This window comes from Halosimplex amylolyticum, from assembly GCF_051414035.1.
GTDB lineage: Archaea > Halobacteriota > Halobacteria > Halobacteriales > Haloarculaceae > Halosimplex > Halosimplex amylolyticum.
In genome coordinates this window covers 1-56,185 of the sequence record NZ_JBLKNW010000002.1, presented here as the reverse complement: position 1 = coordinate 56,185, position 56,185 = coordinate 1, and the positions used below count along the sequence as shown (strand labels likewise).

Below are 56,185 nucleotides of genomic sequence, written 5' to 3'. Positions count from 1 at the left end.
TCGTTGTCCTCGGCCCTCAGGGGCCTCCCGATGTTCGTCACCTTCCAGACGAGGCCGTCGACGGTGAACTCGTACTCGACGTCGCCGGACTCGGTCCCGACGATCCGGAGGAGATCGGTCTCGTCCAGCGAGCTCCGGGTGACCCGCCGGTCGAACTCGCGGACGACCCACTCGCCGTCGCCGCCGGTCTGCTCGAACGACGTGATCTCGCCGTTGACGACGTAGGCGTCGCCGTACCCGGTGTTGCCGGTGAACCCTTCGACCGTCCACGTGCCGTCGCCGTTGTCGGTGATGTCGTCGTTGCCCCCGGCACCGATCCGGTCGGTGAGCGACGCCGTCTCGACCGCGCCGTCGGCGGTGAACTCGTACTCGACGTCCCCCGGGCCGGCACCGACGATCTCGACGACGCGCTCCGAGGGCGTCCGTTTGCCGAGGAGGTGTTCGCCGACCTCCTGGTTTCGCAGGTACACGGTCTTGTCGAACGACGTCAGGTTGAACTCTATCGCCTCGATAGTCTTCCCCGCGTGTTCGCCCTCGCCTCGGTAGGTCGTCGACAGGCCGTCGGGATCGTTCGGCTCCCCGACCCCGGTGTGCTCCCCGCTCTCGAGAACGTCCTGCTTCGCTCCGTCCGCGTAGTGGAGCGTGACTATCGCAGTATCCGGTACGCCGAGCGCGTTCTCCTCGCTCCCGGTGACGGTCGCGGAACTGTCGGTGAACGTCGTGGCCAACTCGCCGGGGTCACAGTCCTGGTCTACCTCGGTGACCTCCCCCTCGATGTTGATGCTGTCCACTATCCGACCGGGCGACCCGAAGGTCCCGGAACCACCCTCGGCCGCACTGATGTAGCTGCCGTCGGTAAACAGTACGGTTGTTCCGTATTTCAGGTTCGAGACGCTCGAGCAACTGATCTCCGGGTCGTCCTGTGCTGAACGGCTCGCGTCCGCCGTCGATCCCGTGGCGGTCCCGCCGAGCGTGGCTGCGAGCGCTCCCCCCAGCGCACCGCCGAGAAACCGTCGACGCGTGTTTCCGCTCCGGTCGCAGTCGTCGGATGGCATAGGATGTAACTATTTTACGATCACTTTGTTACTCACCGGTGAGTCGCGATTGCCGGTGGTTACTGACTCTGCTTCGCTCCGTCCGAGCAGAGCGGGTACCGCTGTCGAGGTACCCACAGACTGGCCCCTCTCTCTGGAGAACGCTGGTCTCGACGGTGAAACCGGGCACCTTTCACTCGCAAGCCGATCGAAATGTCGGGTTACTGTCGCCTAACGGCCGCTTAGTTGCGGCGCGTCGCGGCGGATGTGAGGGAGTCGTTTCGGGCGGTCCGCTCAGACGAACTGGAAGATGTTGTTGAGCGGGATGATGAGCGCGACGGAGAACGCGAAGTGGAGCGCGGTGAGTATCGCCGTCGGCCGCCAGGAGATCCGGTAGGAGACGCTGATCGCGATGGCGTCGGCGAGGAGCGTCACGACCAGCGCGAGGAGGAACGCGAGTCCAGGCGGGACGAACCCGATCCCCTCCACGCCGTAGCGTCCGAGCAGGATCGAGACGAGCGCCGGGACGGGCCCAACGTAGGCCGCTCGCTGGCTGGGCACGTCGCCGATGAAGAACGTGGCCGCGAGATGGAGCGTGACGGCGTAGAACAGTGCGGCGAGCAGGAAGGTCACGATCAGCGCGAAGATTCCCCCGCCGGTGGGGTCGGCCTGGAGCGGCTCGACGCGACCGACCACCGAGTGCTGCGCTGGGACGTCCATAGCGGCGATTGGGAGGGGGGCCGTTTGTAGGCTGCTATCACGGTCGGCGACGTCCACCGGGGCCGACTGCGGCCGTCGGCGGGCCGCGAGTGCCAGTCCGGGGCCGCGAGTGCCGGTCCGGGGCCGCGAACGCCGGTCGGCGGGCGCGCTCGATTACTCGAGCAGGCCGAGATCTTCGAGGCGCGAGACGATCTTGTCGACGGCTTCCTCGGCGTCCTCGGGCTGTTTGCCGCCGGTGATGACGAGCTTGCCGGAGCCGAACAGCAGGGCGACCACGTCAGGGTCGTCGAGGCGGTAGACGAGGCCCGGGAACTGCTCGGGTTCGTACTCGATGTTCTCTAGCCCGAGGCCGATGGCGATGGCGTTGAGGTTGAGGTTGCGGCCGAGGTCGGCGGAGGTGACGATGTTCTGGACGACGATCTCCGGGTCGTCGTCGACCTGGATGTTCAGGTCGCGCAGCTTGTCGAAGACGATGCGAAGGCTCTCGTGGACGTCGTCGGTGCTCTTGGCGCCGGTGCAGACGATCTTGCCCGAACGGAAGATGAGCGCGGCCGACTTGGGCTCTTGCGTGCGGTAGACGAGGCCGGGGAACTGCTCGGGGTCGTAATCGGCCCCTTCAAGGTCCATCGCCACGCTCTGCAGATCGAGCTCCTGCCCGATTCCAGTCGAGGCGACGACGTTTTCGATATTGATTGTCTCCTTGGGGTCAACCATGTCTCGACTTAAACGTTGTATTTAAGGCTTATAAACTTTCATACGACCCGGTGAAATGTCGCGCGTGCGAACGGGTCAGATCCGTGATGTAGTGACCCCCGCATTGCCCGTAAAAACGCCTTTTTGTGGGGGTGAGAGTCGGTTTTATGAGGGGTCGCGGGTTTCGGCGGGGGCGGGGGACGGGAGGGGACGGTGGGGGCGGCAGTCGGCGGGGCACCGGTGGGTTCTTGGCCGGCGGCGGGCGACTGTCGGGCGTGTACGTCCTCGAACTCGGCGGCCAGGACGACGATTTCGCGGCCTGTGAGGCCGCGAGCGCCGCGTCCGGGGTCGAGGTGGTCGGCGCGGGGCTGGCGACCGCGCGCGCGGTCACCGACCGCGTCCGCGACCTCGCGTTCGTCCACCGCGCGAGCGAGCAGGTCGGGCGTGCGGACCCCGACGTAACGAGCGCGCGCGCGACGCTCTCGGCGGCCGGCATCGACCGCGAGGGGAGCGTCGCCGTCCGCGCGGTCGACGTCCGCGCCACGACCGGTGTCGACACCCAGCGCGCCGAGCGCGAACTCGGACAGGTGCTCGTCGACCGCGGGTTCACCGTCGACCTCGACGACCCCGACCACGAACTCCGCGCGCTCTTTGCGGGGCCGCCCGGCACAGATAGCACGGCCGAGAACGAGGTATCCGGCGGGACGATACCCGAGGGCGGCGGCGTCTGCGTCCTCGGCTGGCTCGCCGCCGAGAGCGAACGCGGGTTCGGCGACCGCCGACCGACCGACCGCCCGTTCTTCCAGCCCGGGAGCATGGACCCGATGCTCGCCCGGGCGCTGGTGAACATCGCCGGCGCGCGCGAGGGGGCGACCGTCGTCGATCCGATGTGCGGCACCGGTGGATTGCTCCTCGAAGCGGGACTCGTCGGCGCGCGCGCCGTCGGTAACGACGCCCAGGCGAAGATGGCCCATGGGACCCGCGCGAACCTGCGCGACGCGCTCGGCCCGGACGGCGACTTCGGCGTCTGCCGCGGCGACGTGACGCGTCTGCCGCTCGCGGACGACTGCGCCGACGCCGCCGTCTTCGACGTGCCCTACGGTCGCCAGTCGAAGATCGAGGGCGACTCGCTGGCCGACCTGGTCGGTGACGCGCTCGCAGAAGCCCACCGGATCGCGCCGCGGGCGGTGGTCGTCGCCGACCGTCCGTGGGCGGAGGAGGCCCTCGCGGCCGGGTGGACCGTCGAGGCCCACTTCGAGCGCCGGGTCCACAACTCGCTGGTCCGGCACGTGCTGGTGCTGGATCGGGCGTGAGGATCGGTGTTCGCGAGCCGATCGGCCGACTCGCAAAATCGCAGAGGATAAGCACTCCCGGACGGTGGTACTCGCAAAGATGCAGCAGTACCTGGATCTCGTCCGGACGGCCATCGCCGACGGCACGTACAAGCCCAACCGGACGGGCGTGGACACGCTCTCGACGTTCGGCGCGCACTACGAGGTCGACCTGCAGGAGGGGTTCCCGCTGCTCACCACCAAGGATCTGTCGGGCTACCGCTGGAATTCGCTGATCCACGAGCTCCTGTGGTACCTCTCCGGCGAGGAGCACATCCGCAACCTCCGCGAGGAGACGAAGATCTGGGACGCGTGGGCCGACGAGGAGGGCCACCTCGACACCGCCTACGGCCGGTTCTGGCGCCGCTACCCGATCCCCGAGGAGGGCCTGGAGGGCGAGAGCTGGCCCGACGACAGCCATCGCTGGGTGAACGACGAGGAGCGCACGTTCGACCAGTTCCAGTACGTCCTCGACACGCTGCGGGAGAACCCCCGGTCCCGGCGCATCGTCGTCAACGCCTGGCACCCCGCAAACGCGACGGTCAGCACGCTCCCGCCGTGTCACTACACCTTCGTCTTCAACGTCCAGGGCGACCGTCTGAACCTCCACCTCACCCAGCGCTCGGGCGACATCGCGCTGGGGATCCCCTTCAACATCGCCGCCTACTCGCTGGTGACCCACATCGTCGCCCAGCGCACCGGGTTCGAAGTGGGGAAGTTCTCGCACTCCGTCGTCGACGCCCACGTCTACTGCGGCGAGGGTGCGCGCGGCGAGTGGTACGAAGCGAATCGCGAGGGACTTCGCGAGCGTGTGACCGCGGTCGACGACCGGGCGGCGTTCGCGAGCGTCAAGGACTGGATCCTGACGGAAGCGCCCGACGAACCCGGCGCGGAGAACGCCGACCACGTCCCGAACCTGCTGGAGCAGTTGACCCGCGACCCGCGCGAGCGGCCGACTATCGAGGTGGCCGACAAACCCGTCGACGCCCTCGAATACGACGACGTCGAGGTCCGGGACTACGACCCCGCGCCGGGACTGGACTTCGCGGTCGCGGAGTGACGATGACGGACACAGCGGGGGGCGCGATCGAGATCGCCCTCGTCGCTGCCGTCGCGGAGAACGACGTGATCGGTGCAGACGGCGAGATGCCGTGGCACTACCCGGAAGACCTCGCGCACTTCAAGGAGACGACGATGGGCCACCCCGTGATCATGGGCCGGGTGACCTACGAGTCCATCTCGGCCCAACTCGGCGGGCCGCTGCCCGGGCGGACGAACGTCGTCCTGACCCGCTCGGGCGTCGACGCGCCCGAGGAGGTCGTCCAGGTCGAGAGCGTCGAGGCGGCCGTCGAGGCGGCCGCGGGGACCGGTGGGGCGACGGCGTTCGTCGCCGGCGGTGCGACCGTCTACGAGCAGTTCCTCCCGCGCGCCGACCGGCTCGTGCTGACCGAAGTCCCCGGCGAACCCGACGGGGACACGTTCTTCCCCGAGTGGGAGCGCGGCGACTGGACCGAAGTCGAGCGCCGCGAGGCCGGGGACCTGGCGTTCGTGACCTACGAGCGCGCCTGAGCGACCTCCGGGGCGGCACAACGCCTTTGCCGGTGGCGGACCGCCGGAGAGACGAGCGAGAGCACATGAGCGAGGAGACAGACGCGACGGACGACCGGGTGGCCGACGACGCTCGCGCCGTGGCCGATCTCGAACCGCTGTTCGACTATCCCGTCAGAGACACCTCGATCTGTCGCGGGCCGGACGACACGTACTACCTGACCGGCACCACCGGCGCTCCGGACTGGTGGGGCGTCACCGGCGACCTGCGGGTCTGGCAGTCGCCCGACCTCGAACGCTGGGAACCCGTGGTCACCGAACCACGGGAGCGCTCGGTCGTCTGGAACGTCGACCGACAGGGGACCTGGCAGCGCCAGATCCAGGAGCGCGACGGCGCCCCCTTCCGGCCGCTGTGGGCGCCGGAGATCCACTACCTGCGGGACACGTTCTGGATCACCTACAGCATCCCCTGGCTGGGCAACGGGGTCCTGAAGAGCACCAGCGGCGAGGCGCGCGGACCCTACGAGTCGGCGATCCAACCGGACCTGCCGATCAGCGGCGACATCGACGCCTCGCTGTTCGAGGACGACGACGGCACCGTCTACTTCGTCTGCGGCAACGGGAAGATCGCGCCGATGAACGAGGAGATGACCGGGATCACCGAGGACCTGACGCACCTCGCTCCGGCGAACGCGGAAGAGGTCGGGTTCGAGGGGGCGTTCCTGTTTCGGGCGGAGGGGCGCTACCACCTCGCCGCCGCGGACTTCGTCGACGGCGACTACCACTGCTACGTGGCGAGCGCGGACGACCTCTACGGCCCGTACGGGGACCGCTACCTGGCGATCCCCCACGGCGGGCACAACGTCTTCTTCCGGGACGCGGACGGCGACCTGTGGAGCACGTTCTTCGGCAACGACGAGAACGCCCCGTTCCGCGAGCGGCCGGCGGCCCTCCGGGTCGAGTTCGACGACGACGGGCGGATTCGCCCGCTCGACGCCTGAGCGTCGATCCCGGCCCTCGTCGCGGCCGGCCCGCGGTGATGCGAACGCCAGGCCACGGTCCCTCGCGCGGACGACCGCCCTCTCGCGGTCGGCGGGTCGACTGGCAGGTGTCGTTCGGCGCGACGAATCGAGAATCGAGCGGTCGCGGGGCCGACGAGTCGTCGGTTACGCGTGGTCGCAGCCGAGTAGTTCGCGCGCGCGTTCGGGGTCGCCGTCCATGCGTTCGAGGAGGGTGACGAGGCGCTCGCGGACGTCCGCGTCGACGCCCACGTGGACGACGCCCTCGCCGGGCTGGCCGTAGAGGACGCTCGCGCCGTCGGGCGCGGTGGCGATAGCGGGCAGGGCCGCCAGGTCCTCCTCGCCGTCGACCCGGACGAGCGTCCGATCGCCGGTCGCCAGCGCGTCGGCGAGCGCCTCCAGGAGCGCGGCGGTGAGCGTGCCCGGCGGGTTGTCGACGCGCACGACGCGGTCGAACTCCGAGTCCTCGATGGCCTCGCTGATCTCCTCGTCGACGGCGGCGCGCTCGGTGCGCTCGTCGACGAACGCCACGTCCGGCACGTGTCCGGCGCTCAGCGTGTGGTAGGTGACGATGTCGCCGACGGTGACGAGCGGGTCGCCGGCCGCGGCGAGGACGGCGGAGGTGTCGGTAGAAACGGGACCGAACGGGTCTTTGAGCTCCGAGCGGAGCGCGGGCTGGAGTTCGAGGACGACAGTCACGTTAGCGGACCTTCAGCGCGTACTGCCCGGGTTCGGTGACGCCCATCTCCTCGGCGATCCGGCTCCGGTCGGGGTGACCGATGACGACGTAGCCCGCCCAGTCCTCCGTGAGCGACGAGGACCCGCAGGAGACGCACGTCTCGGCCTCTTCGGACTCCTGCACGCGGTGGCACTCGCGACAGACCAGTCTGTCGGCCATCAGTCTTCACCCGCTTCCGTCGCGGCTTCGCGCTTCCGGCGGTCCTCTTCGAGCCAGCCGTGTTTGCCGAGGCCGACCTGCTTGGCCGTGAGACCGATCTTCGAGTCCCGCGGGTTGCGCTCGTCGATGCTCTTGGTGACGATGCGCGCCCGGACGGCGTCGCCGACCCCGAGGGTGCGGTTCGAGTCCCGCGAGGAGAGCATCTGGCCCTCCTCGTCGTAGGCGAGGTACTCGTCGGAGATCTGGGAGACGTGGAGCAGGCCGTCGACCGGCCCGATGCCGACGAAGGCGCCGAAGTTGACGACCTCGACGACCTCGCCGTCGACGACCTCCTGCATCTCGGGATCGAAGGTCAGCGCGTCGAACTCGGCGGTGAAGTAGACGCCCTCCTCGCCGGGAACGACCGCTCCCTCGCCGATGTCGTGGACGTCGATGACCGAGACGACCGAACCGACGTCTTCGTCCATGCGCCCTTCGAGCTTGTCCTGCAGGAGCCGTTTGACCAGCCCCGGCGTCACGTCCGCCAGGTGCGCTGGCGGCACTTCGACCGTGTCGCGGAGTGTGACCCGTTTGTACATGTTATGGTTGAGTGACTGTGAGTTTGTTCTCGGCGCGTAAACTAATTACCGGAACGCCCTCGTCGAGCAACCGGCGTTTCAGCGGCCCGTCGTTCGTGACCGCGTGTGTGACGTCCTCGCGCTCGGCGACCTCCAGTACCGCGTCGTCGGCGTAGTCCTCGTCGTGGGCGACCGACTCACAGCGGTCGCGCGCGAGGTCCAGGCCGACGCTGGCCGCGGTCGCCTCTTTGCCCCGCCCGTCGGCGAGTTTCGCGAGTTCGTCGAGGACGGCCTCGGGGACGAGCAGTTCGCCTGCATCCACTACTCGCTCCAGTTCCTCGAACACGCGAACGTCGCATTCGACGGGCATCATCAGTGCGTTCGTGTCCATGACGACGCTCATTCCCGCAGCGTGCCGATCCCGATGAGCCGCCAGCGGCCGCCCAGCCGTCGGTTGATGGCGATCTTCGCGCCCTCACGGGCACAGACCGGGCGCTGGAGCGCGACCTCGGCCTCGCCGCCGCGCGCGCTGGTGACCGAGCCGACCGTCGTGGCCGTGCCGATGGTCATCATCAGCGGCTCGCCCGTCGAGATCTCCTCGACGTCGCCGGCGTTCTCGCCGACGATGCGGTCGAGCAGGTCCACGTCCATCGTGAACTGCTCGTGGGTCGGCGGCAGCGTCCCCGGCGGTCCCGCGACCTGTCCGGCGAGCGCGTCGCCTTTCGTGATCGACGGGTCGAGACCCGTCCCGACGCCGAGCAGTCCGCCCGGCGTCGCCTTCTCGACGGTCTGGCCGCCGGCCTGGAGCGAGCGCACCGTCGTCTCGACGGGTTGCCACTCGGTCTGGCCGCCTTCCTCGACCTCGCGGCCGGGCCGGAGCTGGATCTCGTCGTCGGCCTCGAGTTCGCCCTGGACGAGCGACCCGCCGAGGACGCCGCCCGAAAGCGAGTCCCAGGTCGTGCCCGGGCGGTTGATGTCGAAGCTGCGCGCGACGAGCATCTCGGCGTCGGCCTCGGGGTCGCGGTCGGGCGTCGGGATCTCCCGCTCGACCGCGTCGATGAGCAGATCCATGTTGACGCCCTGCTGGGCGCTGACCGGGACGATCGGCGCGTCCTCGGCGACGGTCCCTTCGACGAACTCCTGGATCTCCCGGTAGTTCTCGCGGGCGCGTTCCTCGTCGACCAGGTCGATCTTGTTCTGGGCGACGACGATGTTGTCGATGCCGATGATGTCCAGAGCCATCAGGTGTTCCTCGGTCTGTGCCTGCGGGACGGACTCGCTCGCGCTGACGACCAGGACGGCGCCGTCCATGATCGACGCGCCCGAGAGCATCGTCGCCATCAGCGTCTCGTGGCCGGGGGCGTCGACGAACGAGACCGTGCGGAGCACGTCCGTGTCGACGTCGTGCTCGCCACAGGTCTCCTCGACGGTGTAGGAGTGGGGCGGCTCCCCCTCCGGACACTGCCGAAACGTCGCGTCTGCGTAGCCGAGGCGGATGGAGATACCGCGCTTCATCTCCTCGGAGTGCTGGTCCGTCCATTCGCCCGACAGGGCTTGCACCAGCGTCGTCTTGCCGTGGTCTACGTGACCGACGAGTCCGATGTTCACCTCCGGTTGTGTGTTCGTCGTCATCTGGAGAGTAATCTTGGGGAATCTTCGCCCTCTGCGACTGATAAACCTACTGTTTGCGCTCGTCGCGTCTGCCGACTCGCCCCCGACCCCGCTCGCCGTCCGGCCGTCGCGACGCTCGCCGGACGGTCGATGCGACGAGTCGAGCGAGTCAGTCCCCGAGCTTGCGTTCGACCGTCTCCGTCAACTGCTCGAAGCCGTCGGCAGCGGGCCCCTTCCGGACGAACTCCGCTCCGCGTTCGCGCGCCCGCTCTGCGACCGCGTACTCGTTCGCGACGGTGAACAGGATGAACGGGAGATCGGGATAGCGTTCGCGGACGGCCTCGAGCACGTCGACGCCGTCCATCTCGGGCATTTCGTAGTCACAGACGACACAGTCGACCGTCTCGTCGAGCTGCGCGAGCGCCGCCTGCGGGTCCGTCTCCGTCAGGACCGACACGTCGTCCAACCGTCCCAGGTAGGCGCCCACCAGCGCCGTCAGCTCCGGGTTGTCATCCACGACCAGCACCGTTCGGCTCTCCCAGCGACTGGTCGAGCGAAGGACGGGCCCGGAATCACTCGATGCACACATCACGTCCCCTCTCCGTCTGCGACTGTGGTAACTCCCCACAAGCGTTTTCTGTCGTTGAAAACGCCTCGAAAGTAACAGGGTGCGTACAAAAAGTCGTTTCAGGGAACCCTTTTGAGAGACGCTATCGAACGGACACGTATGAGCAGAGCACGTGACGAGGCCGGCGAGGACGCCGACGAGGCCGCAGGGGTCGACCCCGCGGAGGCGTTCGGCGTCGTCGCCAACGAGACCAGACTGGACATCCTCGAGGCGCTCTGGCGGGCGGACGAGCGGCCCGTCAGCTTCTCCGAACTCCACGACGACGTGGACATGCGCGACAGCGCGCAGTTCAACTACCACCTCCAGCAACTCACCGACCAGTTCGTCGCCAAGAGCGACGACGGCTACGACCTCCGCCACGCCGGCGCGCAGGTCGTCCGCGCCGTCCGGGCGGGCACCTTCACGCGCCAGCCCGACGTCGACCCCTTCACCGTCGAGGGCGCCTGCACCCGCTGCGGCGGCGGCCTGGAGGCCCGCTACGCCGACGAGCAGTTCCGCATCGAGTGCGTCGACTGCGGGAAGTCCCACGGCGAGTACGAGTTCCCGCCCGGGGGGCTGGTCGACCGCACGAACGAGGAGATCGCCACCGCCTTCGACGAGCGGGTCCGCCACCTCCACTGTCTGGCCGCCGACGGCGTCTGTCCCTCCTGTGCCGGCCGCATCCACACCGAGATCGTCCGGGGCGGCGACTGCTGTCTCGACGTGTCGTTGCGCGCAGAGCACGTCTGCGAGCGCTGTCGCAACGAACTCTGTTCGCCGGTCGGCCTCGTCCTGCTCGACGAGTCGATCGTCTCGGCGTTCTACGAGGACCACGGCATCGACCTGTCCGCACGGCCCTACTGGACGCTCCCGTGGTGCGTCGACGACGAGTACACCACCGTCGAGAGCGCCGACCCCTGGCGCGTCACCGTCGATATCACCCTGGCCGACGACCGGCTCACCGTCACGCTCGACGGCGACCTCGACGTGGTCGACACCGACTGCAAGTCCTGCGACGGGTAGCCGCGTCCGCCCAGCAGGCAGGTACGTTCGCTCGGCTGGCAGGTACGTCCGCTCGCCCGGTCGACGCGAACGCCACCGAATTCTCCGGATTTCGGTCGGTAAGCGCACCTTACCGACCCCCGACCGCCACGTCGTAACAATGATACTGGTGGACAATGAAGTGAAGCGATACTTGACATGGTGGGTGAGCGACAACAGGGGCGCCCGGGGGGCGCCGGGAGCGGCCGGGGACCGTGGGACGGTCCGGCCGACCGGGGACAGACGCTGCACGACTACACGGTGGGCATCAGCCTGTTCATCATCACGCTGAGCGCCGTTCTGGCGGGATTGTTCGGGTTCATTGGGCCGCTGTCCACCGGGGTCGGCAGCGAGGAGATCTCCCAGTCCGACCGGATAGCGACGACGGTCGTCCAGAACCTCACGACGGGACGCCAGCCGAACGAACTCGACGCCGATCGACTGTCTGACGCGCTGGGTCGATCCGAGAGCGAACTCCGGACGCGATGGGGCCTCCAGCGGTCGGCGCAGTTCAACGTGACGCTCACGACGCTGAACGGGAGCCGGATCGTCAGCTACGACGGCTCGAAACTGGCCGCCGGCTCTCGGTACCAGGGGAACGCCGCGGGGTCGGCGGCTCGCATCGTGACGCTCGGTGAGGGGATCTGTCAGCCGGGGTGCCGCCTCGCGGTCAGGACGTGGTAAGATGGTCGGAACGGGCACCCGCGGACAGGCGTTCACTCTGGAGGGACTGGCGGCGGCACTCGTCCTGCTCGGCGCGCTGTTCCTGGCGATCGGATCCGTCGTCGTCGTCCCGACGAGCAGCGGCAACGTGGACCAGTCGACCCGGACCGACCTCCGACAGCAGGCCGACGACGTCCTCCTGATGACATCTCGGGCCGACACGACCGACCTCTCGAGCCTCGTCCGCTACTGGTCGCAGAGCCAGCGGACCTTCTCCGGCGCCGCCAATCCGCGCATCGGCTACGGCCCCGAGCAGTTACCGGGGTCGTTCGGAGTGCTCCTGAACCAGACGTTCACCCAGCGGTCGCAGTTTTTCAACGTCGAGGTCGCCTTTCGCCCGCGGAACCTCTCGACCGGAACGGAGACGATCACGATGGCTCACCGCGGCGAACCGTCCGACAACGCGGTGACCGCGAGCTACACCGTGACGCTGTACGACAACCAGACGCTGACGGCGCCCAACGCCTCGCGGAACGTCGAACTCTGGCAGTACGACACGAACGCGACCAACAGCAAGGACGGGTACTACCCGATACCCAACGCGGTCGACGGTCCCATCTACAACGTCGTGGAGGTGCGACTGATCGTATGGTGAGCGACACCGACGCCCGGAGCCGCGCGCAGATGATCCTCCTCGGCGCGCTCACGCTGGCGGCCATCATCATCGGGCTCACCGTCGTCGTCAACAGCCACTTCGTCACCCAGAACGGCGCCGTCTCGGAGGTGTCCCCGCAGATCGACGAGGCCCAGGAGTTCGAGTACGAGTCCCGCAAGGGGAGCCGCTCGCTCGTCCTCCGGCTCAACCACCGCCACCGCAACCTGACCGGAGAGCAACTCGGAATCGTGATCGACCGCAACATGAGCGTCTACAGCGGGCTCATGGCCGAGTCGTACGCCAGTTCCCGCGGCGAGTACGTCAACGTCACGTACAACAACGAGTCCTCTCACTTCGGGTCCCGCGTCGTGCAGACGGCCGACGGGAACGTCACGTCCGACGGCGGCCAGGGCGAGTGGACCATCGGCGAAGGCGGGGAGTACCGCAACCTCGGCTGGTTCACGATGAACGTGGACGTCGAGCGGACGAGCACGCAACCGACGTGGATCAACGTCACGAACGCCACGGGCCACTCGGTGAACGTCTCGATCAACCGGACGACCGCCGGCACGGGCGTCAACCTCGGGGTCGCCTCGAACGTGAGCCACGCCGGGAACGCCTCTGTGCTGTGTGATCCCTCGCGCGACCGCGTGCTGCTCGACCTCTTCCAGGGCAGCGCCTTCACCGACGACTGCGACTTCAACGGGACGCGCTCGATCGAACCCCCCTACCGGATCGACGTCTCCGGGGGGAAAGGCGTCGTCGCGAAGTACGAACTCGTCTACAACGAGACGCTCACGTCCACGTACTACCAGCCGTGTAGCCAGTCCGGACCGGCGCCGGACCAGCCCTGTCGGTCGCCCGCGGTCTGGACCGCGAACGTGACGACCGAGTTCGGCGGGAGCCAGCTCAGCTACGCCAACGAGTACAACATCACCGTCTACCGGGAGGCACGATGAGACGCCACCACACCGACGACCGCGGCGTGTCGACGCAGATCTCCCACGTGTTCGGGATCGCGATCACCAGCCTCCTCATCGTCGTCCTCCTCAACGGCGTGGCGGGCTACGTTCAGGACGAGCGCGCCCAGGTCGCCGACTCGCAACTGGAGACGATCGGCAATCAACTGGCCTCGCAGGTCGAACGGGCGGACGAACTCGGACAGCACGGCGGGAGGGTCACCGTCGAGACGACCGTCGACTCGACCGTCATCGGGAACAGCTACAGCGTGTGGCTCGCCGACGGCGACCCCTGTGACACGGGCCTGTTCCACACCGATTCCTGTCTCGTCCTCGAAGGTGACGGCGTCGACGCCGCGGCGAAGGTCCCGCTGAACCTCACGACCGACGTCGAGATCGAGGACGAGGGCGGCGGGACGTTCGTGATGACCGTCGTCGCTGCCGGCGGGGCGGCCGACACGGCCCGCCCCGTCGCGGACCACCAGCCCCGGATCGGCGTCGGTCGGTCGTTCCAGGTCGACCGCTTCGGAACGGTCGTCAGTCCCGTCAACCGACCGCCGATCGCGTCGTTCACCTTCTCGCCGGGGGTGCCCCGGAGCGGCGATCCGATCCACTTCAGCGCGAGCGACTCGTTCGACGTCGACGGGAACATCGTCGCCTACAAGTGGGACTTCGGCGCCGACGGGTCGTTCGACGCGCTCGGCAGGAACGTCTCCCGGCAACTCGATCCGGGGCCCCGGGAGGTGACGCTCCGCGTCGTGGACAACGAGGGCGCGACGAGCAACGTCACGCGGCAACTCCGCGTCTCCGGGCTCGCGTACAACGGGGACCTGGAGAACACGGAGGACGGTGCGGACGACGCCGACGAGGGCGCGGTCACGTTCTCCGTCACGAACGAGTACGCGACCTCGGTCAGTTCGTCGGTCGAGATCGTCGAGATCCTCGTCGACCCGAAAGACGACTCGCTGTCGCCGCTGGACAACGACTGCGGATGGGGCGATGCCTGTCCGTTCGGCGACAATAGCAACGACGCCGAACTCCTGATCGACGACGAGGACGACGGGTCCGTCGACTCCAGGACCGCGACCGTCGATACGATGCCGTCCGGCGGGCGCATCATCGACATCCCCGACAGCGAAACGGTGTCCCTGTTCGAGGGCGACAGTGCCCGGTTCTGGATCGGCAAACTCTACGGCGACGAGGACCTCTCGGGCACCGAATTCGAGATCGGCGTCCGGTACCGGGTCGACGGACAGCTGAACTCGACCGTGTTCACGGACGTCGCCGGTAGCCCGAACGTCGACGACGTCCAGATAGAGACCCGACAAGGCGGATCGAACGACCGCGTCGACCTCGTCGTCGTCGCCGACAAGCAACTCGACACCATCGAGTTCGAACTCGGCGGCGACCTGGCGGGCGTCGAAGCCGACATCGACCACACGACGGCGGTCGGCGGTCAGTACCGCCACGAGTTGAACGACGTCGCGACGCTCACCAGCGGCACCGTCAAGGCGAACCTGACGATCGCCGAGGTCGGGGGCGTCTCGGCGTACGAGACGCGCGGGTCGAAATCGATCAACCGGACGGTGACTATCCTCGACGGGGATTACGTCTGGCGCGACGCCGGCGACTGGGACGCGGCGAGCGTCTCGAACGGCGTCGTCCACGACTCGTTCGGCGACCGCCAGGACGACCGGGTCGCGCTCGGCTATCCGGCCGAGGACCAGTTCGGGTCCGGCCTGGCCGGGTACTGGTCGCTCGACGGCACCGCCGACGACGCGTCTGTGAACGACAACCACGCGAGCGAAGAGAACGACCCCGGTACCGGGCTGGGCGTCTTCGGCACGCGGAGTTACACGTTCGACGGGGTCGACGACCACCTCCGCATCGACGACGACTCGTCCCTCGAAATGAGCGACACCGACGCGGTCACCGTCTCGATGTGGGTGAACAAGGACACCGCACAGAGCGGGTGGACCGCGCTGTTCCAGCACTCGGACCAGTCGTACAACCTCCAGCTCGAGAACGGCAACCAACCGCGGTTCACGATCTACGACGGCTCCTGGAACGGGGCCACGGCGGGATTCGGTCTCGGCACGAACACGTGGTATCACGTCGCCGGCGTCTTCGACGGGTCGACCGTCACGACCTACGTCGACGGCCAGCCGGTGGCGACGACGACCGCGACCGAGATCGATTCGGCGAGCACAGACCTCGGAATCGCCGAGAATCTCGATGCCACCGGCCGTCACTTCGACGGCAAGATCGACGAGGTCCGGGTCTACGACAGAGCGCTCACAGACGCGCAGGTCGAGTCCCTCTCCGAACACGCGGGGACGCTCGAAACGGACTGGCAGAGCGGCACGCAACCACTGGGCCCGTCCAACGCGAGTCTCCAGTACCAGGCGGACGTCCCGTCCGCGACGTCCATCAACGTCACCGTCCTCGCCGACTACGACGGCGACGGGACGGTCGACGAACAGAGCGACCGCATCGAACTCGCCGACGGGCAGAACACCGTCAGCGTGAACGGATTATCGGGGACGGCTCGGGACTTCAAGCTCGAGGTCGAACTCAACTCGAGTTCCGTCGTCAAGTCGCCGGTCCTCCACAAGATCGGACTCACGGAGGACCCATGAGACTCCACGACGACGAGCGGGCGAACCGGAACATGATCGGGTTCACCCTGACGTTCGGGATCATCGTCGTCTCCGTCGGACTGGTCGCGATGATGGGGTACCCGCAGATCGACGACCTGGGTCGGAACGAGCGCCTCGACAACGCCGAGGCGGGGATGGAGCAGGTCGCATCGAGCTTCGAACAGCTCCAGGAACAGCGCGCGACCGTCCGGACGAACGAACTGTCGCTGTCGAGCGGGTCGCTGACGGTGATCGATGGCCCAGAGGTGACAGTCGAGGCCGAGCACACCGACTTCGACAAGACGTTCGACGTCGGTGGGCTCCAGTACGCCAACGAGGGGACGACGATCACCTACGAGAACGGCGCCGTCTTCAGAACGTACAGCGAGGACAACATCGCGATCGTCGACGAACCGCCGATGACCTGCACGGAGAACCGAGCGGTGGTCTCGGTCGTCCGCGTCGTCGCCGAGTCGACGGACAAGACGGGCGCCGACTACGTGTCTGTCGTCGGGTCGGCCGAGACCCGCGAACTCCGCTTCCCGATGAACCGGACCGGCGAGGACAGCATGGCCGAGGCCGACGAGCTGTTCGTCACGGTCGACTCCCCGCGCTCGCTGGCCTGGGACCGCCACTTCGAAGACGCCGGAAACTGGACGGCCGGCCCCACTTCCGGCACGTTCCGTTGCGACGGCATCGACGCGATGTACGTCCGGGAGACGGTCATCTCAGTCTCGTTCGACACGTAGGCTGGGGTAACCCACGTCGACGTGGGACGCGGCGTCCCGAAGTCGCTCTCGTCGTCTCCGTTTCTACCGCGTGAATCGACACGTTCGCCGTGCGTCGAACAGGGGACCCGGACGGAGGAAGGGGGGCAATCTCGGCGTTCGCGCGACGTCAGCGAACCGTCGGCGCACGCCACCGCCGGACTGCACTGCGTGTTCGAAAGTGGGGATCTACGACTTGACTTCGACGTTGTTGACCCTGATGTTGATGACGCCCTCGGGTCTCGCTTCGGACTCGGCGAGGCCGACCTGGTAGAGCAGCGCCAGTCGGTTCGTCGAGTTCGTCCCGTCGGGGTAGTCGAGGATGACCAGCGCCTGGTTGCTCTTCATGTGGGTGATGTTGCTCGTCGTGTTGAGGTGGACGTCCGATCTGGAGTCGATGGCCTCTTCGATGTCCTCCTGCCACCACGCGGGGGCGTCGCCCGCGAGGAACGAGGTCATGTTGTCGCCGTCGCGGAATATCGTCGCGTTGTCCGCGCCGAGGGGCTGGTCCTCGGTGGTCATGTTCGTACAGCGAGTGACCTGGTACGACGAGCCGTTGTGCGAGCGCGTGATCCCGGTGCCGCGCCACTCCGCGCAGTTGTACGTCGACGCGTTGAACGTCAGCGACTCGTTGTCCGCGAGCGCGAAGGAGTGGCTGAACAGCGTCGGCGCGGTCGGGTCGTTGATGTTCAGGTACCGGGTCCCCCCAGAGGTGTTGACGGCGATCCGGTCCGTGTCACCGGCGATCTGTGGCGCGTACGTGCGGCCCGTGCCGGTCTGCAGACTCGTCGAGGTCGGCATGCGAGCGATCTGTCGCGTGCTGGAGATGCGGGTCGCGATGTCGACGAAAACATCGCTGAGTTCATCCTGGTTGCTGGCGTAGTAGTACTCCCCGCCAGTCTCTCCGGCTATGTACTGGAGTACACTCTCGTTGAAGTCCGAAGTCGACTGCCCGAACCCGATAGTGTAGACCGTCGCTTGCTGTTCGCCGGATGTCTCAGCGCGCTTCTCCGCGGCTTCGTTATCGCCGACACCCGACATCCCTTTTTCATTGAATTCACCGTCAGAGAGGAAGACGATGACGCTCTGTCGCGTCTGATTGCTCTTCAGGTGCTGGACTATGTTCGCCTTGTCGAGTCCGACACTCCCCGCAGTCCCCCCGCGGTCTTCAGTCGCCTCGACAGTGGTATTGAACGCACTGCTCGGTCGGACCAGATACCGCCCATTTGTGTCGGGTGGGGTTGGTGTCCGCCAGATCCAGGCATGGTCGCTGGCCCAACTCGGTTTGTCCCACTTCGTGGAGTAGCCGACGAGGCCGACCCTATCTTTGCTTGCATTGAGCTGTGTGCTAAAGTTCTTGATTGCCTCTTGAGCGGCGAAAAGCTTCGTGTTCCCGTTCGGGAGGTGTTGTCCCATCGACCCCGATTCGTCCAGGACGAACACCACGTCGAGCGGCGGGCCGGAGACGTTCTGGGCGTTCTCGATGCGTCTGATCTGGCCGATGTCGACGCGGTTCTTCGAGAGCGCCTCCACGTAGGTGCTGTAGTCGTTGGAGACGTTCTTGGTGACGCGGATCGTGTTGCCGTCGATCTCGACCTCGTCCATGTACGGCGCCTCAGACATGTTGATGACGTGGTTGCGGCTGTCGTCGACGCGCCGCGGGAGATCGCTCTGGTTGAGGTAGGCGACGGCGGTCCGGTTCGAGGCGTAGACGTCCGTCTCGACCCCGAGTTCGCCCTCGAGGTAGTCTCCCCAGGCGACATAGAAGTCGCTCTGGACTTCCAGCGTAACGTTGTCCGGGCGCGCACAGGTCCCGGTGATCACCTGCTGGGAGCGCGCGGTCGACTCGCGTGTGGACGTGCTCGCGTTGTAGAACGCCTGGTTCTTGTCGTTGGACACCTCGCCGGTGAGGTTCGTCACCGAGACGTCCAGGCTCCCGTTCCGAAACCGGACGGCCGGCGCCGTCTGCATCGCGCTCCCGTTGTCGTTGGCCGACCAGACGCCGCCGGCCTCGTAGGCGACGACCTGGCCCTCGTCGTTCTCGTATCGGATCGAACTCAGCGTGATGTTGGTCGCGCACGTGGCGTTCCGGTTGACGGTGACGTTCAGAAAGCCCGAGCGTATCAGCCGTGCGTCGTTTCGTTCGAGGTCCCCGAGCGAAAAGCGGTCCCGCGCGGAGTACTCCGAACTCGTCAGCGTCGCGAGCTTCGAGTCGACCCCCTCCATGACGACCTGCGAGCTCGTGTCCGACCGGTCCTGCTGGAGTTCGCTGATCGCGCTCGATCCGCTCACCAGAACTAGCATCGCCCCCGTGAGCACCAGCCCTATCAGTATGACCATCCCGATAATACCGGACTGGCCTCTCCCCGTCGTCTCGATCGTTCCCATTTCCCACGTCACCCTAATCTCATTGCCAGTTACACACGGCCGATCAAAAGTGTATCGGTGAACTGACGCGTCCGCCGACTGGGATCGGCCGCAGACGGTCACGGGGCCGGAATCCGGCGGCGACGCGTCGCGCTTATGCCCGCTCGCGCCAACCCATCTCTGTGCAGGAGTTCGCGTTCGAACTCGCGCTGTGTGCCCGTCTCGAGGCACCCGACCGGATCGTCGGCCGGCAACTCGGCGCCGCGGTCCACGGCCGGCGCGTCGCCGACGTCGTCTGCGTCGAGCCCGGCCCCGAGTTCGACCGCCGCGCGGCCATCACGCCGCACACCATCCCGCCGCTGGCCATCGAGAGCGCCGTCGGTCCGGGCACCGCTCGCTCGGTGACCGACGCGTTCGACTGTCACCCCGAGCGCGCGCGGGCAGTCGCGGAGCGAGCGGTCGAACTGGGCTTCTTCGAGCGCGAGCGCAGCGGGTCGAGCGCCGCGGTCCGCCAGACCGTCCGCTACCCCGAGTGGTTCGACTCCCTCGTGGGCATCGAGAACAAACCCGACCTCGACCGCCCCGGCGACCTCCGCGACCAGTTGCGCATCGACGTCTCGCTGGGCGTCTTCGACGAGGTGGTCCTCGCGACGGAGACCTACGTCACCGGCGCCCACCTCAACCGCTTCCCCGACGAGGTCGGCGTCTGGCGGTTCGACCCCGAGACCGGCGACCGCGAGGTCGTCCGCGAGGCCGAACCGCTGGCGACCGACGGTCCCGGCGTCGAACTGCTCGACCGGGAGGCGGGTCGAACGAACGTCCGGCCCGTCACCGCCGCCGAGAAGCGCCGCCAGCGGCGCCGAATCGCCGAACGCGCCTACGGCAAGGGCTGGCGGACGTACGAACTGCCCGACTGCCGCCGGTGCGACTCCGGAGCGGTCGACCCGGTCGAGTACGCCGACGCGGGGCTCCCGTGGTGCGAGTGGAAGGGCGGGATCGTTCGGCCGGTCGCCGACTGCGGACCCGAGTGTCCGGGGTACGAACCCGCCGACGACGAGCGTGAAGCGGCCGACGACGAGCGTGAAGCGGCCGACGAGAGCGGCGGAGTCGAAGGGGCCGACGATTCGGAGGCGATCCGGGCGCGGCTGAGCGCCTGGGAGCCCGATCCGGCGGGCGTCGCCCGGCGACAGAGCGGCCTCGACCGATTCCTGGAGTGAGTTACTCGCCCGTGTCGTCCGACCGGGAGTCGCCCTGTCTGCCGCGGAGATAGCGGTTGCCGGCGACGTAGACGACCGTGAATATCAGGACGAACGACGCCGTCTCGGCGACCGCGACCGAGCCGTCGAGGACGAGCTGGATCCCCGCGTAGGCCGCGGTCGCGACGACCGCGACGAGGGCCGTCGCGACGATCGGCCGTTCCTCGACGACGGCGTCCGCTTCCATATTCATATCCCCGAGAAGCGCGCTGTCCGCATAATTGTGTGGGACGGCCGAAGATCGGCCCGTCAGGTGACGACCGAGAGCGCGGAACCGCGCGATGCCGTCACTCCGGCCGCGAGTAGGCGGTCGCGGAGGCGGTCTTCCGGGAGCGGACGGCGGCGACGACGGCGTAGACGAAGGGTGTGTCGACGACGGCGACGAGCAGTTTGAAGAGGTACTGGCCGGCGATGAGCGCGACGGCGTCGGAGGGCGAGGTGCTGCCGAGCAGGACGAAGCCGACGAGGATGAAGATGACCGTGTCGATGAGCTGGCTGGTCGCGGTCGACCCGATGTTTCGCAGCCAGAGGTACTCGCCGTCGGTGTAGTCGCGGATCCAGTGGAAGACGAACACGTCCCAGTTCTGGCTGACGAGGTACGCCGCGAGGCTGGCGACGACGATGGACGTGCTCGCGCCGAGGACGCTCTCGAAGGCCGCCAGATCGATCTGCCCCGGTACTGTCTGCGGCAGCGCCGGCGCCTCGATGGTGCTCCAGACCAGCGCGAGCAGGACGAAGTTCATCACGAAGCCGACGTTGACGACGACGGTCGCGGCCTTCCGGCCGTACAGTTCGGCGTAACAGTCCGAGGCGAAGAACGTCAGCGCGTAGGCCAGCGCCGCGCCGGGGAGCACGAGAGCCCCGCCGACGACCGGTAGTTCGAACGGGAGCCCGAACTGCAGGAGCTTCGAGGCGGTCACCTGCGCCGTGACGATCGCCGTGACGAACAGGCCGATGAGACCGACCTGCACCGGCGACGGCGCCGGACGCCCGTCGCTCATCGCTCCTCCTCCAGGCGCCCCTGCCGGGAGTCGATGTCGTCGAGCATGTCGAGCGTCTTCCGCATCGACGCCCGGATGGCCTCGCTCCGGTTGACGAACTTGCCGTTCTCGCCCACGTGCTCGTCGAGGTCGTCGAGCAACTCCTGGGGCACTTCCACGCTGATCTTCGGCATAGATATTCGTCAGAGGTCACTCCGAGAATATAGGCGGATCGCTTCGCCCGGGTAAGTCAGGACAGATGGACGCCACCTGGCCGTCCGTCGGGGCGGATGGACGCCGCGCCGGGTCAGCCAGGGCGGATGGACGCCGCGCCGGGTCAGCCAGGGCGGATGGACGCCGCGCCGGGTCAGTCCGCCCCACTCGCGCTAGCGTCCGGGGCGTGGGCGGCCGCGATACGCGCGTCGACGAGGGCGGCGACGTTGTGAAAGAGGATCCCCACCGAGACGAGCGTCGTCAGGAGGTAGGCGATGAACGCGGGCGGACCGCCGACCGCCGCGCCGACGGCGCCGCCGGTGATGCCGACGACGGTGAGTTCCAGCCACGTCAGTAGCGTTCGCGAGAGCAGGGAGGTCGTCTTCGACGCGGCGTCGTAAGTCTCGACCGCACGATCGTCGCTCATCAGTACGTCTCCCCCGCCTCGACGGGGCCGCTGAACGTCGAGTACAGCACCGCGAAGTAGCCGAACACGAGCGGGAGCAGGACTGCGGCGCCGATCGTCATGAGGTTCAGTGGGAGCGTCGAGACGATGGCGTCGCTCACGGTCTGGCCGGTGACGCGGTCGACGTACGGGTAGGTCAGGCGCGCGACGACCCCGACGAGGGCGAAGACCAGCCCCGCGGCCGCGGCGAACGCGGGGAGGTGACGGTCGCGGCGCATCGCGACGGCGTAACCGCCGGCGAGCGCGACCGTCGCGACGACCAGTCCGAGCGCGAGCGGCGACGTGAGCGCCGAGCGGACTGCCGGCGTCGTCGCGTAGATCGTCCCGAGCGCGAAGACGACGAGCCCGACGTACGCGACGAGCGCACGCAGACCCGCCCGTTCGAGGTCCGTCTGGAGGCTCCCTCGCGTCTTGAGGCGGAGGAACGCCGCCCCGTCGACGACGGTGAGCGCGACGACGGCGAGACCGACGACGACCCCCGGGACCGTGACGATCCGCGTCGCGCCGAGCACCCAGTTGGCGGCGAAGACGCCGAGGAAGAAGGGGGCGCCGACGCTCCCGACGACGAACGCGCGGCCCCACCAGCGCTTCCAGGCGTCGTCCTCGCGCTGTTCGTACAGTTCGGGCGCGAGCCCGCGGAGGATGAGCGCGCCGAGGATGGCGAACATCAGGAGGTAGTGGCGGCTGAACAGCGCCGCGTAGACGCTCGGGAACGCGGCGAACATGGCGCCGCCGAAGACGACCAGCCACACCTCGTTGCCGTCCCAGAACGGCCCGATGGCCGCGATCAACTGCTCGCGCTCGTGGGGGTCCGCGCGGGTCGCGAACAGGGCGCCGACGCCGAAGTCGAACCCGTCGAGGACGAGGAACACGGCGAAGATGAAAAAGAGGAGCCCGAACCAGAGCTCGGGGAGCGGCAGGCCGAACAGCGGCCCGTCCGCGAGCGAGAGCGGCGGTGCCGGGAGCGAGCGGACGGCGCCCGCGAGGTGTGCGACCGGTTCAGTCATCGACGGTCACCCCCGGGGCGAGCGGGGCGTCGGCGTCCTCGGCGTCGACGGTCCGCAACTCCTCGCGACCCGGCGGTCCGGCGCGGACGATGCGCGCGAGGACGTAGCCGTAGAGGGTCAACAGCCCGAGGTAGACGGCGGCGAACGAGAGCAGCGTGAGGGTGGCCTCGCCGCCGGTGAGGCCCGGTGAGACTCCCTCGCTGGTCCGCAGGACGTTCTGGATCACCCACGGCTGGCGGCCGACCTCGGTGACCACCCAGCCGAGTTCGACGGCGAGGATCCCCAGCGGCGCCGAGAGCATCAGCGCCTTGTGCAGCAGGTCGTCGTCGAGCAGCCCGCCCCGGTACCACCTGAAGGCGCCCCAGAACGCCAGGAGGACGAACCAGAAGCCCAGCGCGACCATGATCCGGAACGACCAGAACACGACCGCCACGGGCGGAGCCCCTTCGAACTCGTTCAACCCGGTGATCGTCGCCTGGGGATCACCCCCGCTGGCGAGCCACGAGGCGCCGCCCGGTATCCCGATCCCGAAGATGTCCTTGGCCTTCGGGTTCGTCATGTCCTCGACGCTGGTCGGGAATGCGACGATGTACTCGGGGACGTAGGAGTCGGTCTCCCAGACGGCCTCCATCGCCGCGAACTTCTGGGGCTGGCTCTCGGAGACGTGCCGTGCGTACACGTCGCCGTGGACCACCTGGAACGGGGCCGTGATGACCAGTGCGACGAGCGCGATCTTCAGCGTCCGCTCCCAGAAGTCGGCGTGGGGGACCGTGTTCCCCCAGACGTGGTGGCGGAAGACGTAGTACGCGCCCAGCCCGGCCATCACGAGCGCGACCGAGAGGACCGCCGCGTTCTGCATGTGAACGAACATGTAGGGGAAGCGCGGGCTGAGGTAGGCGGCGAGGGGGTCGGTCAGCCTGACGACCTCTCGCCCGCCGGACTCGACGAGTTCGAACCCGCGGGGGGTCTGCATCCAGGAGTTGGCGATCAGGATCCACACCGCCGACAGCCAGGTCCCGAGACCGACGGCGAGGGCGGAGACGAAGTAGAGACGGTCGCCGACGCGGTCGCGGCCGAATACGAACACGCCGAGGAAGGTGGCCTCCAGCATGAACGCCATCATCCCTTCGATCGCGAGGGGGCCGCCGAACAGCTCGCCGGCGATCGTCGAGAACGCCGCGAAGTTCGTCCCGAACTCGAACTCGAGGACGATCCCGGTGACGGTCCCCACGACGAACGAGACGGCGAATATCTTCGTCCAGAACCGCCGGAGCTGCTCGTAGACGGGGTCGCCCCCGCGGATCTCCTTCCACGTGAAGTAGACGAGGAAGGGCGCGAGTCCCATACTCATCACGGGGAAGACGATGTGGACGATCGTCGTCAGTGCGAACTGGAGCCGACTGGCGATGACGGGGTCGATCATGGTGTGGTTGACGGACGTTCGACCGGCTCGGACCGGCCGGCCCGCGTGCTCGGCTCGCCCTACGTGACCGGAGACCCTATCGCGTCTCAGCATTCCCGCCGACGTGAAATGGCCGAACATGTTTTGGTCTCGGAGGTCGAATGTCAGGGATCGGCGAGCGTCTCGACGGGTCACGGGTGGTTGGCGGCATTTTTATCCGGGAATACGGTATAGAGGGTTCTATGCCACATTCGGGGGACATCTCGACTACAGTCGCCGTCGTCGCGGCCGACGAGGTGGTGCGCGAGGCGGCGGTCGCCGCGCTGGAGGCAGACACCTCCCTGGCCGTCTCGACGCCGGAGGGCGACGGCGCACGAGCGGTCAGGGCCGGGGTCGAACGCGGGGCGGTCTGTGTCGTCTGCGGCCCGGACGAGACGTACTACGACGCTGTCAGGGACGTCGACCGGACGCGACCGGTGGTCGTCGTCGACCCCGGGGGCGACCGGATCGACGGCGACCTGCTCGACAGGCTGCTGGAGGACCCGTCGGCGGCCTACGTCGCCGACGGCGAACACACCTCGCGGCTGGTGCGGTCTCGGGTCCGCGACTTCGTCGAGCGCGAGCGCGACGAGGTGGGCTGGCACCTCGCCGACCTGAGCGGCGAGGCCATCGTCTCGTTCGATCTCGACTCCTACGCGCTCCGGGAGGCGAACGAGACGTTCTTCGACCACTGGGCGCTCGATCCGCCGGACATCGACGACGCGACGCTCGCCGACCTGCGCGAGACGGACATCACGCACGAACTCCGCGGCCGCGGGCGGGGCGAGCCCGGCGAGGAGGAACTGGAGTGGCTCAGGGACGGCGGCCCGATCGAGACGTTCGTCCAGGGGGCCCTGGACGGCGACTTCGAGCGCCGCGAGTGGCACTGCGCCGGCGTCGACGGGGCGTTCAAGACCGAAGTGGAGATCGTCGCCGACCGGTCGGCGGGGATCGGGTACCTCGTGGGGAGCGTCCCCGACGGCGGGCCGCCGGACGACGACGAGGGGGCGATGCTGCGCTCGCTCGTCGAGCACGTGCCGATGTCCGTCTACTTCAAGGACGACCAGAGCCGACACGTCCTCGTCAGCGAGGACGTCGTCGAGCCGTTCATCGAGTCTCCCGAGGGGAAGATCCTGCACACGCCCGAGGACGTCCACGGGAAGACGGACTTCGACCTCTACGAGGCGGGCCACGCCGAGGACGCGATCGCCGACGACCGACAGGTGGTCGAGAGCGGCAAGCCCATCCGCGGTCGGATCGAACGGGCCAGCCCGCCGAACGGGCGGGACCTGTTCTTCCAGACCACCAAGGCGCCGTGGTACGACGAGTCCGGTCGCCTCCGCGGGACGGTCGGCGTCACGGTCGACGTCACCGAACAGAAACGCCGCGAGCACGAACTCGACCGGCAGAACCAGCGCCTCGACGAGTTCGCGAGCATCATCTCCCACGACCTGCGCAACCCGCTCAACGTCGCCGCGGGCCGCCTGGAGCGCTACCGCCAGACGGGCGACGAGTCGGACCTCGACACCGTCGCGGAGATGCACGAGCGGATGGCGTCGCTCATCGACGACGTGCTCTCGCTGGCCCGCGAGGGTGACCAGATCGAGGAGACCGAGCGGGTAGACGCGGGCGTGGTCGCCACCAGGGCCTGGGCGACCGTCGACACCGGGGCCGCGACCTTCGAACAGGACTGGGCCTACCCCATCGAGGCCGACCCCGACCGGCTCGTCCGCCTATTCGAGAACGTCTTCGGCAACGCGGTCGAGCACGGCGGCGAGGACGTGACCGTCCGTGCCGGTACGCTCGACGACGAACCGGGCTTCTACGTCGAAGACGACGGTCCGGGCATCGAGGTAGACGATCCGGAGACGGTGTTCGAACGGGGCGTGAGCGCGGACGAGGCCGGGACCGGCTTCGGGCTCGCTATCGTCCGGGAGATCGCCGAGGCCCACCGCTGGTCGGTCGCCGTAGCCGAGGACGACAGCGCTCCCGGCGCCCGCTTCGAGTTCACCGGCGTCACGCGCGCGGAGTAGCATCTGGACGGTCGGCGCTGGGTCCGACATCGAGACGGCCGGCGCTGGCTCCGCCGAATCGTCGCGTTTCGCGCGCGTTGGCACCTGCCCGCCGCCTCCCGCGCGCGCCCTGGCCCGCACCTTTTTACCGGAGAATTCATAACAGATGTTCATGGGTTCGGTCGACAGGGAGCGGGCGTTCGACGACCCCGTGTTGGGGGAGTCGACGCTCGCACAGATGTTCGAGAACAGCGCGGCGCGCAACGCGGACCGTCCGGCGCAGCGGTACAAGGGTGGGGTGTACGACCGCTCGCTGGCCGGCGTCGCGTTCCCCGCGGCCCCCGACGGAGAATTCGCGACCCTCACGTACGACGAGATGGCAGCGGTGGTCCGCCGGCTCGCGGCCGGTTTCCGCGACCTGGGCGTCGAGCGCGGCGACCGCGTCGGGCTCTACGCCGACACGCGCATGGAGTGGGCGCAGACCGACTTCGCGGTGCTCGCGGCCGGCGGCGTGGTGTCCACGGTGTACAAGAGCTCCTCCGAGTCGCAGGCGGCGTACCTCCTCGACGACCCCGACGCCACCGGGGTCGTCGTCGAGAACGAGACGTGCCTGGAGCGGGTCTACGAGAACGACGCCGACCTCGACCTGGACTTTTTCGTCGTGATGGACGACCCGGGACGTTTCGCGGGGGAGTCGGACGTGTACACGCTCGGGGAGGTCTACGAGCGCGGCGCCGACCAGTACAACGAGGCGGCCTACGAGGGGTGGCTCTACGAGAGCGACGTCGACGACCTGGCCAGCCTCGTCTACACCTCCGGGACGACCGGGAAGCCGAAGGGCGTGCGCCTCACCCACCGCAACTTCCGGTCGAACGTCGACCAGGTGTACCGCCGCTACGGCCCGCGACCGGACAAACCCTCGGAGTTGAGCATCGACACCGACACGACGACCGTCTCGTTCCTCCCGCTCGCGCACGTCTTCGAGCGCCTGGCCGGTCACTTCCTCATCTTCGCCGCGGGCGGGACCGTCGCCTACGCCGAGAGCGTCGACACGCTGAAGGAGGACTTCCAGACCGTCGAGCCGACCTCGGCCACGGCGGTCCCGCGGGTGTTCGAGAAGATGTACGGGGCCATCCGCGAGGAGGCCCAGTCGTCGTCGGTCGCCGAGCGGATCTTCCAGTGGGCGAGCGACGTGGCTCGCGCGCACCACCACGCAGACGACCCGGGGCGGCTCCTCTCGGTGAAGCACTCGGTGGCCGACCGGCTGGTGTATTCCGACGTGCGCGCGGCGCTCGGCGGGAACATCGACTTCATGGTGAGCGGCGGCGGGACGCTCTCGGCCGAACTCGCGGCGCTGTACCACGGGATGGGCCTGCCGGTCTTCGAGGGCTACGGACTCACCGAGGCGGCGCCGGTCGTGACGACGAACCCGCCGACCGACCCGAAGACGGGCACGATCGGTCCGCTGGTGCAGGACATCGACGCCCGCCTGGACACCGACATCGACGCCGAGTTCGACGCGGAGGGCGCGGTCGGCGAACTGCTCGTCTCGGGGCCGAACGTGACCGACGGCTACTGGGAGCGCCCGGAGGCGACGGCCGACGCGTTCACCGACGACGGGTACCTGCGGACGGGCGACATCGTCGAGCGGCGACCGGACGACTACTTCGTCTTCCACGAGCGCGCCAAACAGCTCATCGTCCTCTCGACGGGCAAGAACATCCCGCCCGGGCCCATCGAGGAGCGCTTCGGCGACATCTCCATCATCGAGCAGGTGATGGTGCTCGGGTCGGACCGGAAGTTCGTCAGCGCCCTGGTCGTCCCGGACGTGGACGGTCTGACGTTCTTCGCGGAATCGGAGGGCGTGTCGATCCCCGAAGACCGACAGGCGATCTGCGAGAGCGACGCCGCCAGGAACCTGGTCGAACGAGAGATCGAGCGCGTCAACCGGGACTTCGAGGAACACGAGCGCATCAAGAAGTTCCGGCTCGTCCCCGAGGAGTTCACCCAGGAGAACGGCCTCCTGACCCCGACGATGAAGAAAAAGCGCCGGGACATCCGCGATCGCTACGCCGCGGAGGTCGCCGACATGTACGGCGAGAAGGCGTTCGAGTCGGCGCCCTCGACGGACGACGACTGACGCCGGGGTCCGGGCGCTCGTTCTGATCCGCAGACCGTCGCTTCAGTCGGCCGCTTCGCCTTCTCTGCTGGGCGTGCGTCGACCGCCGAGGGTGTAGACCCACAGGAGTCCGAGGCCGACCATGTACGCGAACGCCGTGGGGATGGAGAACACCAGCATCGTGAGCAGGCTGGAGGGGGTGAGGAACGCGGCGGTGACGATGATCGCCATGACGACCGTCCGCCAGCGGTCGAACATCGTCTGGAAGGTGACCAGGCCGCCGCGGTGGAACAGGAACATCGTCACCGGCACCTCCACGAGCAGGCCGACGCCGACCGTCGTGGCGACGACCAGCCAGCCGAAGTTGTTGATCCGGTAGTAGATGACCATGCTCGACTGGATCGCGTCGGCCGCGAGCCACGAGATGATCGCGGGCGCGATGTACAGGAACCCGAGCAGGCTCCCGCCGACGATGCCGACGATCAGGGAGACGGCCCACGCGCCGAGCACGCGCCGGTCGCCGCCGACGAGCCCGCGTTCCTTGAGTCGCGGCCAGGCGTAGTAGAGGATCAGCGGGAACGTCGCGACCAGCCCCAGTAGCGTGGCGAACTTGATCTCGAAGATGAGCGCCTCCGCGGGGTGGAGCGTCACGATGTTGGCCTGGACCCCCTGGCTCTCGGGCATCCGGCTGAAGAAGATCTCCTGGAGCCGCCCGATCCCGCCCTGGTAGAGGAAGACGAAGGTCGCGGCCATCACGACGCCGAACACGCCGACGATGCGGAACGCCCGCGAGGTGAGGCTCTCGAGGATGAAGGCGATGTCGTAGTAGTAGCCGCCGATGTCGTCCTCGGTGGTCTCCTCCTCGGTGAACGAGTCGACGACGCCCGCCGTCGTCGAGGCGAAGATGCCGCCCTCGTCGTCGTCAGCAGCGGTCGCGTCGCCTTCGCTCCCCTCGGCCGCCTCGGCGCGTCGCTCTTCGGCCTCCTGGACCTCGTCGAAGCGGTCGAGGATGGCCTGGGCCTTGTCGGGGTCTTCCTGTTCCTGCAGGGCCTCGCGGGCGAGCTCGGTCGCCTCGCCCTCGTCCATGTCCTCGAAGCGCTCGGGCGGCGTCGCCGGGATCGCCGCGGCGTCGAGAGCCAGCAGGTCGATCTCTGCGGGCGACCCCACGGGCTCCGTGGGGTCGCGGGCCGCGTTGAGTTCGCGGATGGAGAAGGCGAACAGGGCGACGCCGAGCGCGACGGCCATCACGGCGAGGCCGACGAGCGCGGCGACGACCTGGGGGTCCAGCCCCGTCATCTCGGCGAGGCTGGGGTAGGGGCCGCGCTGGTACTGTTCGGGGAGGCCAGCGAGGACGTCGTTGACCGCGGCGACACCCATGCGGACGACGAAGAGGTAGCCGGCGGCGAAGGTGAGGAGGGCGATGCCCGCGAGCTGGTTCCAGTAGGTGCGGAGGACCAGTCCGGCCGAGACCTCGTCGGCCGAGCGGCGCAGGAGTTCGGCGAAGCGGGCCAGCGCCAGGCTGAAGGCGTAGAGGCCGATCAGCGGGAGCGCCCACATGATCTGCGTGAGCGGGTCCGGCGGCGAGAAGAACGCGCCGAACACGAAGATCCCGAGCACCGCGTAGCGCCAGCGGTCGCGCATCGCCTGGTAGCTGAGGATGCGCAGGTACGCCAGCGAACTCATCGCCAGCGGCAGTTGCGCGGCGAGGCCGAACGAGAAGCCGAGGAAGGCGATGAACTGCGTCCACTTGACGATGGACCACGCTGGCTCGAAGCCGGCGTTGACGGCGTTGCCGGCGAGGAACCCGAGCATGAGCGGGAAGAAGAGGTAGTAGGCGTAGGCGATGCCGCCGGCGAAGAGGACGACCGAGAGCAGCGCCGGGAAGGCGAGTTTCCAGCGGGGGACGTCCTCGGCGGGCCACCAGCCCCGCGCTCGCAGGGCGTCGCGGCCGTAGTAGATCACGACCGGGATAGCCATGAGGATCCCGATGAAGATCCCGATCTTCGCCTGTAACAGGATCACGTCGAAGGGCGTGGTCGCGACGATGCTGACCCCCTCTCCGCTCTGTTTAAGCTGGGGGTTCAGGTCGGCCTTGAGCTGGTCCCAGACGTAGAGCCGGAGCGCGTAGAACGTCCCCATGAACCCGATGACGAAGACCATGAAGGCCTTCTGGAGGTCCTCGCGGGCGCTGCCGATCATGGACCCGAGGGTCGCGCGACCCTGTGCGACGGTCCGCTTGGTGTCCTCGTCGATCGCGGCAGCCATCTCGGGGAGTGGTAACCGAGTGACTGTTATCAATCTATTCATCACGGGACTTCACGCGGGAGCTGTGCGGCCGTTCGCCGGCCCGAGATCGGCGTTCGACGCCGGCCGGACGGGCGAGCGAAAAGAAGGCTTACAATAGGGGAGCGCAAACCCGGCGACGAATGACTGACGAGCGGCCCGGCGACGGGGACGACGACGAGGGAGCCGCCGGTCCGCCCGACGAGTCCGTCGGCGGCGACCCGTCGGACCGCTCGGACCCCTCGACCGACAGACGCTCCGACAGCGGTCCCTCGGACGGCGATCCGGACGACGGCGACGACTCCTCGCACGACGAGTCTCCCGATCCCGTCTGGACGGACGACGCCCCGTCGGAGCGGCCCGATGACGCCGGTCCCGGGGCGGTCGGGCCGAGCGCGGACGACTCCGAGGCCGTCGCCGCCGAGCGGGCCGACTCGTCCGACGACGAGAGCGACGCGGCCGCGGACGGCGGGTCCGGCGCCACTGACTTCGGCGGCGACATCAACCCCCAACTGGACCCGTCGACGGGCGGCCCCGCGGAAGGCGCGCCGGCCGCCCCGGAGGGCGGCGTCGGCGCGCCGGACGACCAGGAGATGCCGCTGGCCGAGCACATCGAGGAGATGGTCCGCCGGCTGGGCGTCATCGTCGTCGTGATGGCGCTGGTGACCGGCCTCGCGTTCCCCTTCGCCGACCGCATGATCAACTTCCTGTGGTACTCCTTTTTGCCGGGCTCGCCGGGCGTCTGTCCGACGACTGACCCGTCGGCCGACGCCGCCTGTCCGTACCTCTTCCACCCGCTCGCACTGATGTTCGCCCGCCTGAAGGTCGCCTCGCTCGTGGGCTTCATCGCCGCGCTCCCGTTGACCGTCTACGAGTCGTACCTGTTCATGCGCCCCGGCCTCTACCCCCGCGAACGCCGGTACTACCTCGCCTCCGTTCCGACCAGCCTCGTCCTCGCGTTCGTCGGCGTGCTCTTCGCCTACCTGCTCGTGCTCCCGACGCTGTTCGCGTACTTCACGGGCTACACGAGCCAGGCCGCCGAGGTCACCTTCAGCCTGACCGAGACGTTCAACCTCATCGTGATGATGCTCGGCTTCTTCGCGCTCGTCTTCCAGATACCGCTGCTCATCATGCTCGCCGTCATGATGGGCGTCACCTCGCGGCGCTGGCTGGCCGGCCGCCGCATCTACTTCTGGGGCGGGTTCGCCACCGTCGCCTTCCTCTTCTCCCCGGACCCGACCGGGATGGCCCCCATCCTCGTCGCCGCGACGATGATCCTGCTGTTCGAGGGGACGCTCCTGCTGCTGTACTGGACGAGCGAGGCGACGACGTTCATGGAGGCCGAGGCGGTGGCCGCCCGCCGGCCGTTCGCCTGGTTGACCGCCGCCCTCGCCGGCTACGCGGTCAGCACCGCGCCGCTTCCGCAGGGGTACTACGACCAGCTACCCGCCGCGGTCACGTCGGCGCTGGCCGAGTTCGGCCTGACCCGCCTGACGCCGCTGTTCATCGGTCTCGCGCTCATCGCGCTCTACGAGGGCGCGCTGTACCTCTCCCGCCGTGCCGGCCGCCGCGGACGCGCCTACCGGGCCTTCGCCCGGGCGCGAGTGGCCGTCTGGCCGCTCTCGCTGTTCGTCGGCTACCTGGGGAGCCCCGACCCCGAACTGCTCCAGCGCGTCGACGCCGTCGACCTCTCGACCGTCGAGGCCGCGGGCGTCGTCGTCGGCCTGATCGTCGCCTTCGAGTTCGTCGTGGTCGTCCTCGACTGGTACCAGAGTCGCGAGTGACCGCGCGAGACGAACCGTGAACTGTCGAACGTTCGCATGACCGGAACCGTCCTGCTCGTCCGCCACGGCGAGACTACCTGGAACCGCGACGGCCGGATCCAGGGCTGGGCCGACTCCTCCCTGACCGATCGCGGTCGCGAACAGGCCCGGGCGCTCGGGTCGCACCTCGCTGCGGAGTACGACCTCGACCGACTGGTCGCCTCCGACCTGCAGCGGACGCGCGAGACGGCGGCGCTGCTGGACGAGGCCGGCGTCGGACCGGATCCGGCGTTCGAGCGCGCCTGGCGCGAACGCGACTTCGGCGACTGGCAGGGGCTGACTCGCGCGGCGATCGCGGAGCGCCACCCCGAGTACGACCCCGACGGGTCGCTGCTGGCCGTGGCGTCGGTCCCGGGCGGCGAGTCGCTCGACGCGTTCGAAGAGCGCGTGCTCGACGGCTGGGACCGGCTCGTGGGGGAGGTTGCGGACGGCGGGACGGTCGCCGTCGTCACCCACGGCGGACCGATCCGTGCCGTACTCGCCGCCGTGTCCGGCCGCGACCTGGCCGCGGTCGCCCCGGAGTTTTCGCCCGCGAACTGCGGTCTGACCGCTATCCGGTGCGAGACCGAGCCCGCCGTCCTCCGTCGGGACGTGACCAACCACCTCTCGCTGTGACGGTGGCAGTTCGGGAAGCGACCGGTGAGTACGAGTGAAAAGCGACCGTGGGGTTCCGTCGAGCTACAGCCAGTCGGCCGGGAGTTCGTCCGCGTGGTCGTCCAGCAGTTCCAGCAGCGGCCTGATCTCGTCGAAGTTCGGCCCCTTCGCGACCTCGTGGGCGTCCTCGTCCCAGTCGATGAACCCGTACTCTTCCAGCTTCGGCAGGTGAACGTGTTGCATCTGTACCAACTGCTCGACTGCTATCGCCGCTCCGTCCCCGTCCCCGTCGCCGACGACGACCGGCCGATCGTTCTGCGGGTTGTGTTCCAGCAGAGCCACGAGCAACTTCCGTCGCTGCACATCGGCCAACGCGTCTACTATCTCGTCGAAAAGGATCTCTCGGCTAGAACTCTCCATACCTTCACGTGTTCTCGCACAGGTATAACATCCCGAGTATTTCCAATTTCCTAGACGTTTGATTAAGTGAGTGACAACATTCATATAATGTCGGTTATGTTTGTCACCTGTGTACGTACATCACGGTTTCGGAGCCGATTTAGCTGTCCTACACGCGGTCTACCGGCCGGACACTCCGAAGAACGGGGACCACCGTCGATCGGATCGCCCCAGATCGGTCGATTCGGCCGCGTGAACGGACGGACCCCCCCCTTCGCTGAGAGGTTCGCTCCCCGCTGTGACAATACGCGTGACACCGTCCGTTCGCTCGCTAGCAATAGTTCGGTCTCCGGGCGAGAGTGTGTGGTGAACGCCCTCGGCCCGTTCGCTAGCAGTCGGAACCGCAGACTACGCCAAGTGATGAACGCCCTCGGCCCGCTCGCTAGCAGTTGGAACCGCAGACTACGCCAAGTGATGAAAGCCTTCGGCCCGCTCGCGTGGTCTGTGCGGGATATCCTCGGTCGCTGGCGCTCCCTCGGATAGGGCCCGCGCAGACCGCGCGACCGCGCCTCGCCCTTTCAGTCCACCAGGACAGCAGGACCACACCGCACAACACCGCGCCTCACGCCTCCCCAGCCGATTCGCTCAGTCACTCCGTTCCTTCGCTTATCCCTCGCACGGTGCTGTCGCGTCTGGCGAGAGCGAAGCTCCCGCTGACCCTCGTTCGCTTCGTCTTCGCGCGGCGGGGCCGCGCGAACGGTCCGAGGGAGCTCCGCTCCCTCGCTACTCACGAGTAAGATGAAACTCGCGACAGCGCGCGCCACAGCGCCGCATCTCGGTGGTTCACTCAGTCGAACTTTTCGAGGAGTTCCACGTAGAACCCGTCGCGTTCGTCGGCGAGTTTCTCGACGATGAGTTCGGGGGTCGAGCGCGCGAGGACGTCCTTGACGGGCGAGCGGTCGACTTTCAGTTCGCCGTCGACGAGTCCCTCGGCTTCGATGCCGTCGACGGCCAGGTCGGAGCGGGCGGACTCCTGGATCTCGCGGGCGAGGTGGGTGACGAAGACGGCGGTCGCCGCGCGCTCGTCGAACGCTTCGAGGATGCCGGCCATGATCTTCGCGCTCGCGCCGGGTTCGGTGATGCTCTCCAGTTCGTCGACGAGGACGAGCACGCGGCCGCCGTCGCCCGCGCGGATGTCGTCGACGAGCGACCCGAACTCCCGCAGGGTGGACTCGAAGGCACCCGCGTCGAGAGTCCCCTGGGTCTTGGCGTGGTAGTGCAACTCCTCGACGTGCTCGACGCGGGCGCGCTCGGCGGGCACGGGCAGGCCCATGTGCGCGAGCGTGACCGTCAGGGCGACCAGATCGAGGACGGAGGTCTTCCCGCCGCTGTTGACGCCGGTGAGGAGGGCGACGCCCTCGACGCGGTAGTCGACGGGGTCGACCTCGTCGAAGGGCACGTCGAGCATTGGTGAGCGGCCGCCCTCGATGGCGACGCCCTTGCCGCCGATCTCGGGCATCGTGCAGTCGTACTCGCGGGCGAAGCGAGCGATGGCGAGTTCGACGTCGAGTTCGAGCGCGGCCTCGGCGAGGCGTTCGGCGTCCTCGCGGGCGTCGGCGAGGTCGGAGGCGACCTCGCGCTTGAGGCGGGTCGCGCGGCGGTCCCGGGCCGTGGTGAGTTCCTCGCGCAGGCGGGAGACGACCTCCTCGTCGCGCTCGACGGGGAAGGTGGGCTGGTCGGGAAACGCGCGGCGGGCCACGTCGGCGTAGTCGTCGAGGCCGAGCGCGTCCACGAGGTGGTCGCGGGCGTCGGCGACCGCCTCGGCGTACTCGTCGGCGAGTTCGCGCTGGAGCAGGGAGTCGACGCCGGCGCCCTGTTCGACCAGCGAGAGGAGATCCGCGCCCTCGATGGTGACGTCGCGCTCCTCGATGGCCTCCCGCAGGCGGTCGTTGGCGACGCTCTCGGCGGTCGAGACGGCGGCGTCCAGGTCGTCGACGGCGTTCTGGAGGCGTTGCAGTTCCTCGTCGTCGGCGACGTTGCCCTCGGTGTCGATGCGGGAGAGGGCGGTTTCGAGCGCGTCCAGATCACAGGGGGCGTCGAGGTCGGCGACGCGGTGGACCTCGACGGCGGCCCGCAGGCGGTTGCGGTTGTGGGCGAAGAAGGCGAGGGTGCGCTCGGGGACGACGGTCGCGGGGTCGTCGAGGGCGTTCGGTTCGACGCGGACGTCGCCCTCGACCTCGACGCCGGTGAAGGCGTCGTCGAGGGCGATGACGGTTGCGTAGCCGCGGGCCAGGTCGGCGAGGCCGCGGGCGTCGTCGACGATCTCGACGCTGACCTCGGGGAGGGCCTCCTGGGCGCGGGCGTAGGTCTCGGCGTCGGTGGTGGCGAGACAGCGGTCGCGGACGCGGACGCTCGACGGCGCTTCGAGCGGTTCGACGCCGGCGAGGGCACCGCGGATCTCGTCGTCGGGGTCGCGTTCCATGGCGCGGGCGGCGAACTCGCGGGCTTCCTCGACGCGCGAGCGGGAGGGGCTGGGGTAGAAGGTTTCGAGGCGGCGCCGGGCGTAGCGGGTGACCGCGTGGTCGGCGACCAGATCCAGTGCGTCGCGGTAGATCTCCTGGGCGCGCGGCGTCGCGGCGAAGCCGCCGGGGTCGCCGTGTTGCTGGCGGATGGCGGCGCGGGCGATGCGAGCGGCCCGGCCGTCGCTGATACCCGGCGCGCGCGACAACGTGGCAACGTCCCCTTCGCTGAGCGCACGCTCGGGGTCGTCGAGCGCGGACAGCGCCTCGGCCGTCTTCTCGCCGACCCCGGGGATCGTCTCGATGTCCATCTACCGGTGTCATTCGCACCGGTGGAGAAAAATCCCCCGCCGCGCCGGCGACCGGCGCGTCATCGACTGCGGCGTCGCCCGCGCGGACCGGTCGCTATCGACGACCCCGCGACCGCTCGCGACCGGCGCTCACTCGTTCCAGGGCCAGTCCTCCGGCGGCACGAACGGTGCGACCGACACCGTGTAGCGCATCACCGTCGACACGCGGAGCAGCCGAACCACCAACAGGACCAGCGGCGCGAACGCCACCGCGAACGCGCCGCTGACGAGCCACGGAAGCGCCGATTCGGGGACCGTCGCGCTCTCCGACCGGTACAGCAGCGGGACGTACACCGCGACGAGCAGGGTCGGGACGCTGACGTAGATGATCTCCCGCGAGAGCTTCGCGAGTTCCTGCTGGAGCGCGAGCGTCTTGAAGTACTGTCGCCCGACGGAGAGATGCCCTAGGAGTTCCTCGATCGCGTCGAGGTCGGTCGCGAGGTCCTCGGAGGGGTCGGCGCCGTCCGCGACGGCCAGCGTCTCGTTTCGTAGTCGCACGTAGTCCGATCCGGCCACCGTCGCGATGACGTCTATCGGTTGCATGTCTTCCGAGACGCGCTCGATCTCGTCAGCGAAGTCGTCGAGTCGGTCGGCGAGCCCGTCGACGTCGTCGGCCGCCTCCCCGGTCACGTCGCGCCCCTCCCGGAGTGACGACGCTCGCTGGCCGAGCGCCACGCCGATAGCGGAGACGAACTCGGACGCCCGGACGGGTGCGCGTCCGGACGGAGTCAGTTCCGAGACCGCGTCGTGGAACTCGGCGCCGTTCTCGTAGCGGCTCCGCAGCGAGTCGGGCTGGCCGAACACCTGCGAGGAGATGAGCTGATTCACCGTCAGGGTCAGCGTGATCAGCGTGAACACGCCGGCGGTGACGCCGCTGCCGAACGCCGTGGGTACGCTGCTCCGCGGGCCGACCGCGAGCAGGTCCGCCGCGACGAGCGCGCGGGTCAGCGCGAAGATGCCGACGCACACCAGGCCGGTGATCAGCAGCCGGTTCCCGTCCAGAAAGACCCAGTGCCGTAATCGGCTCGCGCCGCCGTCCGACGTGTCGGTCGCGCTCGCGCTATCGGCCATCGTTCGGTCCGCGGCTGCGCCCCGTCTCGACCGCCTCCGACGCCGCGACGTCGGGCCGTTCGGCGTACTGTCCGCGACAGGTGTGTTGCGCGCGGGTCCGACTGCGAGAACGGTCGCGCATACGGACGGGTCGGTACCCGGCCGGAAAGGCCCGCGGCAGGCACCTGCGGGGTCGCCACGGGGCGGACGTCTCCGTGGCCCGAACCCGTTCGCCCCGCCGCGAGCGGTCGAACAACGGGCTTTTGGCCGCTCGCGTCGAATCGCCGTCGATGAGCACTTCGGTCGCCGACAAACTCGACGCCGCGCGCGCCGACCTGGCCGACCGCGACGGCGTCCTCGTCGCCTTCTCCGGCGGTGTGGACTCCAGCGCCGTCGCCGCCATCGCTCACGACGCGCTCGGCGACGACGCCGTCGCCTGCACGGCCAAAAGCGAGACCTTGCCCGCAGCGGAACTCGACGACGCCCGTCGCGTCGCCGACGAGATCGGCATCCGCCACGAGATCGCCGAGTTCTCCGAACTCGACAGCCAGGCGTTCGTCGAGAACGACGACGACCGCTGTTATCACTGCCGCACGATGCGCCTCGGGGCCATGTTCGACCGCGCGAAGGAACTCGGCATCGACGTCGTCTGCGACGGCACGAACGCCTCGGACCCCGGCGAGGGCCACCGCCCCGGCCTCCGCGCCGTCGACGAACTCGACGCCTACTCCCCGCTCCTCGAACACGGCATCGTCAAGTCGGAAGTCCGCCAGATCGCCGACGAGTACGGCCTCTCGGTCGCGGACAAGCCCTCGATGGCCTGTCTCTCCTCGCGCATCCCGACCGGGCTGGAAGTCACCGAGGAACGGCTCACCCGCATCGAGAAGGCCGAGACGGTCCTGCGGACGTGGGGCTTCGAGCAGTTCCGCGTGCGCGACCACGACGACATCGCCCGCATCGAGGTCGGCGCCGACGAACTCGAAGCCGCCCTCGACCCCGACTTCGTCGCCGCCGCACAGCAACACATCGGCGACCTCGGGTTCGACCACGTCACGCTCGACCTGGAGGGCTATCGGACGGGGAGCGTCAGCCCGGCGAACGAGGACGACGAGAACGACGCCGAGACGGCCACGAGCGGGGAAGACGACGACGGGCCGCTCGTCGAAGACGTGTTCGCCGCCGACTACCCGACCGCCGACGAGATCTGACCCTTTCTCCTGCGGTGGCGCGCGCCGCCGTCTCCGCTCGCTTCCTTTGGCGAGCGGGTCGAGGACGTTCGGCGCTCACTGCTGCTGGCAGCCGAGACGACAGCTAGCGACCGCGTCGAGGCGGTTCAGTCGGAACTGTCGGCCGCGGGCCGGCCGAATCTCGTGGAAGCGAACTCCGACCCTCCCCGGGGGCCGCAGAGCGGTCGCCTCGACGATTATTCCGGACTGCCGGCCGCCGTTCCCAGGCGGGTGTACCGCACCACGAGTCGCCCGTTCTCGTCCGTCGTCGTGTCGATAGCGAACTCGTCGCCGATCTCGATATCGTGCTCGCGAGCGATCCCCGCCGGGATCGAGATGTCCTTTGTCGATGTCCCTTCTCGGCCTCGCACGGCGACCGTCTTCTTCGGCATTAAACCTTCTTCCTAAGTATCTTAAGATAACCTCTTTGGTCCGTCGCGCGACTATGTACATATTTAGTCAGATTTATGAACAGAGCCGGAGACCTGCACACGTCGAACACAGAGTGCATGATACCGTGACAGCGAAGGACAGCGACACACCGTCGATGCCGGCAGACGAACCGTACATCCGCCAGATCCGGTCGGACGAATCACCCAGTCTCGGCGTCGCCCGGACGCTCGCCGCGCTGAAGGACACGCCCAGTCACGAGCTCGCCCCGCTCGCGAAGTCGATCGACCCCGACGCGCTGGACCAGATCGTCGGCCACGGCGACGGCGCCTCCGTCGAATTCGAGCACGCAGGCCTGTCCGTCACCGTGGACGGCCGAACCGTCACCGTCCGGGACGCCGACGGAGACTGAGACGCGCGTCTTCGACCTCCGAGCCCGAACGGGCACCGCTGGATCGATCCGTTCGGTCGTCGCACGAACCGCCGAGAGCCGTCAGGATCCGTCAAGCGCCCCGCTGCTCGACGGCGAGACGTTCGGTAGTCCAACGACGCCTCACAGCTCGACGGCGGTCGACGCCGAGCGCTCGGCTATCTCCTCGGCAGTCAGCTCGCGGCCCGCCTCCTGCGAGAGGTAGATACCCTCCATGATGCGCATCGAGTTCAGCGCCAGTTCGCCGGTCGGGACCGGGTCCTCGGCCTCGCCCGCGACCGTGTCGACCCAGTGGGCGAACTGGTCGTTCGTCTCGGCGGTCTGATACCCGTCGCCGGCGATCAATCCCTGTCGACGCTCGTACTCGTCCAGGTCCAGCGACACGGTCGCCTCGTAGTCGCCGGTCGTCGTGTAGAACTCGAAGGGGTCCAGCTGCAGGCCGCCCTGCGACCCGGCGACCACGCTCGGCCGGTCGGGCAGGAACATGTGCCAGGCGGCCCGCAGCTCCACGACCGATCCGTCGGCGAGGTGCGCCGTTCCCACGCCCGCGTCTTCCACGTCGTAGCCCGATTCGTCCAGCCGCGTCGCGTAGGTCTCGCGGTTCTCACCGATCAGCTCCTCGGCGTAGGCGTCGTCGGTTCGCTCGAACGTCGCGCCGCCGACGCGCTCGACGGGGGCGTTCCCGAGCAGGTAGAGCAACTGCCCGAGGACGTAGGTCCCGATGTCGATGACGGGCCCGCCGCCGGCGGAGTCCTTCGAGACGAAGCCGGGGGTGCCGTAGCCGTCGACGTAGGGACGGCCGCGCCGTCGCGAGAAGACGCCGCGGGCGTAGTAGGGGTCGCCCAGTTCGCCGTCGTCGACGAGGCGGCGCGCCGCCGTCGTCTCCGCGGAGAACAGCTCGTAGTTCTGGACGCCGATTTCGACGCCTGCGGCGTCGGCCGCGTCGGCCATCGCCTTCGCGTCGGCGTAGGTCGCGGCCACGGGTTTCTCGGTGAAGATGTGCGCCCCCGCGTCGGCCGCCGCCTCGGCGACCGGTCGGTGGAGATTGTTGTGGACGCAGACGCTCACCGCGTCGACGTCGGCGTCGTCGAGCATGTCCCGGAAGTCACCGTAGACGCTCGCGTCGTGTTCGGCCGCGAGCGCGGTCGCCGCTTCCTCGTCGATGTCGGCGACGGCGGCCACGTCGGCGCCGTCGACCTCGCTGTACGCGTCGGCGTGGGCCTGTCCGCGGTTGCCCGCTCCCACCACTCCGATAGCGACTGTCATGGCTCGCCTTCCCGCGCCACTGAAAAGAACGCTGGCATCGCGGAGGCGGTCGCCGCGACCGGCGCGGGGCCATCGCGGTGGAGCCGAACCCCCGCTCAGGCCGGGCCGTAGCCCCGTTCGACCGCGACCGAGTACCCGACCAGCGCGACGGTCCAGATCGCGACGCCCGCCATGAAGAGGTCGAAGGGCACGTCGTGCCCGAGGTTCCAGGCGAGCACGAACCCCTGGACGGCCGCCAGTAGCCCGGCCGTCGCGACTTTCACCACTTCGAGGACCTGCGGTTCCTCGGGCGGATCGAAGCGCGCGACGGCGTCGAGAAACAGCGGCAACGCGACCACCTTTTTGCCGGCCGGGTTTCCTCGGTCGCTACGCTCGCTCACGGGTCGCTTCGCTCCCCGTTCGCATTGAGGCACTCACTCCGTTCGAGCCTCGCGCTCCCTGCGGGAACCCGGCCGGCAAAAACATGGGTGAAAAAGCCGGACGACTCGCTCACTGCGTTCGCTCGCGTCCGGTGAACCGGCGCCGCCGGCGCCGGACAGAATCAGTCGCCGGCCGCCGTCCGACCGGTTTCACCGTCGCTCCCGTCGCTACTAGACAGCGGCGTCCGTTCCACCACATTCCCAGTCCCACCTTTTTCTCGTCGCCCTTCCTCGCTCGCTTCGCTCGCTGCGGGAGGACTCCTCGAAAAACGTGGGCGAAAAAGCCGGACGCTCCTTTCAGTCGCGTCCGGAGAACCGGCGCCGTCGGCGCCGGACAGAATCTCAGTCGCCAGCCGCACTCTGGCCGCCGTCAGCACTGCTGCTCCCGGACAGCGGCGTCCGTTCCACCACAGTCCCGTCGTAGGTCGGGTACTGCTCGACGATTTCGCCCTTCTCGACGTCGCCGTCCTCGACCATCTCTTCGAGGAGCCACCAGGCCACCTCGACGTGGTTGGACTTCGCCGTGTAGAACTCCTCGGGGACGCCGAGGGCCTCGAAGCGCTCGGGTTCGGCCCACGTCTTCCCGTAGACGAGGGTTCCGTCGTCGGTGATCTCATCGAACGGCCGGCGCAGGCTGCGGGCCATCCGCTTGAGCCGGCGGCGGTGCTGGGCGGCGTCCTTGAAGACGCTCGTGCAGAAGTACACCTTCTCGTGGTCGCCCATCTCGTCGAGGATCTCCTCGCGCGGGCTGTCGACGGCACTCATGTGCTCGTCGCGCAGTTCGAAGCCCTCCTCCTGCATCCGGCGGTAGTTCCCGTCGGACATCTCGAACTCGTTGATGTTACAGAAATCGGCGGCGCCCTCGTCCAGGAAGTCGATGAACTCCTGTTCCGGGCGGATGCCCGGGATCTCGAAGGCGGGCGTCAGGCCCTCCTCGCGGGCGACGTAGAGGATCTCCTCCCACTCGGTACCGTGTAGATCGCCCCACTGCTCGTAGGGCGGGTGGAAGCGGATCTCGTCGAGGCCGGCCTCCGAGAGGCGGCGCATGTTCTCGCGGCCGCCGGTGATCCCGGTGTAGAGGTGCGTGTGGAAGTCCTCGCCGTATTCGTCTTTCAGCAGCGAGAGATAGCGGGTCGTGCGGCCCATCGCCTCCTGGGGCTCGCCGCCGGTGACCGAGGCGCCGAGGGCGTCCATGCGCTCGGCCTCTTCGAGCACGTCAGAGTCGGACTCGACGGGGCGCTCGTTGGCGTAGACCTGTTCGACGTTCTTGCGGTTCTCGCCGAGGGGGCAGTAGAAACAGTCGCGCTGGTCGCAGTAGCCGTACACGAACAGCACCAGCTTGCCGCCTTTGGCGCACTGTTCGCAGCCCTCGGATATCATCGACTCGTCCTATCCGTCCGAGCGGGAAAAGTCGTGCGTTCCAGCGTCGGGGTGTGAGCCGGTCACGCCCCGCACCTGCGGTCTCGGAGAGAGTCGCCGGCGGGCGGGAGGTTTTGGTCTCCTGGTCCGTCAGAGTTGACGAGTGAGCCGGACGACCGGACAGCGGTCGAGACGGGAGCGTCAGTCGAACGGAGCCAGCCCGGAGGCCTACCGTGGCTGACACGTCGCGACGCGAGCGCCTGCTCTGGACCGTCGCCATCTTCGCGTTCGTCACGACCGAAGCCGTCGGGTTTCAGCTGCGCGGCGCGATCCTCCCGAGCGTCGAGCGCACGTTCGACGTGTCACAGGGACTGCTGGGACTGGTCGCCACCGCCGGCACGCTGGGGTTCGTCGGCTCGGTGCTGGTCGTCGGCTTCGTCGCCGGTCGCATCGACATCCACAGGGCGCTGTTGGCCAGCGCCGCCGTCGTCGCCGTGAGCGCCTTCCTCACCGGGGCTGCGCCGGTCTTCCTGCTCTTCCTCGGGGCGCTGTTCGTCCGCGGCGTCGCGACCGGCCCCTTCCGCGCGCTCGACCGGGCGGTGCTGGGGCACCTCTACCCCGACGGGCGAGCGCGCATCTTCAACCGCTACGCGCTCGTCTGGGCGGCCGGCGCGGCCGCCGGGCCGCTGGTCGTCACCGCGGCGCTCGCGGCCGGCAGCTGGCGCTACGCCTACGCCGTCGTCGGCGTCGGCTTCGTCGTCTCGACGGCACTGCTCGTCCGCCTCGACCTCCCCGCGTCCGTCCAGACCGAGCGCGAACTCACCCTCGACGAACTCGCGACGGTGGTCCGCAAGCCGGCCGTGGCCGGGATGACTGGCGTGCTCGTGTTCAACGGCGGTATCGAGGGGTCGCTGTTCACCTGGCTCCCCTACTTCGCCGCCCAGCAACTCCCCGCCGCGGAGGCGAACCTCGTCCTCTCGACGTTCCTCGCGGCGTACGTCCCCGCCCGGTTCACCTACAGCTTCCTCACCGACCGCACGGGCCGGACGCTCGACCTGGTGCTCGTGACGGCGACGCTGGCTCTGCCGGTGTTGTTCGCGACCGTCTTCCTCGCCACCGGCCGCTGGCTGTTCGTCGCCGTCTTCGCCCTCGGACTGGTGGTCTCGGCGACGTTCCCCACGCTGTCGGCGTTCGGGATGAACGCCGCACCGGAGTTCAGCGGCCCCGTCAACGCCATCGCGACCAGCGCGGGCTACGTGGGCATCGCACTCGTCCCACCGCTGATCGGCGTGCTCGCCGAACGGGTCGGGATCCGTGCCGCCCTGGGTGTCCTGCCGGTGTTCCTCGTCGGGATGCTCGTCGTCGGCGGCGTGACCCGCGTGTATCAGGCCAGGCGAGGTGCGCCGACGTAGACGCCGCGACCGTCAGCGAAACCGATCGCCACGGCCGTCGCCGAACGGGGCGCCGGCCTCGCCACGAAGGAGTAGATTCAGGCACCCACCGTGCCAACCCCGGGTCATGAGCGACCTCCTCGTTGCAGGCGGTCAGGTACTGCGACCCGATTTCACGGTCGAACGGGCGGACGTGCTCGTCGACCAGGAGAGCGGCGACATCGTCGACGTGGCCGAGCCCGGAGCGCTAAACGCAGACGAATCGCTCGACGCGAGCGACGGGCTCGTCGTCCCGGGACTCGTGAACGCCCACACCCACGTCGCGATGACGCTCCTGCGGGGGTACGCCGACGACAAACCGCTCGACGCGTGGCTCCAGGAGGACGTCTGGCCGGTCGAGGCCGAACTCACGGGCGACGACGTCGAGGTCGGCGCCGAACTCGGTCTGGTCGAGATGATCAAGTCGGGGACGACCGCCCTCTCGGACATGTACTTTCACGTCGACCGCATCGGCGATGCGGTCGAACGCGCCGGCGTCCGTGCCGTCCTCGGCCACACGGCCGTCACCGTCGGCAAGGACGACGAGGCGGCCCGCGCCGACCTCCAGCAGAGCCTCGACGTGGCGAAAGACCTCGACGGCGCCGCCGACGGGCGGATCGCGACGACGTTCCAGCCCCACTCGCTGACGACCGTGGGCGAGGAGTACCTCCGCGAGTTCGTCCCGAAGGCCCGCGACGCGGATCTCGCGATCCACTTCCACGCCAACGAGACCGAGAACGAGGTCGACCCCATCGTCGACGAACACGGCGTCCGACCCCTGGAATACGCCGACGACCTGGGCCTGCTGACCGAGGACACCTACGTCGCCCACGGCGTCCACGTCGACGAGACGGAGATCGAACTCCTCGCCGAGCGCGGCACCGGCGTGGCCCATTGCCCGGCCTCGAACATGAAACTCGCGAGCGGGATGGCGCCGGTCCAGCGACTCCGCGACGCGGGCGTGACGGTCGGGATCGGCACCGACGGTGCCGCGTCGAACAACGACCTCGACGCGTTCGACGAGGTGCGCGACGCGGCGATGATCGGCAAGTTGGCGGCCGAAGACGCCAGTGCCGTCCCCGCCGAGGCGGTCGTCGAGATGGTCACGCGGGGGAGCGCGGAACTGCTGGGCTTCGACAGCGGGCGGATCGATGCCGGCGCGAACGCCGACCTGGCCGTGATCGATCTGGACGCGCCGCACCTCACGCCCGCTCACGACCTCGTCAGCCACCTCGCCTACGCCGTCCGCGGGAGCGACGTGCGCCACACGGTCTGTGACGGCGAGGTGCTGCTGCGCGACCGCGAGGTCCTGACGCTGGACGAGGCCGCAGTGCGCGAACGGGCGAGCGAGCACGCGCGGGACCTGATCGACCGCGCGGAGAGCGGCGACTGACCGCGGTGGGGCGGGGCGACCCGACCGCCGGACCCTCCCGGCCTCAGGGCGTCAGCACGACCTTGACGCAGCCGTCGTCCTTGTCGTTGAACGTCCGATACATCTCCGGGCCCTTCTCCAGCGGTTCCTCGTGGGTGACGACGAACGACGGGTCGATCTCGCCGTCCTCGATCGTCTCGAGGAGCGGGTCGAGGTAGCGCTGGACGTGCGTCTGGCCGGTCTCGACGGTCAGCGCCTTGTTCATCAGCGACCCGAACGGGATGCCGTCGACGTCGCCGGTGTAGACGCCGGGGACCGACAGCGTGCCGCCCTTGCGGCAGCACTTGATCGCCTCGCGGAGGACGTGCGGACGGTCGCTCTCCAGTCCGACCTCCTGTTTCGCGCGGTCGGTCACGCCGGCCAGGCCCGTGCCGTGGGCCTCCGTCCCGACGGCGTCGATGCAGGCGTCCGGCCCGCGGTCGCCGGTCATCGCCATCAGCGTATCGTAGACGTCCTCCTCCTCGAAGTGGACGGTCTCCGCGTCGCCGTGGTCGCGGGCCATGTCCAGGCGCTCGGGCACGCGGTCGATGGCGATCACGCGGTCGGCGCCGAGCATCTGCGCGCTCTGGACGGTGAACTGCCCGACCGGACCGCAGCCCCAGACCGCGACCGTGTCGCCGTCCTCGATGTGGGCGTTCTCGGCGGCCATGTACCCCGTCGGGAAGACGTCCGAGAGGAACAGCACCTGCTCGTCGGGGAGGTCGGACTCGATCTTCACGGGTCCGACGTCGGCGTAGGGGACCCGCAGGTACTCGGCCTGGCCGCCGGCGTATCCGCCGAGGAGGTGCGTGTAGCCGAACAGTCCCGCGGGCGACTGACCCATCACCTCCCGCGCCATCTCGGCGTTGGGATTCGAGTTGTCACAGAGCGAGTACAGTTCGCGCTGGCAGAACCAGCACTCCCCGCAACTGATCGTGAACGGGACGACGACCCGGTCGCCTTCGTCGAGCGTCGTTACCTCGGGCCCTACCTCGACCACTTCGCCCATCGGCTCGTGCCCCATGACGTCGCCCTCGCGCATCCCCGGGATGTTGTCGTTGTAGGGGTGGAGGTCCGAGCCGCAGATCGCGGTGGCGGTGATCTCGATCACCGCGTCGTTCGGATTGACGATCTCCGGTCGCGGGACGTCCTGCACGCGGATGTCCTGTTCCCCGTGCCACGTGAGCGCTCTCATCGCTCGCTCCCGTCAGCGTCCGTTCGCCGCGGGTCGGGGGACTCGTTCGCTGGAGTGGGGTTCATGATACGATATCTGTTCGCGCGTTTCTCCCACGAATCGGCTAAAAGTGGCCCCTGCGCGTGCAAGAGGCACTGGGTGCGGCCCCGGTGCGGTCTCAGGAGCGGGACTCGACGCCGGTCCGCCAGCGGGCCGAGGGCGACGGTCGATCGCCTGTGCGGCGACTCGCGACCGTCCCGAATCGTCTCGTCGCCGTCCCGAACAGTCGTTCTCACGGGAGAGAACGTCCGGGTAGATAGTTTACAGACGGAAAATCCGGGTTAATTCGGCGAAAACCGATCTAGGGGTAACCGGCAACTAAGTGGTCTCCAGTTGTGGAGTAGTGACGTATGAGTCAACACACACGGGCGATAGTACTGGCGGCACTGATGGTCGTCTCCGTGGCGGCACCAGCGATGGGGGCGACGACGTCGTCGGTCGACTCGCTGGACCTCGACGTCACACAGGGTGACGACGTCACGGTGACAGTCACGGACGGGAACAGCACGGCGGTCGAGAACGCGTCGGTGAACGTGACGACGCTGACCGAGAACGTCACGTACGCCGGCGACGGGGACTACGAGACGGACGCGAACGGGACGGTCACCCTCCCGACGCCGAACGAGACGGTGAGCGTGTCGGTCACGGCGTCGTTCGACAACCTCACGGCGACCACCGAGGCCGAACTGACGGCCGGCTGGAACGAGACCGGTAACGAGACCGCGACGCCGTTCGGCCTGCGGGTGACGGACTTCATCTCCGGCCTGAACGAGACCGAGGGGCCGCGCGGACTCGCGATCGCGGCCTGGGTCACGGCCAACAACCCCGGTAACGGCAGCGGACCGCCGGAGCACGCGGGCCCCGGAAACAAGACACAGGGCCCGCCGGACCACGCCGGAAACAACGAGACCGAGAACAAGACGCAGGGCCCACCGGCCCACGCCGGCGGGAACGAGAGCGGCAACGAGACGCAGGGCCCGCCGGACCACGCCGGCGGCGACGGGGACGACGGGAGCGCGGACGACAACAAGGGGAACGGCGGCAACAACGGTGGCGGTAACGGCGCGAACGGAAAAGAGAAGTAGCGAGCCGACCGACGCGGCGCAGTTTTCCGGTTCTCCGTCCGCCGAGTGCCGTCAGAACTCGTCGATGACGGGGATCCCGACGGTCTCGAAGTCGGTCATGTCGTCGAGAACGTCAGAGACCTCGTCGAGGGCGATGCGGTCGGTGATGATCGCGGCTGGGTCGAGTTTCCCGGTCGCGACCATGCGGAAGATCTCGTCGTAGCGCTCGGGGGGCATCCCCAGGGCGCCGTAGAAGTCGATCTCGCTGGTGACCATCTCGTCGGTCGGCAGCGGGAGGTTTCCGCCCGCCTCCTTCGTCGTGAGCCCGACCTGGACGTGCTGGCCGGTCTTCCCGAGGCTCTCGATGGCGTTCCGGCAGGTCGTCTCGATGCCCAGCGCGTCCATCGACACGTCGGCACCGCCGTCGGTTATCGCCCGGACCTCCGCGGCGGGGTCCTCCACCTCGCTCGCGTTGATCGTGTGGACGGCGCCCTGCTCCGCGGCGAAGTCGAGTTTCTCGTCCATGAGGTCGACGCCGATGACGTTGGCGCCGATGGCGTCGGCGATCTGGACCGCCGAGAGACCGACGCCGCCACAGCCGTGGACGACGAACCAGTCGCCTGCGCCCACGTCGGCGCGGTGGGCCAGCCCGTGGAAGGCGGTCATGAACCGACAGCCCAGCCCAGCCATGTCCACCGACGAGACGCCCTCCGGGAGTTCGACGAGGTTGTGGTCGGCGTGGGGAACCGGCACCTGTTCGGCGAACGCGCCCGGCGCGGCGGGCTGCAGGCCCAGCGCCTGGCGATTCTCACAGATGTTCGAGTGGCCGGTCTGGCAGAGGTGGCACGAGCCGTCGCCGAGATTGAAGGGGACGGCGACGTGGTCGCCCTCGGAGACGTTCTCCACTTTGTCGCCGACGGCGACGACGTGGCCGGCGGGCTCGTGCCCGAGAATGTGGCCCGGCACGGGGTCGAGCCCCCGCCACTCCCAGTCGCCCTGCCAGGCGTGCCAGTCGCTGCGGCAGACCCCGCAGGCCTCGACGACGACGACCGCGCCGTCCGGTTCCGGCTCCGGGTCCTCGACCTCCCGCACCTCTAGCGGTTCCCCGTAGTCCGTGAAGACTGCTGCGCGCATACCCCCGATATCGACGCCGCCCGTCAAATACCCTCGCTTCGGGGTCGTGGCTCGACGAGCCCTACACCCGTCGCGAACGACGGCACAGCCGTCTTTCGCTCTCCGGGCCCGCTGATTACCCAGTCGGTGCTGGCGGGCGCTGTCGCGCCGTTCGCGAGCCAACTGGACGAGGCGGGCGCCGTCGCAGAAGTGCTAGAAACCCGGCGAAAAGGTAGACCACCGCTGCTAGCCGGTGAACTGGTGGTAGTCCAGCCCTTTGTGTTTCATCTCGTTGTGCTTCTCTTCGAGGAACGAGTAGACGGTGCCGTGGGGGGCGCCCTCGATGATCATCTCGGCGGCTTCGCGAACCACGTCGACCTGCTCGGGGCCGCCGATGATGCCCAGGGTCGACCCGTAGATGACGACGGACGCGCCGCTGAGCTCCTCCATGAGCTCGCGCGTCCGGCCGCCCTCGCCGATGAGCCGGCCCTTGTGACGCTGGAGGTCGTTCTGGTTGCGCGCGACGGCGCCGACGTCGATGATGTCGAACATCATCATCTCGTCGTCGAGCAGGCGCATGGCCTCGTCGGGCGCGAACCCGCGGCCGATGGCCTTGACGATGTCGGGGCCTTTGAGCGCGGTGATGGGGTCGCCGGTCTGCTCGACCTTGACCTGCCCCGTCTCGCTGTCGACGTCGAGCCGGACCTCCGCGCGGTCCTCGATGGCCCGCAACGTCTCACCCCCCTCGCCGATGAGAGCGCCGATCCGGTCCTGCGGAATCTTCACGTGTTGCATGGCTCACCGTAGGTGTCTCCGTCGTTTTAAGGCTTTGTTGGCGCGGTGCCGTGCCAACGTATCCCGCGATCACGGGGCAGTAGCCCACGCGGCGACGTGTCGACGGACTCTCTAAAACACCAGGAAAATGTCATACGTGGTTATCTTATCATTCTGGATTGTCGAGTATGTGGGGAACGGAACGATCTCCGGGATAAACCTATTAATTACGCGTTTTCGACCAATTTTCCGGTGGGTGATTCGATCTCCTCGAGATGGAAACAGTTGCCAGCTACGACCGGTATGTCCGCGGAAGACCGGTCTATGGACCCAGATTACTAATCGATAGTCGTTTTACGTGTTTATATAAAGAGGACTATAATTTTGACGTTCAATCGGCTCTCTTATCATTTCTAGTGACCTCCGACGTAACGGTCTCGGGCGACGACCGGCCAACGACGACAGTCGGATTACAGGATTATGGCTGTAATATTTCGTGTGGGGGCGTTCCACTGCGGTCTCGAGGCCGTTTCCCAACAGCGAACGAGGGCGACGGTTCGGGCCGGAACGCGTGCCGTTCCGTTCGCGGCTGGGAAACGGTTCAGTCCGAGCCGGTCGAGAGGGAGTTCTCGACAGACCGCGAGGCGCTGACGACGAGTCCGGATATCTTCGCTTCGAGGCGGGTCTCAGAGAGGTCCTCGGCGGCGCCTGTCACGGATACTGCGCCGATGGGAACGCCGTGCTCGTTCAGCACCGGGGACGCGACGCTGTGGATGCCCTCGCGGTACTCTTCGAGCTCCGTCGCCGTTCGCTGTTCGCGAACGGACGTGAGTTCTTCGGTCAGTGACACGGCGTCGGTGATGGTTTCGGTCGTGTGCTCTGTCAGTTGCTGCTCGTCGAGGACAGTCCGGCGCTCGGCATCGGGGAGGTGGGCGAGCACTGCCTTTCCGGCCGCCGTCGCGTGGAGCGGGAGCGACTCCCCGAGCGATCCCGGCGCGTCGACGTCGCCGTTCGGCAGTTCGCGGTACACTGGGGACGCGATGCCGTTCTCGTAGGCGACGAGGCTGGCGGTGTGGCCGACCGAGGCGACCAGGCTGTCCACGGTCCGCCGGCCGGCCTCGACCGGGTACTCCGAGCGGGCGCCGGCGCCCAGCGTCCACATCCCGAGACCCAGCCGGTACTCGCCGCCGTCCTCGACGAGATAGCCCCGGTCCGCGAGCGTCCGCACGTGCTTGTACACCCCGCTTTTCGACCGGCCGAGGTGGTCGGCGATCGCGGTCGGTCCGGCGCCGTCGAGCTCGCGGATCGCCTCCAGCACCGCGAAACTCGTGATGGCCGTCTTGACCGTCTTCCCGTCGTCGCCTGTCATACTGCTCCCTTGCCGCGGACGGTCCTTATACGTTCGCAGTCAGAGAACGCCCGGCTGCGGAACGGGTTTTCGTTCGAGTCGTCTGCGCCGTCACGCGGTGTGACAACGTTTATACCGCCTCGCACGGAGTACCAACGAACAACCATGGCAGACGAAGGGGGTCTGGAATCCGGCGGGAGTGGCGTGATGGGGGCGGTCCGGGCCGTCGTTCCGGACTTCGTCCGCAAGCGATTCATCCTCAAGTTCGCACTGATACTCGCGGTCATGGCGCTGACGGTTGCGCTCATCGGAGCGACGGCCACCGGGAAACTCTCCTCACAGGTCGAGCGGGACGTCGAACAGGAGTACGAGGACCTGGCGACCCAGAAGGCCAGCGTCGTCGAGAAGTGGATCCAGCGCAACTCCGTGTCGGTCAAACTCGCCTCGAAGAACGCGGTGTTGAGTCGGACCGACCGGGACGCCCGCTACGAGATCAGGAACGAGCTGGCGACGACGGGGGCGAACCTCTACGGCGTCCAGTCCGTCTATCTGGTCAACCGGTCGGCGGAGCCGGCGACCGTCGTCGCCAGCCCGCAGTTCCGCTACGAGACCGAACTCGCCTCGGAGGGGCGCGAGTGGGTCATGGAGGGGCCGATGGACGAGTTGGACGTCGAGGACGTCCACATGACCGGCGTCCACCTCGTCGACGGCAACAGGCCCGTCATCGCGTTCGTCAGCCCCGTCCAGGGGACGAACGACCGCTACCTCGTCGTCGAGTTCCAGGTCCAGCGGCTGGCCAACACGATCGACCAGGACACCGCCTCCTCGCGGTTCAGCCAGATCGTCGACGCCAACGGGACGGTCCAGGTCGCGACCCGTTCGACCGAGATACTCCGACCGTACGGCAGCGACGAGGCGATGCGGCCGGTCGACATCGCCTTCGAGGGGTCCGGGCCGGCCGGCGGGTCACCGGGGGTCATCCCGCGGATGGGTCCCCACTCGGGCGTGGTCGAACAGGAGTACACCGTCGGCTACGCGCCGATCCGCGTCCCGGACTCGGAGCTGTCGTGGGCGGTGCTGGTCCACGAACCGACCAGCGACGTCTTCGGGTTCGTCCAGACCATCTCGCTGTGGGGGCGGCTGTCGACGCTCGGAGGCGTCGTCTTCATCGGCATCGTCGGGACCGCTATCGGCCTGAGCACCACCCGGGACATCGACCGGCTCCGCCGGCGCGCCGACGAGATGCGCGAGGGCGACCTCGACGCCGAGATCGACTCCCCGCGGATCGACAGCATCGGCCAGCTCTACGAGGGGTTCGACGACATGCGCCGATCGCTCAAAGACCGGATCGAGGAGGCCAGACAGGCCCGCCAGCGGGCGGAGGTCTCCCGCGCCGAGGCCATCGAGATGAACGAGTACCTGGAAGAGAAGGCCGAGGAGTACTCCGAGGCGATGCAGCAGTGCGCCGACGGTGACCTCACCCAGCGGCTCGACCCCGACAGGGAGAACGAGTCGATGTACCGCATCGCCAGGGAGTTCAACGACATGGTGTCCGAACTCGAACGGACGACCGGCCAACTGCACAGCTTCGCCGCGGAGGTCGAACGCTCGGGCGAGTCCCTCCAGTCGAGCTCCGAGAGCGTCAAGGTCGCCAGCGAGCACGTCGCCAGCTCGGTCCAGGCTATCTCCGACGACGCCTACGAGCAGAAGGAACAGCTCGGGACCGTCTCGGCGGATCTGGACGAACTGGTCGAGCGGTTCGACGAGCACGAGGCCCACCCCGACGAACTCGACGTGGCCGACCTGCTCGAAGACCTCGAGACGACCGCCGAGACGGTCTCCGACGTCGCGGCGATCAGCGAACAGACCCTCGCCGAGACGGAACTGGTCGCGGGGGCGGCCGAGGAACAGGCTGCCGAACTCAACGAGGTCTCCCGACGGGCCAGCGACCTCACCCGCTACGCCGGCCCGCTCAAGGAGGTGCTCGACGGCTTCGAGACCGGGACCGACAGCGAACTCCCCGCTCCCGACGGGGACGAGAGGGTGACAGACCCGACCGGCCCCGGCGACGGATCCGTCGACGACGACGGCGCCTGACCGAGCGCCCTCAGTATATCACGAATGAAAAGAAAGTATTATATATACAGTTTGTGCTACGCCGTATCATGGCAACACTGTCCCTCGAGGAAGCTACCAAACGGTACGGTGACGGCGACGAGGCAGTCCTGGCCGTGGACGAACTGGACCTGGAGATCGAAGACGGCGAGTTCCTGGTGCTCGTCGGCCCCTCCGGGTGCGGCAAGTCGACGACCCTGCGGATGGTCGCCGGACTGGAGACGATATCCGACGGGCAGATCGCCCTCGACGACGAGGTGATCAACACGCGGACGCCACAGGAGCGAGACCTCGCGATGGTGTTCCAGTCGTACGCGCTGTACCCGCACATGACCGTCCGGGAGAACATGTCGTTCGGTCTGGAGGAGTCGACGGATCTGAGCGACGACGAGATCGGTGACCTCGTGGAGGACGCCGCGGAGACGCTCGGCATCACCCCGCTGCTGGACCGCAAGCCCGGCGCGCTGTCGGGCGGCCAGCAACAGCGGGTGGCGCTGGGTCGTGCCATCGTCCGGGACCCGAAGGTCTTCCTGCTGGACGAACCGCTGGCCAACCTCGACGCGAAGCTGCGCGCGGAGATGCGGACCGAGCTCCAGCAGCTCCAGGACGAACTCGACACCACGACCATCTACGTCACCCACGACCAGACGGAGGCGATGACGATGTCCGACCGCATCGCGGTGCTGGACGGGGGCGTGCTCCAGCAGGTCGGCACGCCGATGGAGTGCTACCACGAGCCCGCCAACCAGTTCGTCGCCGGGTTCATCGGCGAGCCGTCGATGAACTTCTTCGACCTGGAAAACGACGGGCAGCGGCTGCGAAACGACGCCTTCGAGTACGCCCTCCAGCAGGAAATCGCGAGTGCGATCGACGGACACTCGGACGTGGTCCTGGGGATCCGCCCGGAGAGCGCCGAGATCGTCGACGAGCCAGACGGGAACGCAGACGACGGGACCATCCCCGGCGTCGTCGACGTGGTCGAACCCCACGGTAACGAGAACGCGGTCCACCTCCACCTCGGCGGCGACGAGGACACCGAGCTCACCGTAATGATCGACGGGATGCGCTACCTCTCGGCCGGTCAGGAGGTCGGCGTCCGCTTCCCGCCGGACGCGATCCACCTCTTCGACGCGACGACGGGCGAGTCCCTCCACAACCGCAATCTCGAATCCGTCGAGACCGTCGAGCAGATCGGGACGGCATCGACCGTCCACAGCTGAAGCCGGCGGCGCGGCCAGGCCCGTTTCTTTTCTTCCTCCCCACCAGCGCGCGAGGCGTCTCTGGTTCTCAACGGTCGTCCATTATCACGAAAATCCGGTAACTATATATGGGTCTGTTTGGATGTCCATATCGTATGGCAGACGATAGCACTACGGGACGGACGGGTGAGTTTATGACGCGACGGCGGGTCGTCGCGGGTACAGCAACTGGGCTGCTGGCGTCGTTCGCGGGCTGTAGCGGCGGCGGCGACGGTGGCGATGGTGGCGACGGCGGCGACGGCGGCGACGGTGGCGACGGCGGCGACGGAGGCGACGGTGGCGACGGCGGCGGAACGCCGACGATGACGGACAACGCGATGGAGGCGCTGCACGGCTGGACCGGCGGCGACGGCGCAGCGGCCGCCGACAAGCTCGTCAGCCTCTTCGAAGAGAACCACCCCGACATCGAGCACGACATCAAGCCGATCGGCGGGGACGCCAACGAGAACCTCAACGCGACGGTCGCGCGCCGACTCGCGAATCGGAACCCGCCGGACGCCTTCGCGTCCTGGCCGGGCAAGACCATGCAGCAGTACGGCGGCCGACTCATGAGCATCTCGGACGTGTGGGAGGACGCCGGCTACACGGACTCGATGCACCCGAAGGCCGCCGAGGCCTGCCGGCTCAACGACGCCTACCGCGCCGTCCCGCTCGGTTCGCACCGGCTGAACAACCTCTTCTACAACGTGAGCGTGCTCGAAGAGGCGGGCGTCGACCCGGAGAGCCTGACGTCCTACGACGCGTTCATCGACGCGCTGGACGCCGTCGACCAGAACACCGACGCCGTCCCGATGACGATGACCACCCGCGGGTCGTGGGCGAACCTGCAGTACTTCGTCGAGTTCTTCCTCGGGACCGAAGGCGCCGACGCCTACGACGCGTTCATCAACGGCGACGGCGACAAAGAAGCGCTCGTCCGCGCCCTGGAGAAGACGCAGAACGTCATCGAGAACTACTCGAACGACGATAAATCGTCGATCAGCTTCCCCGAAGCCAACGACAAACTCATCGCCGGCAACGCCGCGTTCTTCACGATGGGCAACTGGGCCTACGGGATGTACCGTAACGCCGACAACTTCGAGTTCGAAGAGGACTGGGGCTGGGTGCCGTTCCCCGGGACGGGCGACATGTACGTCTGGCACCTCGACTCGTTCCTGTTCCCGCGGGACGGCAACGCCCCGCGCAAAGCGAAGGTGTTCGCGGAGTTCCTCGGGACGAAGGACGCGCAGGTGGAGTTCAACAACCTGAAAGGGTCGATCCCGCTGCGCACGGACGTCGACGGCAGCCGCCTGTCGGACTTCCTCAGTCTCAACGTCGACGACCTGAACAACCTCGAGAAGTTCCCGCCCACGCTCGCGCACGGGCTGGCGGGGACCGCCGACCAGCTCAGCGCCTGCAAAGACGCCATCGCCTCGAACTTCATGGGCCCCTACGACCCAGAGGCGACGGCCGACGAGCTGGTGAACGTCTTCTGACCGCCCCCGACTCACCACTCACAATTTATGGCAAGCTCGCAAGACACAGTATCCGGGTCCCAGAGCGTCGGGACCGAGACCGACAGCGACTGGCGCGCGCGCCTCCGCGCGTTCGCCAAGAGCGACTTCGTTCGGTCGTTCCCCTACTGGTTCGTTCCGTTCTCGATCATGGGGCTGGGGGTCTACGGGGGTATCGGCTACAACACGCTGATCTCCTTTACGGACTACGAGGGGTTCGGCCAGGGGCCGGA

Annotated in this window: 51 protein-coding genes and 1 pseudogene (1 of these 52 cut by a window edge); 24 read left to right on the top strand and 28 right to left on the bottom strand. The window is 68.2% G+C overall.

The window, feature by feature from the left end; translation table 11 throughout:
* The 3 genes from ACMGFE_RS10895 to ACMGFE_RS10885 form a co-directional block, all read right to left on the bottom strand.
* Nucleotides 1–1,055, bottom strand: the 5' portion of a protein-coding gene (locus tag ACMGFE_RS10895) for a hypothetical protein (RefSeq protein WP_436925225.1). Its footprint begins 184 nt before the window's first position; 1,055 of the gene's 1,239 nt are visible here — the first part of the coding sequence; its start codon is at nt 1,053–1,055; its stop codon lies off the left edge, out of view.
* A 273-nt stretch (nt 1,056–1,328) separates the two neighbouring features.
* On the bottom strand, nt 1,329–1,754 hold the full coding sequence (locus ACMGFE_RS10890) for a DUF7473 family protein (protein ID WP_436925224.1): 426 nt from the start codon (nt 1,752–1,754) through the stop codon (nt 1,329–1,331).
* A gap of 153 nt (nt 1,755–1,907) precedes the next feature.
* The gene (locus ACMGFE_RS10885; protein WP_006882347.1) at nt 1,908–2,468 is read right to left on the bottom strand and encodes a TATA-box-binding protein; all 561 of its coding nucleotides are present in this window, start codon (nt 2,466–2,468) and stop codon (nt 1,908–1,910) included.
* A gap of 254 nt (nt 2,469–2,722) precedes the next feature.
* Here ACMGFE_RS10885 and ACMGFE_RS10880 point away from each other — a divergent pair, with 254 nt between their 5' ends.
* The 4 genes from ACMGFE_RS10880 to ACMGFE_RS10865 all read left to right on the top strand — a co-directional run bounded on the left by ACMGFE_RS10880 (nt 2,723) and on the right by ACMGFE_RS10865 (nt 6,327).
* On the top strand, nt 2,723–3,760 hold the full coding sequence (locus ACMGFE_RS10880) for a TIGR01177 family methyltransferase (RefSeq protein WP_436925223.1): 1,038 nt from the start codon (nt 2,723–2,725) through the stop codon (nt 3,758–3,760).
* A 79-nt stretch (nt 3,761–3,839) separates the two neighbouring features.
* Nucleotides 3,840–4,838 carry a thymidylate synthase gene (thyA, locus tag ACMGFE_RS10875; RefSeq protein WP_436925222.1) on the top strand — a complete coding sequence of 333 codons (999 nt, stop codon included), beginning with the start codon at nt 3,840–3,842 and terminating at the stop codon, nt 4,836–4,838.
* 2 nt (nt 4,839–4,840) lie between these two features.
* A complete protein-coding gene (locus ACMGFE_RS10870) occupies nt 4,841–5,347 on the top strand; it encodes a dihydrofolate reductase (RefSeq protein ID WP_436925221.1) in 507 nt (168 codons plus the stop codon).
* 65 nt (nt 5,348–5,412) lie between these two features.
* Nucleotides 5,413–6,327 carry a family 43 glycosylhydrolase gene (locus tag ACMGFE_RS10865; protein ID WP_436925220.1) on the top strand — a complete coding sequence of 305 codons (915 nt, stop codon included), beginning with the start codon at nt 5,413–5,415 and terminating at the stop codon, nt 6,325–6,327.
* Between the two features lie 165 nt (nt 6,328–6,492).
* Here the strand turns inward: ACMGFE_RS10865 and ACMGFE_RS10860 are convergent, their stop codons facing one another.
* The 6 genes from ACMGFE_RS10860 to ACMGFE_RS10835 all read right to left on the bottom strand — a co-directional run bounded on the left by ACMGFE_RS10860 (nt 6,493) and on the right by ACMGFE_RS10835 (nt 9,937).
* Nucleotides 6,493–7,044, bottom strand: a complete 552-nt coding sequence (locus ACMGFE_RS10860) for a GTP-dependent dephospho-CoA kinase family protein (protein WP_436925219.1) — start codon at nt 7,042–7,044, stop codon at nt 6,493–6,495.
* 1 nt (nt 7,045) lies between these two features.
* Nucleotides 7,046–7,246 carry a transcription elongation factor subunit Spt4 gene (gene spt4, locus ACMGFE_RS10855; RefSeq protein WP_436926083.1) on the bottom strand — a complete coding sequence of 67 codons (201 nt, stop codon included), beginning with the start codon at nt 7,244–7,246 and terminating at the stop codon, nt 7,046–7,048.
* Nucleotides 7,243–7,821 (bottom strand): DNA-directed RNA polymerase, encoded by a 579-nt coding sequence (locus tag ACMGFE_RS10850; RefSeq protein WP_436925218.1) that lies wholly within the window; start codon nt 7,819–7,821, stop codon nt 7,243–7,245. The genes spt4 and ACMGFE_RS10850 overlap by 4 nt, the downstream gene beginning before the upstream one ends.
* Before the next feature lies 1 nt (nt 7,822).
* Complete coding sequence (locus tag ACMGFE_RS10845; protein WP_436925217.1) at nt 7,823–8,203, bottom strand: PIN domain-containing protein; 381 nt, start codon at nt 8,201–8,203, stop codon at nt 7,823–7,825.
* Nucleotides 8,200–9,432 carry a translation initiation factor IF-2 subunit gamma gene (locus ACMGFE_RS10840; protein ID WP_436925216.1) on the bottom strand — a complete coding sequence of 411 codons (1,233 nt, stop codon included), beginning with the start codon at nt 9,430–9,432 and terminating at the stop codon, nt 8,200–8,202. The genes ACMGFE_RS10845 and ACMGFE_RS10840 overlap by 4 nt, the downstream gene beginning before the upstream one ends.
* A 148-nt stretch (nt 9,433–9,580) precedes the next feature.
* On the bottom strand, nt 9,581–9,937 hold the full coding sequence (locus ACMGFE_RS10835; protein ID WP_436925215.1) for a response regulator: 357 nt from the start codon (nt 9,935–9,937) through the stop codon (nt 9,581–9,583).
* A gap of 201 nt (nt 9,938–10,138) precedes the next feature.
* On the opposite strand from ACMGFE_RS10835, the gene ACMGFE_RS10830 reads away from it, so the two are divergent.
* The 6 genes from ACMGFE_RS10830 (at nt 10,139) to ACMGFE_RS10805 (ending at nt 16,724) form a co-directional block, all read left to right on the top strand.
* Nucleotides 10,139–11,041 carry a DUF7351 domain-containing protein gene (locus tag ACMGFE_RS10830; protein WP_436925214.1) on the top strand — a complete coding sequence of 301 codons (903 nt, stop codon included), beginning with the start codon at nt 10,139–10,141 and terminating at the stop codon, nt 11,039–11,041.
* Nucleotides 11,042–11,218: 177 nt separating this feature from the next.
* Nucleotides 11,219–11,743, top strand: coding sequence for a DUF7287 family protein (locus tag ACMGFE_RS10825; protein WP_436925213.1), 525 nt, complete (start codon nt 11,219–11,221; stop codon nt 11,741–11,743).
* Nucleotide 11,744: 1 nt separating this feature from the next.
* The gene (locus tag ACMGFE_RS10820; RefSeq protein ID WP_436925212.1) at nt 11,745–12,377 is read left to right on the top strand and encodes a DUF7288 family protein; all 633 of its coding nucleotides are present in this window, start codon (nt 11,745–11,747) and stop codon (nt 12,375–12,377) included.
* Complete coding sequence (locus ACMGFE_RS10815) at nt 12,371–13,336, top strand: hypothetical protein (RefSeq protein WP_436925211.1); 966 nt, start codon at nt 12,371–12,373, stop codon at nt 13,334–13,336. The genes ACMGFE_RS10820 and ACMGFE_RS10815 overlap by 7 nt, the downstream gene beginning before the upstream one ends.
* Nucleotides 13,333–15,975, top strand: a complete 2,643-nt coding sequence (locus tag ACMGFE_RS10810) for a DUF7266 family protein (protein WP_436925210.1) — start codon at nt 13,333–13,335, stop codon at nt 15,973–15,975. Before ACMGFE_RS10815 ends, ACMGFE_RS10810 begins: the two co-directional genes overlap by 4 nt.
* Complete coding sequence (locus ACMGFE_RS10805; protein ID WP_436925209.1) at nt 15,972–16,724, top strand: DUF7289 family protein; 753 nt, start codon at nt 15,972–15,974, stop codon at nt 16,722–16,724. Before ACMGFE_RS10810 ends, ACMGFE_RS10805 begins: the two co-directional genes overlap by 4 nt.
* A 207-nt stretch (nt 16,725–16,931) precedes the next feature.
* Here the strand turns inward: ACMGFE_RS10805 and ACMGFE_RS10800 are convergent, their stop codons facing one another.
* Complete coding sequence (locus ACMGFE_RS10800; protein WP_436925208.1) at nt 16,932–19,130, bottom strand: vWA domain-containing protein; 2,199 nt, start codon at nt 19,128–19,130, stop codon at nt 16,932–16,934.
* Nucleotides 19,131–19,291: 161 nt separating this feature from the next.
* Here ACMGFE_RS10800 and ACMGFE_RS10795 point away from each other — a divergent pair, with 161 nt between their 5' ends.
* Nucleotides 19,292–20,326 (top strand): DUF5787 family protein, encoded by a 1,035-nt coding sequence (locus ACMGFE_RS10795; RefSeq protein WP_436925207.1) that lies wholly within the window; start codon nt 19,292–19,294, stop codon nt 20,324–20,326.
* Nucleotide 20,327: 1 nt separating this feature from the next.
* Here ACMGFE_RS10795 and ACMGFE_RS10790 read toward each other — a convergent pair whose 3' ends face one another.
* From ACMGFE_RS10790 to ACMGFE_RS10765, 6 genes are all read right to left on the bottom strand, one after another.
* Complete coding sequence (locus tag ACMGFE_RS10790) at nt 20,328–20,558, bottom strand: hypothetical protein (RefSeq protein WP_436925206.1); 231 nt, start codon at nt 20,556–20,558, stop codon at nt 20,328–20,330.
* Nucleotides 20,559–20,652: 94 nt separating this feature from the next.
* Nucleotides 20,653–21,366 carry a queuosine precursor transporter gene (locus ACMGFE_RS10785; RefSeq protein WP_436925205.1) on the bottom strand — a complete coding sequence of 238 codons (714 nt, stop codon included), beginning with the start codon at nt 21,364–21,366 and terminating at the stop codon, nt 20,653–20,655.
* The gene (locus tag ACMGFE_RS10780) at nt 21,363–21,539 is read right to left on the bottom strand and encodes a ribbon-helix-helix domain-containing protein (RefSeq protein ID WP_274321871.1); all 177 of its coding nucleotides are present in this window, start codon (nt 21,537–21,539) and stop codon (nt 21,363–21,365) included. The genes ACMGFE_RS10785 and ACMGFE_RS10780 overlap by 4 nt, the downstream gene beginning before the upstream one ends.
* A gap of 173 nt (nt 21,540–21,712) precedes the next feature.
* Nucleotides 21,713–21,985 carry a hypothetical protein gene (locus ACMGFE_RS10775; RefSeq protein ID WP_436925204.1) on the bottom strand — a complete coding sequence of 91 codons (273 nt, stop codon included), beginning with the start codon at nt 21,983–21,985 and terminating at the stop codon, nt 21,713–21,715.
* On the bottom strand, nt 21,985–23,031 hold the full coding sequence (locus ACMGFE_RS10770) for a cytochrome d ubiquinol oxidase subunit II (RefSeq protein WP_436925203.1): 1,047 nt from the start codon (nt 23,029–23,031) through the stop codon (nt 21,985–21,987). The genes ACMGFE_RS10775 and ACMGFE_RS10770 overlap by 1 nt, the downstream gene beginning before the upstream one ends.
* Entirely contained in the window at nt 23,024–24,454 is a 1,431-nt protein-coding gene (locus ACMGFE_RS10765; RefSeq protein WP_436925202.1) for a cytochrome ubiquinol oxidase subunit I, read from the bottom strand. Before ACMGFE_RS10765 ends, ACMGFE_RS10770 begins: the two co-directional genes overlap by 8 nt.
* A 221-nt stretch (nt 24,455–24,675) precedes the next feature.
* On the opposite strand from ACMGFE_RS10765, the gene ACMGFE_RS10760 reads away from it, so the two are divergent.
* The gene (locus tag ACMGFE_RS10760; RefSeq protein WP_436925201.1) at nt 24,676–26,505 is read left to right on the top strand and encodes a sensor histidine kinase; all 1,830 of its coding nucleotides are present in this window, start codon (nt 24,676–24,678) and stop codon (nt 26,503–26,505) included.
* Between the two features lie 151 nt (nt 26,506–26,656).
* Nucleotides 26,657–28,624, top strand: a complete 1,968-nt coding sequence (locus ACMGFE_RS10755) for an AMP-dependent synthetase/ligase (RefSeq protein ID WP_436925200.1) — start codon at nt 26,657–26,659, stop codon at nt 28,622–28,624.
* Nucleotides 28,625–28,666: 42 nt separating this feature from the next.
* On the opposite strand, the gene ACMGFE_RS10750 is transcribed toward ACMGFE_RS10755, so the two are convergent.
* The gene (locus ACMGFE_RS10750; protein WP_436925199.1) at nt 28,667–30,868 is read right to left on the bottom strand and encodes a twin-arginine translocase subunit TatC; all 2,202 of its coding nucleotides are present in this window, start codon (nt 30,866–30,868) and stop codon (nt 28,667–28,669) included.
* A gap of 161 nt (nt 30,869–31,029) precedes the next feature.
* Here ACMGFE_RS10750 and tatC point away from each other — a divergent pair, with 161 nt between their 5' ends.
* Nucleotides 31,030–32,670: a twin-arginine translocase subunit TatC gene (gene tatC, locus ACMGFE_RS10745; protein WP_436925198.1), complete on the top strand. Its 1,641-nt coding sequence runs from the start codon at nt 31,030–31,032 to the stop codon at nt 32,668–32,670.
* A 36-nt stretch (nt 32,671–32,706) separates the two neighbouring features.
* A complete protein-coding gene (locus ACMGFE_RS10740; protein WP_436925197.1) occupies nt 32,707–33,324 on the top strand; it encodes a histidine phosphatase family protein in 618 nt (205 codons plus the stop codon).
* 63 nt (nt 33,325–33,387) lie between these two features.
* Here the strand turns inward: ACMGFE_RS10740 and ACMGFE_RS10735 are convergent, their stop codons facing one another.
* From ACMGFE_RS10735 to ACMGFE_RS10725, 3 genes are all read right to left on the bottom strand, one after another.
* The gene (locus ACMGFE_RS10735; protein WP_436925196.1) at nt 33,388–33,666 is read right to left on the bottom strand and encodes a hypothetical protein; all 279 of its coding nucleotides are present in this window, start codon (nt 33,664–33,666) and stop codon (nt 33,388–33,390) included.
* An 883-nt stretch (nt 33,667–34,549) separates the two neighbouring features.
* Nucleotides 34,550–36,532 (bottom strand): MutS-related protein, encoded by a 1,983-nt coding sequence (locus tag ACMGFE_RS10730; RefSeq protein ID WP_436925195.1) that lies wholly within the window; start codon nt 36,530–36,532, stop codon nt 34,550–34,552.
* A 129-nt stretch (nt 36,533–36,661) separates the two neighbouring features.
* Nucleotides 36,662–37,642, bottom strand: a complete 981-nt coding sequence (locus tag ACMGFE_RS10725) for a DUF7972 family membrane protein (RefSeq protein WP_436925194.1) — start codon at nt 37,640–37,642, stop codon at nt 36,662–36,664.
* A 269-nt stretch (nt 37,643–37,911) separates the two neighbouring features.
* Between ACMGFE_RS10725 and larE the strand changes: the two genes are divergently transcribed.
* Nucleotides 37,912–38,829 carry an ATP-dependent sacrificial sulfur transferase LarE gene (larE, locus tag ACMGFE_RS10720; protein ID WP_436925193.1) on the top strand — a complete coding sequence of 306 codons (918 nt, stop codon included), beginning with the start codon at nt 37,912–37,914 and terminating at the stop codon, nt 38,827–38,829.
* A gap of 215 nt (nt 38,830–39,044) precedes the next feature.
* Here larE and ACMGFE_RS10715 read toward each other — a convergent pair whose 3' ends face one another.
* Complete coding sequence (locus tag ACMGFE_RS10715; protein WP_436925192.1) at nt 39,045–39,239, bottom strand: hypothetical protein; 195 nt, start codon at nt 39,237–39,239, stop codon at nt 39,045–39,047.
* Nucleotides 39,240–39,394: 155 nt separating this feature from the next.
* Here ACMGFE_RS10715 and ACMGFE_RS10710 point away from each other — a divergent pair, with 155 nt between their 5' ends.
* A complete protein-coding gene (locus ACMGFE_RS10710; protein WP_436925191.1) occupies nt 39,395–39,649 on the top strand; it encodes a HalOD1 output domain-containing protein in 255 nt (84 codons plus the stop codon).
* A gap of 141 nt (nt 39,650–39,790) precedes the next feature.
* On the opposite strand, the gene ACMGFE_RS10705 is transcribed toward ACMGFE_RS10710, so the two are convergent.
* The 3 genes from ACMGFE_RS10705 to ACMGFE_RS10695 all read right to left on the bottom strand — a co-directional run bounded on the left by ACMGFE_RS10705 (nt 39,791) and on the right by ACMGFE_RS10695 (nt 42,732).
* On the bottom strand, nt 39,791–40,933 hold the full coding sequence (locus ACMGFE_RS10705) for a Gfo/Idh/MocA family protein (RefSeq protein ID WP_436925190.1): 1,143 nt from the start codon (nt 40,931–40,933) through the stop codon (nt 39,791–39,793).
* A 95-nt stretch (nt 40,934–41,028) separates the two neighbouring features.
* Nucleotides 41,029–41,313 carry a hypothetical protein gene (locus ACMGFE_RS10700; RefSeq protein ID WP_436925189.1) on the bottom strand — a complete coding sequence of 95 codons (285 nt, stop codon included), beginning with the start codon at nt 41,311–41,313 and terminating at the stop codon, nt 41,029–41,031.
* 381 nt (nt 41,314–41,694) lie between these two features.
* Nucleotides 41,695–42,732 carry a radical SAM protein gene (locus tag ACMGFE_RS10695; RefSeq protein WP_436925188.1) on the bottom strand — a complete coding sequence of 346 codons (1,038 nt, stop codon included), beginning with the start codon at nt 42,730–42,732 and terminating at the stop codon, nt 41,695–41,697.
* A 212-nt stretch (nt 42,733–42,944) separates the two neighbouring features.
* On the opposite strand from ACMGFE_RS10695, the gene ACMGFE_RS10690 reads away from it, so the two are divergent.
* Complete coding sequence (locus tag ACMGFE_RS10690; RefSeq protein WP_436925187.1) at nt 42,945–44,123, top strand: MFS transporter; 1,179 nt, start codon at nt 42,945–42,947, stop codon at nt 44,121–44,123.
* Between the two features lie 106 nt (nt 44,124–44,229).
* Nucleotides 44,230–45,534 (top strand): amidohydrolase, encoded by a 1,305-nt coding sequence (locus tag ACMGFE_RS10685; protein ID WP_436925186.1) that lies wholly within the window; start codon nt 44,230–44,232, stop codon nt 45,532–45,534.
* 43 nt (nt 45,535–45,577) lie between these two features.
* Here the strand turns inward: ACMGFE_RS10685 and ACMGFE_RS10680 are convergent, their stop codons facing one another.
* Nucleotides 45,578–46,747, bottom strand: a complete 1,170-nt coding sequence (locus ACMGFE_RS10680) for a zinc-dependent alcohol dehydrogenase (RefSeq protein ID WP_436925185.1) — start codon at nt 46,745–46,747, stop codon at nt 45,578–45,580.
* Nucleotides 46,748–47,136: 389 nt separating this feature from the next.
* Between ACMGFE_RS10680 and ACMGFE_RS10675 the strand changes: the two genes are divergently transcribed.
* On the top strand, nt 47,137–47,871 hold the full coding sequence (locus tag ACMGFE_RS10675; RefSeq protein WP_436925184.1) for a hypothetical protein: 735 nt from the start codon (nt 47,137–47,139) through the stop codon (nt 47,869–47,871).
* 51 nt (nt 47,872–47,922) lie between these two features.
* Here the strand turns inward: ACMGFE_RS10675 and ACMGFE_RS10670 are convergent, their stop codons facing one another.
* The 3 genes from ACMGFE_RS10670 to ACMGFE_RS10660 all read right to left on the bottom strand — a co-directional run bounded on the left by ACMGFE_RS10670 (nt 47,923) and on the right by ACMGFE_RS10660 (nt 51,106).
* Nucleotides 47,923–48,984 (bottom strand): zinc-dependent alcohol dehydrogenase family protein, encoded by a 1,062-nt coding sequence (locus ACMGFE_RS10670; protein ID WP_436925183.1) that lies wholly within the window; start codon nt 48,982–48,984, stop codon nt 47,923–47,925.
* A gap of 225 nt (nt 48,985–49,209) precedes the next feature.
* Nucleotides 49,210–49,758, bottom strand: a complete 549-nt coding sequence (locus tag ACMGFE_RS10665) for a KH domain-containing protein (protein WP_436925182.1) — start codon at nt 49,756–49,758, stop codon at nt 49,210–49,212.
* Nucleotides 49,759–50,338: 580 nt separating this feature from the next.
* A complete protein-coding gene (locus tag ACMGFE_RS10660; RefSeq protein ID WP_436925181.1) occupies nt 50,339–51,106 on the bottom strand; it encodes an IclR family transcriptional regulator in 768 nt (255 codons plus the stop codon).
* Nucleotides 51,107–51,250: 144 nt separating this feature from the next.
* On the opposite strand from ACMGFE_RS10660, the gene ACMGFE_RS10655 reads away from it, so the two are divergent.
* From ACMGFE_RS10655 to ACMGFE_RS10640, 4 genes and pseudogenes are all read left to right on the top strand, one after another.
* Nucleotides 51,251–53,182, top strand: coding sequence for a HAMP domain-containing protein (locus ACMGFE_RS10655; RefSeq protein ID WP_436925180.1), 1,932 nt, complete (start codon nt 51,251–51,253; stop codon nt 53,180–53,182).
* Between the two features lie 68 nt (nt 53,183–53,250).
* Nucleotides 53,251–54,420 carry an ABC transporter ATP-binding protein gene (locus ACMGFE_RS10650; protein WP_436925179.1) on the top strand — a complete coding sequence of 390 codons (1,170 nt, stop codon included), beginning with the start codon at nt 53,251–53,253 and terminating at the stop codon, nt 54,418–54,420.
* A 173-nt stretch (nt 54,421–54,593) separates the two neighbouring features.
* Nucleotides 54,594–55,934, top strand: coding sequence for an ABC transporter substrate-binding protein (locus tag ACMGFE_RS10645; RefSeq protein ID WP_436925178.1), 1,341 nt, complete (start codon nt 54,594–54,596; stop codon nt 55,932–55,934).
* 27 nt (nt 55,935–55,961) lie between these two features.
* Nucleotides 55,962–56,185, top strand: a pseudogene (locus tag ACMGFE_RS10640) (sugar ABC transporter permease); the annotation flags it as partial.

Excerpts from the sequence above, each read along its gene's own strand:
- ACMGFE_RS10890 (WP_436925224.1), bottom strand. The coding sequence starts at position 1,754 with ATGGACGTCCCAGCGCAGCACTCGGTGGTCGGTCGCGTCGAGCCGCTC.
- ACMGFE_RS10885 (WP_006882347.1), bottom strand. The coding sequence starts at position 2,468 with ATGGTTGACCCCAAGGAGACAATCAATATCGAAAACGTCGTCGCCTCG.
- thyA (WP_436925222.1), top strand. The coding sequence starts at position 3,840 with ATGCAGCAGTACCTGGATCTCGTCCGGACGGCCATCGCCGACGGCACG.
- ACMGFE_RS10870 (WP_436925221.1), top strand. The coding sequence starts at position 4,841 with ATGACGGACACAGCGGGGGGCGCGATCGAGATCGCCCTCGTCGCTGCC.
- ACMGFE_RS10865 (WP_436925220.1), top strand. The coding sequence starts at position 5,413 with ATGAGCGAGGAGACAGACGCGACGGACGACCGGGTGGCCGACGACGCT.
- ACMGFE_RS10850 (WP_436925218.1), bottom strand. The coding sequence starts at position 7,821 with ATGTACAAACGGGTCACACTCCGCGACACGGTCGAAGTGCCGCCAGCG.
- ACMGFE_RS10845 (WP_436925217.1), bottom strand. The coding sequence starts at position 8,203 with ATGAGCGTCGTCATGGACACGAACGCACTGATGATGCCCGTCGAATGC.
- ACMGFE_RS10840 (WP_436925216.1), bottom strand. The coding sequence starts at position 9,432 with ATGACGACGAACACACAACCGGAGGTGAACATCGGACTCGTCGGTCAC.
- ACMGFE_RS10830 (WP_436925214.1), top strand. The coding sequence starts at position 10,139 with ATGAGCAGAGCACGTGACGAGGCCGGCGAGGACGCCGACGAGGCCGCA.
- ACMGFE_RS10825 (WP_436925213.1), top strand. The coding sequence starts at position 11,219 with ATGGTGGGTGAGCGACAACAGGGGCGCCCGGGGGGCGCCGGGAGCGGC.
- ACMGFE_RS10820 (WP_436925212.1), top strand. The coding sequence starts at position 11,745 with ATGGTCGGAACGGGCACCCGCGGACAGGCGTTCACTCTGGAGGGACTG.
- ACMGFE_RS10815 (WP_436925211.1), top strand. The coding sequence starts at position 12,371 with ATGGTGAGCGACACCGACGCCCGGAGCCGCGCGCAGATGATCCTCCTC.
- ACMGFE_RS10810 (WP_436925210.1), top strand. The coding sequence starts at position 13,333 with ATGAGACGCCACCACACCGACGACCGCGGCGTGTCGACGCAGATCTCC.
- ACMGFE_RS10805 (WP_436925209.1), top strand. The coding sequence starts at position 15,972 with ATGAGACTCCACGACGACGAGCGGGCGAACCGGAACATGATCGGGTTC.
- ACMGFE_RS10800 (WP_436925208.1), bottom strand. The coding sequence starts at position 19,130 with ATGGGAACGATCGAGACGACGGGGAGAGGCCAGTCCGGTATTATCGGG.
- ACMGFE_RS10790 (WP_436925206.1), bottom strand. The coding sequence starts at position 20,558 with ATGAATATGGAAGCGGACGCCGTCGTCGAGGAACGGCCGATCGTCGCG.
- ACMGFE_RS10785 (WP_436925205.1), bottom strand. The coding sequence starts at position 21,366 with ATGAGCGACGGGCGTCCGGCGCCGTCGCCGGTGCAGGTCGGTCTCATC.
- ACMGFE_RS10780 (WP_274321871.1), bottom strand. The coding sequence starts at position 21,539 with ATGCCGAAGATCAGCGTGGAAGTGCCCCAGGAGTTGCTCGACGACCTC.
- ACMGFE_RS10775 (WP_436925204.1), bottom strand. The coding sequence starts at position 21,985 with ATGAGCGACGATCGTGCGGTCGAGACTTACGACGCCGCGTCGAAGACG.
- ACMGFE_RS10770 (WP_436925203.1), bottom strand. The coding sequence starts at position 23,031 with ATGACTGAACCGGTCGCACACCTCGCGGGCGCCGTCCGCTCGCTCCCG.
- ACMGFE_RS10765 (WP_436925202.1), bottom strand. The coding sequence starts at position 24,454 with ATGATCGACCCCGTCATCGCCAGTCGGCTCCAGTTCGCACTGACGACG.
- ACMGFE_RS10760 (WP_436925201.1), top strand. The coding sequence starts at position 24,676 with ATGCCACATTCGGGGGACATCTCGACTACAGTCGCCGTCGTCGCGGCC.
- ACMGFE_RS10755 (WP_436925200.1), top strand. The coding sequence starts at position 26,657 with ATGGGTTCGGTCGACAGGGAGCGGGCGTTCGACGACCCCGTGTTGGGG.
- ACMGFE_RS10750 (WP_436925199.1), bottom strand. The coding sequence starts at position 30,868 with ATGGCTGCCGCGATCGACGAGGACACCAAGCGGACCGTCGCACAGGGT.
- tatC (WP_436925198.1), top strand. The coding sequence starts at position 31,030 with ATGACTGACGAGCGGCCCGGCGACGGGGACGACGACGAGGGAGCCGCC.
- ACMGFE_RS10740 (WP_436925197.1), top strand. The coding sequence starts at position 32,707 with ATGACCGGAACCGTCCTGCTCGTCCGCCACGGCGAGACTACCTGGAAC.
- ACMGFE_RS10730 (WP_436925195.1), bottom strand. The coding sequence starts at position 36,532 with ATGGACATCGAGACGATCCCCGGGGTCGGCGAGAAGACGGCCGAGGCG.
- ACMGFE_RS10725 (WP_436925194.1), bottom strand. The coding sequence starts at position 37,642 with ATGGCCGATAGCGCGAGCGCGACCGACACGTCGGACGGCGGCGCGAGC.
- larE (WP_436925193.1), top strand. The coding sequence starts at position 37,912 with ATGAGCACTTCGGTCGCCGACAAACTCGACGCCGCGCGCGCCGACCTG.
- ACMGFE_RS10715 (WP_436925192.1), bottom strand. The coding sequence starts at position 39,239 with ATGCCGAAGAAGACGGTCGCCGTGCGAGGCCGAGAAGGGACATCGACA.
- ACMGFE_RS10710 (WP_436925191.1), top strand. The coding sequence starts at position 39,395 with ATGCCGGCAGACGAACCGTACATCCGCCAGATCCGGTCGGACGAATCA.
- ACMGFE_RS10705 (WP_436925190.1), bottom strand. The coding sequence starts at position 40,933 with ATGACAGTCGCTATCGGAGTGGTGGGAGCGGGCAACCGCGGACAGGCC.
- ACMGFE_RS10695 (WP_436925188.1), bottom strand. The coding sequence starts at position 42,732 with ATGATATCCGAGGGCTGCGAACAGTGCGCCAAAGGCGGCAAGCTGGTG.
- ACMGFE_RS10685 (WP_436925186.1), top strand. The coding sequence starts at position 44,230 with ATGAGCGACCTCCTCGTTGCAGGCGGTCAGGTACTGCGACCCGATTTC.
- ACMGFE_RS10680 (WP_436925185.1), bottom strand. The coding sequence starts at position 46,747 with ATGAGAGCGCTCACGTGGCACGGGGAACAGGACATCCGCGTGCAGGAC.
- ACMGFE_RS10675 (WP_436925184.1), top strand. The coding sequence starts at position 47,137 with ATGAGTCAACACACACGGGCGATAGTACTGGCGGCACTGATGGTCGTC.
- ACMGFE_RS10670 (WP_436925183.1), bottom strand. The coding sequence starts at position 48,984 with ATGCGCGCAGCAGTCTTCACGGACTACGGGGAACCGCTAGAGGTGCGG.
- ACMGFE_RS10665 (WP_436925182.1), bottom strand. The coding sequence starts at position 49,758 with ATGCAACACGTGAAGATTCCGCAGGACCGGATCGGCGCTCTCATCGGC.
- ACMGFE_RS10660 (WP_436925181.1), bottom strand. The coding sequence starts at position 51,106 with ATGACAGGCGACGACGGGAAGACGGTCAAGACGGCCATCACGAGTTTC.
- ACMGFE_RS10655 (WP_436925180.1), top strand. The coding sequence starts at position 51,251 with ATGGCAGACGAAGGGGGTCTGGAATCCGGCGGGAGTGGCGTGATGGGG.
- ACMGFE_RS10650 (WP_436925179.1), top strand. The coding sequence starts at position 53,251 with ATGGCAACACTGTCCCTCGAGGAAGCTACCAAACGGTACGGTGACGGC.
- ACMGFE_RS10645 (WP_436925178.1), top strand. The coding sequence starts at position 54,594 with ATGACGCGACGGCGGGTCGTCGCGGGTACAGCAACTGGGCTGCTGGCG.